Source organism: Bradyrhizobium archetypum, from assembly GCF_013114835.1.
GTDB lineage: Bacteria > Pseudomonadota > Alphaproteobacteria > Rhizobiales > Xanthobacteraceae > Bradyrhizobium > Bradyrhizobium archetypum.
On the sequence record NZ_JAAVLW010000001.1, the window covers coordinates 286361 to 344031 of the forward strand.

Genomic DNA, 57671 nt, shown 5'->3' on the forward strand with positions numbered 1-57671 from the left:
CCGACAGCTCATCAGCGCGGCGCCGCCCACGGTAAGTGAGGGTTTCGAGCTCGGTCGGTGAGACGCGAAGGTCGCGCGCGATGCAATCGAGCTCGGCGGCTCCAAGAGCGCGGAGGTCGGCGGTATCACGGAGCCGGCCGAGCCACTCCGAAAACCTGCCCATGAGCCTACCTCCGATCGATTCCGTTCTTATAGCCGATGCCATAGTACCCTCCCGGTACGGTTTGAGCACGTCAAGTATGCGGGGCGAGATAGCCGACCGTATTGCGTGAGATCAAAATTGGCGCATCCCGGGACGCGCAACGACGAGGCGTTACGGTTGCGCTTCCGACCTCAGCTCGACGCGGCGCGGAGCCGGCGTTTGGTCGTCGTCAGAAATCGCGCGCCAGGCGGCTCCCTCGAGATCGTCATATTGGCCGTTCTTGAGCGACCACAGAAATCCGAGGAGCCCGAACAGGCCGAGCAAGAGCGCCAGCGGCACCAGGAACACGATCACCTCCATCACAGATTCTCCTGCGGGACAGGTCGCGCTCGCAGCGCATTCAGCATCACCAGGATCGAGGAGCCCGACATCGCGGCAGCCGCGATCAAAGGCGTCACGAAGCCCAGAATGGCGATCGGCACTGCGAGGAAATTGTAGCCGACCGCGAGATAGAGGTTCTGCCGCATCAGGCGCAACGCTTTCCGCGAATGGTCTACCGCGGCAATCACCGGCGCAAGGCGGTTGCCGAGGAAGACGAAATCGGCTGTCGCCTGGCTCAAATGCGCCGCCGAGATCGGCGACATCGAGACATGCGCCGCCGCCAGCGACGGCGCATCGTTGAGCCCATCGCCGACCATCATGACTTTAAAACCCTGCCGCTTCAGCTCCTCGATCCGGGCGATCTTGTCGGCGGGCGTGACGCCGGCGCGCCATTCGGGGATTTGAAGCATCTCAGCCGCGGCGCGCACGGCCGGCTCGCGGTCACCAGAAACAATCTCTACCGCCACGCCACGCTTCTGCAGCGCCGCGATGACCGCGCGCGCGTCCGGCCGCAGGCTCTGGCAGACCGCGAACACATAACGTTTTTCGCCACGCGCGAACGCAACGACGGAAGCCTCGGGATCGCGGCTTAGGATTTCGTTCGCGAGATCATCGGCCTTGCAGAAAGTCGGACTTCCAAGCCTCACCTCTTCACCTTTAAGAATGCCGCGAACGCCCTGCCCCGGCTGTTCCGTGATCCCGGGCAGCGGCGATTTCGCGCCGGCCGCGCGCGCCAGCGCAGCGGCGACGGGGTGATGGCTCGCCAGCGCAAGCCGGCCTGCGAGGTCGAACACATCGGCGGGCACGGCCGCCGCGTTCACCACATCGAGCTCAGGTAACGTCAGCGTTCCCGTCTTGTCGAAGATGATACGGTCGACCTCAGCGACGCGCTCGATGGCATCACCCGAATTGAGCAGCACGCCAGCGCGAAACATCGCGCCCGACGCCACTGTCTGTACCGTCGGGATCGCAAGCCCCAGCGCACAGGGACAAGTGATGATCAGAACGGCGATCGCGGTGATAATGGCGTTATGGACGCTGGCGCCGGCGATCAACCAGCCGATCATGGTCAGGAAAGCGGTCGCATGGACCACCGGTGCGTAGAGGCGCGAGGCACGGTCGGCGAGCTGCACATAGCGCGAGCGCACCTGCACGGCATGGTCAAGCAGCCGCTGGATTTCCGCAAGCAGGGTGCCTTCGGAAGCGGCCGAGACACGGATGCGCAAGGAGCCGGAGATGTTGAGCGAGCCGGCATAGACCTCGCTGCCCGGCTCGACCGCCGCGTGCAGCGTTTCACCCGTGATCAAACTCTGGTCGATCTCCGACCTGCCGTCGACGACCGTGCCATCTATCGCCGAACGCTCGCCCGGCCGCAGCAGCACAATGTCGCCGGCCATGACCGCCGCGGCCGGCACCACGGATATCTCGTCTGGACCGACAAATTTGGTCGCCGTCTCGGCCTTCAGCGCGGCGAGATTGCCGGCCACCGCGCGGGTTCTCCGCCGCATGTTCTGGTCGAGATAGCGCCCGATCAGGAGGAAGGTGAGCAGCATGATCGCCGCGTCGAAATAGGCGTGCTCGGCATGGCCGATTGTCTCGACGATCGAGGTCGCAAGCGCCAGGATCACGCCGATGCTGATCGGCACATCCATGTTGACGTTGCCAGTGCGCAGCGCGTTGAACGCCGAGCGAAAGAAAGGCTGGCCGGCATAGGCCGCCGCGGGCAGCGCGATCAGCGCCGAGATCCAGTGGAAGAACTCTCGCTGCTCCGGCAGCATATCGCTGACATTGCCGGACCACACCGGGATCGACAGCATCATGACGTTCATGGTCGCGAATGCCGCAACACCCAGGCAGCGCAGCAGGAAGCGGGAGTTCTCGGCCTCTACTGCTTCGGCGGTGACAGCCTCGAACGGATGGGCCTTGTAGCCGAGCTCGGCCAGGCGATCAATGAAGCGCGCCGGATCGAGCGCGCCCTCCTTCCACTCCAGCGCGACACGGCGGTCGGTCAGGTTTACGCGCGCCAGCGTCACGTCCGGGATGGCTGAAAGGCCACGCTCGATCTTCGAGATGCAGCCGGCGCAGCTGACGCCTTCGACCGCAAGATCAATATGCGCAAGTCCGGAGCCGAGATGCTTGACATAGTGCGAAAAGTCCCGCGTCGCCTGCATGAAGAGTTCCCTTAGTTCAGTACCACGCGGTTCCTAGACATGAACAGACGCCGGCCGTCGGCTTCGCTTTCCAGCACCAGATTCCATTGTCCCGGCCCGACCGCGCCGCCGCTGCCCCGATAAACGCCGCCCGTCACCTCCGACAGCGCGATCACCCGGTCCGCCCGCCGGTCGGTCGGCCGCTCCAGGCGACCGGTGAACTTCAGTCCGGTCAGCGCCTTTCCGCTCCTGTCGCGTGCCTTGACTTCCAGCGCGGTGTCGCCGTCCGCACTGCGCGCAAGATGCGCGTCCACCTTCCAGCTGCGCACATCCTGCTCGCGTGCGGCGGCGATCTCCTTCTCATAGGCAAGGCTCGCCGTATAGGCGCTTTCGACCTCAGTGCCGGGCAGCGTCATGGAAGCAAGCGTTATTATGGTGAGGTTGACGCAGATGACGACGCCAAAGAACGCAAGCAGCATGAAGAGCACCTTGCGGCCGGTGAGCGGCTTTGGCGATGCACTGGCTCTGTTCACGACAGCTCCACTTGTTCTTATGGCAAGACGAAATTGTCGATCGCGGAAGCGACCTCGCCTAGACCGATATCGGTGATCCGGAATTTGATCGGGATCGATCTTTCGGAGTTCTTCTCAGATGGGGCGGTCACCAGCACGCGCAATTCCGTGGTGCTGTCGCGTCCTAGCACGACCATCGGCCTATCAGGTGTAATCGAATCGTCGCCCACGACGTGCAGCACAGCATACGGCGGACCATCGATGTCGATCGTCACCACGCGGTCAAAACCGCGCTTGTTGAGGAACCGGACCGTGTAGGCGTTGCGGATCGAGCCGTCGCTGAGCTTCACCGCAACCGGGTTGCGATCGTGCAGCACGTTGATGTCGAGCAGCGAACGGGTGAGCAGCGCATACAGCATGATCCCACCGACGAGTGCGATCAGCGCGGTGTAGATGATCGTGCGTGGCCGCACGATACCGTAGATCGGCGGCTTTCCGGCCATTCGGCGCTGGATGTTAATGTCATTGTCGTAGCCGATCAGCCGAGTCGGCCGACCGATCTTCTTCATCACGTTGTCGCATGCGTCGATGCACAGGCCGCACTGGATGCAATCGATCTGCGGGCCATTGCGGATATCGATGCCGGTCGGGCAGGCCGCCACGCATTGATAGCAATTGACGCAGTCGCCGGCAGGCAGGCCGAGCGCCCGCAGCTCGTTCGCCTTCTTTACCGACCTGCGCTTTTCGCCGCGGTCGTAGCGATAGGTGACGTTCAGCGCCCACTCGTCGGTCAGCGCCGCCTGGATACGTGGCCAGGGGCACATGTAGACGCAGACCTGCTCGCGCATGAAGCCAGCGAGCAGATAGGTCGTCGCGGTGAGGATTGCGATCCAGATATAGGCGATCGCCGGCGCCTGGAAGGTGACGAGCTCCTTCACCAGCGTCGGCGCGTCGGTGAAATAGAGCACCCAGGCGCCGCCCGTCCACCAGGCGATCAAGAGCCAGTTCGAATGCTTAAGCATGATTTCGGAGATGCGCTCGAGTTTTAGGGGATCGGCGGAAGCCGCCTTCCTCATGCGCTCGCGCCGGTCGCCCTCGATCAGGCGCTCTACCGCATAGAACAGGTCGGTCCAGACCGTTTGCGGGCAGAGATAGCCGCACCAGATGCGGCCGCCGACCGAATTCATCAGGAATAGTGTGAGCGCGGCGATGATGAGGAGGCCGGTGAAGTAATAGACCTCCTGCGGCCACAGCTCGATAAAAAAGAAATAGAAGCGACTGTTCGGCAGATCGATCAGCACCGCCTGATCTGGGGCGCCAAGGCCGCGATTCCAGCGCACGAAAGGCAACAAGTAGTAGACGCCCAGGCAGAACGCCATCAGGCCCCATTTAATCCGACGGAAAGTCCCGAAAACACTCTGCGGGTAGACCTTCTTGCGGGCCGCGTAAAGCGACCCAACATCTTCGACTTGGTCGGGGTTTATTTGGACGATCTTGTTCATGGGCCCGCGCTCTCCTAGTCTCCTCCTCTCTGCCGGGTTGATCCAGCGCAAACCCAACGCCGCTTCCCTTTGCTCCGCTACTTGCCGCCGCCGAGCGTGTGGACGTAGACCGCCAGCGCCTTGATGGTGGACGGATCAAGCCGGCCCACCCACGCCGGCATCACGCCGGCCCGACCATTCGTGATGGTCTCAATCAGGGTCGCCTCCTCCGATCCGTAGAGCCAGATCTTGTCAGTGAGATTTGGCGCGCCGAGCTCCTGGTTGCCCTTGCCCGCCTCACCATGGCAGCTCGTGCAATTCTCGAAAAAAATGTTTGCGCCGGCGGCGACATCGTAACCCTGGCGCGTCGACAAGCCCGAGAGCGAGCGCACATAGTTGGCGACCGTGCCAATCTCGTCCCGCTTCAAGATGCCATCCTTGCCGAAGGCGAGCATTGCGCCCTCATGGGTTTTGGTGTGACCCGAGCGCGCGCCGAACTGGATGGTCTGCACGATCTGGTCGAGCGAGCCGCCCCACAACCAGTCGTCGTCGTTCAGGTTGGGATAGCCTTTTGCGCCGGCGCCGCCCGAGCCGTGGCAAGGCGCGCAATTGTCGCCGAACGCGGCCTTGCCGCGAGCGCGCGCCAGCGCCAACAGCGCCGGATCCTTTTCGATATCGGCGAGCGAAGCCGCACCCAGCGCAATCATCTTGTCGCCGCGGATCTTTTCCAGATTGGCAAGCTCGACGGCGACCGCGGCGCGCGTCGAATAGTTGAGCACGCCCCTGGTATAGCTCCACAGAAGCGGCCAGGCCGGGTACACAACCCAATAGCCGATCGCCCACAGTATGGTGGCGTAGAAGGTGATCAGCCACCAGCGCGGCAGCGGTGTATTGAGTTCCTTGATGCCGTCCCACTGGTGACCGGTGGTGGTCTTGCCGGAAACCTTGTCGAGTTCGCTTTCCGCCATGACCTCTCAGTCCTCCCGCAACGGCATCCGAGATGCCCGGTCGAAAACCGCCTGGTTGCACGGCCAAAGCGCGTAGATCACGATCGCAATGAACAGGCCGACGAAGATCGGCGTCCACACGCTGGTGACGAGGTCCGACGCGATGTTGTGCACGGTCAAGATTGCTTTCATCGTCCTGCCTCTCAGCGAAGATTGGCCTTTTCGTTGTAGAGCTTGAAGTCGACCAGCGTGCCGAGCATTTGCAGATATGCGACCAGCGCATCCATCTCGGTCGGCGCACCGGCCTTGCTGTCGAAATTGCGGATCACAGCTTTTGGATAGCGCTTCGCGAACGCATCGGTGCCGACATTGTCCGGATCGGCCTGCGCCTTCAGGTCGGTGACCGCGTTCCTGATTTGCTCGTCCGAATACGGCACGCCAACGACGCGGCTGGCCTTGAGGTTATCGGCGACAACAGCGGTGTCGACCTCGGTCTGGGCGAGGAACGGATAGCCCGGCATCACCGACTGCGGCACAATGGCGCGCGGATTGGTTAGGTGAGTGACGTGCCACTCATCGGAATACTTTGCGCCGACCCGCGCGAGATCCGGCCCAGTGCGCTTCGAACCCCACTGGAATGGATGGTCGTACATGCTCTCGGCAGCCAGCGAGAAGTGGCCATAGCGCTCAACCTCATCGCGGAGCGGCCGGACCATCTGCGAGTGGCAGAGATAGCAGCCCTCGCGGACATAGATATTGCGGCCAGCTAGTTCGAGCGGTGTGTAGGGCCTGACGCCATCGACCACCTCGATCGTGCTTTTCAGGTAGAACAGCGGCGTGATCTCGACCAGGCCGCCGATCGCAATCACAACCAGAATGCCCGCGATCAGGATGACCGAGTTCTTCTCGAAGATTTGATGGCGGGTCCAGAAGGACATCCGATCGCTCCTTATTCCGCCGCCTGCAACGCGAGCTCTGTGCCGACATCCGCCTCGCTTGCCCGCACCGTCATCCATAGATTATAGGCCATGATCAGCGCGCCAATCAGGAACAGCGCGCCGCCGGCGGCACGGATAACGTAGAACGGGTGCATCGCTTCAACCGTCTCGAGGAAAGAATATTCGAGAAAGCCGAGCGAGGTGTAGGCGCGCCACATCAGGCCCTGCAGAATTCCGGAGACCCACATCGCGGAGATGTAGAGCACGATGCCGATGCTGGCGGTCCAGAAGTGCCAGTTGACCAACTTCAAGCTGTAGAGACCCTTGCGATCCCATAGCCAGGGAATCAGGCAGTACAGCGCGCCAAAGGAAACGAAGCCGACCCAGCCCAGCGCGCCGGAATGCACATGGCCGATGGTCCAGTCGGTATAGTGGCTGAGCGAGTTCACGACCTTAATCGACATCATCGGCCCTTCGAAGGTCGACATGCCGTAGAAGGCGACCGACACCACCAGCATGCGCAGCACGGGATCCGTACGGAGCTTGTCCCAGGCGCCGGACAGCGTCATCAGGCCGTTGATCATGCCGCCCCAGGACGGCATCCACAGCATGATCGAGAAGGTCATGCCGAGCGTCTGCGCCCAATCCGGCAGCGCCGTGTAGTGCAGATGGTGCGGGCCGGCCCAGATGTAGAGAAAGATCAGGGCCCAGAAGTGAATGATCGACAGTCGATAGGAATAGACCGGCCGCTCGGCGCGTTTTGGGATGAAGTAGTACATGATGGCGAGGAAGCCGGCCGTCAGGAAGAAGCCGACTGCGTTATGCCCGTACCACCACTGGAACATCGCATCCTGCACGCCGCCCCAGGCGATGTAGGACTTCGAGCCGAACACCGAGACCGGCAGCGCCGGGTTATTGCCGAGATGTAGCACGGCGATGGTGACGATGAAGGCGAGATAAAACCAGTTGGCGACGAAGATGTGCGGTTCCTTGCGCTTCACCAGCGTCATCACGAACACGACGAGATAGACGACCCAGACGATCGTCAGCCACAGATCGGCGTACCATTCGGGCTCGGCATATTCCTTGGATTGCGTTACGCCAAGTAGATAGCCGGTGCCCGCGATCAAAATGAAGAAATTGTAGCCGAGCACGACGAACCATGGCGCGAGATCGCCCACGAGCCGCGTCCGGCAGGTCCGCTGCACCACATAGAACGAGGTCGCGATCAGCACGTTGCCGCCGAAGGCGAAGATCACCGCCGAGGTGTGCAGCGGCCGGAGCCGGCCGAAGCTGGTCCACGGTAGATCGAGGTTCAGCGCCGGCCAGGCCAGCTGGGATGCGATCAAGAGCCCGACGGCGAAGCCGGCGATGCCCCAGAACATCGCCATGAAGGAAGCACACTTGATCGGACCGACATTATAGTTCGGCTTCCCGTTGATCTCCTCCGGCGGCAGCGACGCGGGGCGGTCGAGATACCGATTCATGATGGCGAAGGAGGCGACGCCGCTTGCCACTGCAGCGAGCGAAGCATGAAACGCGAACGGCGCGTCCAGCGCCTTGGCGGCTGCGAACGCGCAGACGAAGGCTGCCATCGAGAAGAATAGCATCAGCCCGGCTTCGCCGTGGGTCATCCATTTCGTGCATTGAGATTGCTGCATGTGTGATTCTCTTTGCATGGATGCTGCCCCGTCAGCCCGGGTCTCGCTGTGTTGTCCTTGATTGAGATCAACCCGATCAGCTACCCCTGCGACCGGCGAGCGTTTTGCACCAGCTCCAGCAGCTGCCTGAAGGAATCAGAATGGACGACGCTTGCGCGCTCCCGGTGTTGCCTGATGCGACCTTGGTGATTGGACACTGGCCCAAGCAAGAGCAGCGGCGAAAATCATGAAGACCGAGATGACGGCTGCGGAAACCAAGAGCGCATCGGCGGGCATGACGACCTCCATTGAAGCTGATGCGAATATATCGCCGTTTCAACAGAGACGTCTTTGACCTTGATCAAACCAGGACAAAAGAACCCTACGCGACGCGCTTCAACTTACGCCCGCAGACAACGCTTCGGCGCGCGGGGCATCCAACAGGACGACGCCACTCGCAAAGATTTGGATCACACCATCGCGTTCGAGCTTCGAGAAGGTACGGCTCACCGTCTCGATGGTGAGTCCCAGATGATCCGCGATGTCCAGCCTTTTCATCGGCAGCGGCAGAATTTCTCCGCCACGTCCAATTCCACTCAGTCGGTCGCGCCAGCCGATCAGGAAGCTCGCTATCTTCTCTTCGGCGGAGCGCCGTCCGAGCAAGACCATATGTTCCTGTGCCCGGGCCAGCTCGTGGCCCGCCAATTCGACCATGCGGCGCAGCAACTGCGGCCGTTTCTCGGCGAATGTCGCAAATGACTCCTTGGGGAACTGACACAGCGTGACACGGCCGACCGCGTCAGCGGAGAATTCGTGGTGCGGCAAGCCGGGGAGCCCGAGGAAATCGCCTGGCAATGCAAAACCGACGATCTGCCGCCGACTGTCCGGCAACAGCTTGTAGAGGCGCAGGGTACCCGCATGCACGCTGAAGAACGACGTTGCTAGGTTTGCCTGTGCGAACACGGTGGCGCCTGATTCGAAGCGAACATGCCGCGACAGCTGCGCCAATTCGCGCAATTCGGTCTTGTCGAGCGCTGCGCAGATGGCAAAGTCCCTCGCCGTGCAATCGTGACACGATCGACAATGCATTCCTTCCCCCAAAACCGAAATCTTCACACGTCCCTCCGATTGCCGCCTGCAGGCGCCTCATGGGCGCGTTTCCCTGCGGGTCGATGCAGTGTAGCGTCCAAAGTGATGAGATGTTGTTGATGCAGATCAATCGCCGGAGATGCCCTGAGGCTGCGTCGTTCCGCGCACCGCGGAGGTCCCTAAGGGCGCGAGCTCGAGCTTATCAATGAGATCCACGGCACCTCCCTTATCGCGCTCCAGATCGAGGCGCCCCGCTATCGCGGGTCTCGGGCCTGCTGCACCATCCCTTGAACGGACGGTCAGCCTGCTCGTGCCGCTGGTCAGCATCATTATCAAGGCCTGACCAAGCCCGCAGCTAGCCAGCTCCCACTAAAGATCCCACTTAAGCTGCCTGTTGAACAGAGCAAGATCGCCACGAAGAAACCCTGCCTGAAGCCGATTGTTGATCCTCCCTCACATCACAGTTTTCGCAACATCCGGCTGAAGCTGGGCAACAGCCGGGTCACCCCGAAGGCGGTGAGGCACGGGCCATGTGATCGTTGGCAAACGCGCTCGGCCAACTCGTTCGCCGTCAAGGAGGCGGCTGCTGTTGCACTATGATTCCTCACTCCGCCGGCCCCCACGAAGTCCGATTCATTCGAGGATGAGCGTTCGCTCCCGGCGAATATGCCTCGATCGACGGTCTGATCGGGTCGCCGCCCTGCCGGGTCCGCGAGGAGCAAGGAAGGCGGAAGTGCCGTTCCACCTCACCAATCCGAATTGCGGAACTTGTGTTGGTTTGGACTGTCCGGATCAATCCAATCTCGGATTTCGTGTTGGAGTCACCAGCCAGTGCGCGACTATCCTTTCGAGGCCATGCTACCGGTGGTTCCAGTCACCCTGGTGTTGTACTGGATGATCGACAGCGCAGCACCTCTTGGGAGAAACGACCGATCAAGCATGCCTGGCGAGCACCCGATTCGTGCTCACCGGAGTGCGCTAACGTTTGGCTGCGTTGCTCGGAATCGACTGAACTCCTGGCCCCCGGAGAGGGAAGGCCGCTATAGACCCGTACGAACCAATGCTCCAGCAGACGTCGCAGTTCAAGACGACAATCCGGATGGCCCACATTCGCCCGGGATAGTTCGGAGGATGGCGCGCCGATCCGAACGCTGCTCAACTCATTGACCTCGAGCGACTGCCGGTCATACGCGGCACTGCTGCGATCAGACTCGGTCAGCGTCCGCCGCGGCGCAATCCTGCAGCGCCCGCATCACGTCCTTCCGCGAAATAATGCCGGCAAGCCGCTGCTCGTTGTCGAGCACTGGCATGCTGCGGAGTCGGTGGTTGACCATCAGCTCCAGCACGCGGGTCAGCCTAGTTTCGGGAGCGACATAAATGAATTCCGCTGTCATCAGATCAAGAGCGGCCCGCTGCATCAGGTCGCGGTAGCGCGGGATGATGCGCGCCGGCGTGAAAACGAAGCAGGACAGGTAGTCAAACTTCGATATGACGCCGACCACCTGCGATTCGTCCATGACCGGATAGGCGTTGAAATCTTGCTTCTCGAAGAGATCGCCGAGTTCACACATCGTCATATCGCGCGCAACCGTCCTAGGCTCGCGCGTCATGTATTTGGCAACCGTCTGCTCGAGAAACTTGTACAAGGCGAAATCCTCGCTGTCGACGGCGCCACTTCAAGCACGCGGGGCGGCCGCGCACATTGAGCGAGGTCAAACGGATGAAATCAGCGCGATCGAACACATTTTCCCGCCCTTGAGTGGGGCCGGGCATTCGGCCCATAATCGGGAAAATCTCAACCGAATCCACGCTCCGGAATTGGAAAAGAGCAATTGAGCGGCATAGGGCCCTTCCCGTGTGACGTCGGCAGCCACGATCAGCGCTTTCGGCTGGGTGCCGACGGCGCTGGCGTAGGCGGCTGGGATATCGATCTGTCGACCAGGGAGTTGTTCTGGTCGAATACCGCGCGAAAACTGTTCGGCGTTTCCAATGCCGCTGCGGTCAATTACGATCTGTTCCTTTCGCTGCTCGAGCCTGAGGACCGCGAGCGAACCGAGCAGGCGATCTCCCGTTCCCTCGAGACCGGTGCCTCGTTTGACCTCTCCTACCGGTTAAGACCCGAGGACGGCGGCAGCCACTGGGTCCGCGCCCGCGGCAGCGTCATCAGGGACAAGGATGGCATTCCGTCCCACCTTTCCGGCGTCGTGCTCGACCTCGACGAGGAGAAGCGGCTCGAGGAGGACCTGCGCACGCGCGAACGGCACCTGCAATTGATACTGGAGACCATCCCGGACGCGATGATCGTCATCAACAGCCGCGGCATCATGCAGTTCTTCTCGAGCGCGGCGGAACGCCAGTTCGGCTACCTCCAGAGCGAGGCAATCGGGCAGAATGTCAGCATCCTGATGCCCGAGCCCGACCGTTCACGCCATGACGGCTATATGGGGCGATACGTCGCCACCGGCGAACGGCACATCATCGGCATCGGCCGCATCGTCACCGGTCAGCGAAAGGACGGTACCACCTTCCCGATGCACCTGTCGATCGGCGAGATGCAATCCGGCGGCATGCCCTATTTTACCGGCTTCGTCCGTGACCTCACCGAGCATCAGCAGACCCAGGCGCGGCTGCAGGAATTGCAGTCGGAGCTCGTCCACATGTCACGGCTGAGCGCGATGGGCGAGATGGGTTCTGCATTGGCACATGAGCTTAACCAGCCGCTTGCTGCCATCAGCAACTACGTGAAGGGCTCGCGCCGGCTGCTTGCCACGAGCCCCGATCCGAACCGCGCAAGAATCGAGAACGCAATGGATCGCGCGGCGGAACAGGCGATCCGCGCCGGGCAGATCATCCGGCGGCTGCGCGATTTCGTCGCCCGCGGCGAATCCGAAAAGCGCGTCGAGAGCCTTTCGAAGATGATTGAAGAAGCCGGCGCGCTTGGCCTGGCCGGTGCGCGCGAACAGGAAGTGCGGATCCGCTTCAGCCTGGACCCGCAGCATGACTATGTCCTAGTCGACCGCGTTCAGATCCAGCAGGTGCTGGTCAACCTGTTTCGTAACGCGTTGGAAGCCATGGCCCAGTCCGCACGGCGCGAGCTCATCGTCTCTAACCGGCCGATCGACGACGATATGACAGAAGTCTCGGTGTTCGACACCGGTCACGGATTCCCCGAAAATGTGGAGAAGCACCTGTTCCAGACCTTCTTTACGACCAAAGAAACCGGCATGGGGGTCGGGCTGTCGATCAGCCGCTCCATCATCGAGGCCCATGGCGGCAGGATGTGGGCCGAATCCAATCACGCATTCGGCGCGACGTTTCGCTTCACCCTGCCGGCTGCACCCAACGAGAGTTTGACAGATGGCAACTAGAGGAAATGTCTACGTCATCGACGATGATGAGGCGATGCGTGACTCGCTGCACTTCTTGCTCGATTCCGCGGATTTTGAGGTCAGTCTGTTCGAGACGGCGCAGAAATTCCTCGATCACCTTTCCAGCATCGAATTCGGCTGTGTGGTCTCGGATGTCCGCATGCCCGGCATCGATGGCGTCGAGTTGCTAAAGCGCCTGAAGGTGAGCCGCGCCTCCTTGGCCGTCATCATCATGACCGGCCATGGCGACGTCCCCCTCGCCGTCGAGGCGATGAAACTCGGTGCGGTCGATTTCCTGGAGAAGCCGTTCGAGGATGACCGCCTGGTTGCCATGATCGACGCCGCGCTCCGGCAGGCTGAAGCCGGCGCCCGCGACGAGGCAATGACGCAGGACATCGCCGCGCGGGTCGCCTCGCTGAGCCCGCGCGAGCGGCAGGTGATGGAGGGATTGGTGGCTGGCCTGTCCAATAAGATGATCGCACGCGACTACAATATCAGCCCGCGCACCATCGAGGTCTACCGAGCCAACGTGATGACCAAGATGCAGGCTTCGAATCTTTCGGAACTCATCCGCCTCGCCATGCGAGCCGAGGCGCTTAAAGATTGAGCTGGATCAAGTCGGCCCCGCAGGAAGCCCTTATGGATGCTCTGATCGACCGCATGGCTGATCAGAAAGCCGCATAAAACCTGTGATGCCCTCACTTAACAGAACGCCCCTTGTCTACGTCGTCGATGATGACACCGACGTGCTCGGATCGCTGCGCTTTCTCTTGGAAGCCGACGGTTTTTGTGTACGCACTTTCCGCAGCGGCGAGGCGCTCCTGAACGCCATGACTATGAGCGGCGCCGACTGCTTCGTGATCGACTACAAGATGCCGGGCATGAGCGGCATCGACCTTGCCAGTCTCTTGCGCCGGCGCGATATCGATACGCCGATCATCCTGATCACCGGTCACCCCGACGCGTCCATTCCGGCTAAAGCAGCAATTGCCGGTATTCGCCATGTGCTGGTCAAGCCGCATGTCGAGGACAGCCTTTCCTCCCATATCTGGGACGCGATCAACACGGAGCGGCCCTCTGCGTCCTGAAAACCGGCACAGCTCCGGGATTCTACTTAAGGCATTGCCCTTAAGGCATGGAACGAAATTTCCCAGCCGTTTCGTTCCACTTACCAATTCGCCATCCGCTGCACAGGAGATGGCTCATGCTCACCCGATCGATCGCCCCGTCCCTCAACGTCAACCGAGCCGCTCCCGGCGCCTTTGGGCCTGTCGAACCGCTTTTCGGCCTCACAGGCCATGCTGGCCTGATCGCCACGGAGTTCACCTACAGCAAGGACGAGGAAATCTACGGTGAGGACGAGGCGGCGGAGTATGTTTACCAGGTCGTTCGCGGCGCGGTGCGCACCTACAAGCTGCTGTCCGACGGACGTCGTCAGATCGGCGCGTTCCATTTGCCTGGCGACGTGTTCGGGCTGGAGTCCGGCACCAAGCACCGCCTGGCCGCCGAAGCCATCATCGACAGCACCGTGCGCCTGGTGAAGCGCCGCAGCCTCGAACAGGCGGCCGGCACCGACGTCCGGGTCGCCCACAAGCTCTGGACCATAACGGCTGATGACCTCAAGCGCGCCGAGGAGCACATCCTGCTGCTTGGTCGCAAAAGCGCGATCGAACGAGTCGCCAACTTCCTCCTGGAGATGGACCGCCGCCTTACGGTGGCCGGCACGATGGCGCTCCCGATGTGCCGCCGCGACATCGGCGATTATCTCGGGCTTACGCTGGAAACGGTGTCACGTACCCTGTCGCAATTGAACGACGAAGGCGTGCTGGGCTTTTCTGGCGCCCGCCAGATCGTGCTGCGCAACCGCCAGCGCCTGCGCAACATGGATATCTGATCGGCCTCATATGGCGACGCCAAGTCGAGTGAATTCAGGTTGGTCGATGTGAATAAGCAGTCAATCCAGCCTGAAGCGTTCCGCGATTGGACGTTGCATCCGACCGGCTCGAGGTAACGGGAGCGCGGCCGACGGGAGATCGAAATTACGCCACCGCCGCCTCGCCTCCGCCCGCTTGGTCCGCGAGCAGGGGCTTGATGTTGCACCGCCTGCCCAGACCTGGCCACTTACCTTGCGAGGTAACCGCTAATGCCTGTCCGAAAATATAATGACTTGCTCGGTCCTGATGAAAAGGCGTGATTGCGGGACGACCGGGATTGCGGGTTCATGGAGTGGGAGAAGCTAGAGGCGCTTTGGAACGCGCGCGATGATAAGAAAGCCTTCGTATGGCGGCCGGGAATAAATCAGCCCAGGTCTCTATGATCAACCGATCACGACCTTTTCGGCTCGACTACGTCCGCTCCTGCGGTCTACACCAATTTCATAGCTGACGCGGTCTCCTTGCTTGGGCGTTACACCGGGCAACAAGCTGCTCGCGTGGAAGAATAGGTCTTCACCGCCGGTATCAGGCGCTATAAAGCCGAAACCCTTATCGTCCTTAAACATCTTCACCTTGCCTTGGGGCATGTTCTTCTCTCCGAATCACCTAATTAACGGCGTATCAGATCATTAAACTCGACAGACCTGCTCGCCTCAAGTGATTTGCGGAATTAGGATTAGCTTTAGTGCGCCAGCTCCGCCGCGTTGAGCCGTGATAGCAGCAATGCAGCCGCTTTCTGACGAGGCCTTTCGACAATGGCACCTGCCGATAGACGCAGCGATGTTCCAGCGCGAACAGATCACCCTGTATCAGGCGAACGACGGTTCGCTCGCGAGACGAGGGAGCAAAAACCGTTCTCCGACCTGATCTCACGCGACTAGGCGAGAGCATGCCAATGGTCCGGATGCGCATCGCCCGTTCGCAAACCGACCGACACTTCGCCGGTTCCGGTTCCCGAAATCTGCAACAATCGACTCAATAACCCCATTGAGACGGACGAGAGATTTCGTCCCGGCGCCTCGTCCACCTCGATCGTTTGGGCGTTGCTTCCGACGAACTCTAGGATCGTTTTTTCGCCGTTCCGCCACATCGCCCTGACAAGCGAGAAATTCACGCAACAGGGCTCCTCCTTTCCAAAGCGGGTGCATTTGATTCAGAAACGCATCGGGGCTCCCTGTGAAAAAAAAAGAGGTCGGAGATCGGCGACTGCCTCGGGATCAGGACGCCATCCGCAATTCACGGGCAGCCGCGACCATATTGATGAGCGCGGGACGCACCTCCTCCCATCGGCGCGTTTTCAGGCCGCAATCGGGATTGATCCAGAGCTGAGCATCGGAAAGTCGCTGCCGCGCCAGCGCAATGAGGTTTTTCATCTCGGCTGCGTCCGGCACGCGCGGCGAATGGATGTCGTAAACGCCGGGCCCGATCTCGTTTGGATATTTGTAGCTCTTGAAGGCATCAAGCAGTTGCATTTTTGATCGCGACGTCTCGATCGAGATGACGTCGGCATCCATTGCCGCGATCGCATCGATGATGTCGTTGAACTCGGAATAACACATATGGGTGTGGATCTGGGTCTCGTCGGCCACGCCAGACGAGCAGATGCGGAAGCTGTCTACTGCCCAGCCGAGGTAGGTCTTCCATTGTGACTTGCGCAGCGGCAATCCTTCTCGGAGCGCAGCCTCGTCAATCTGGATCATCATCGCGCCGGACCTCTCCAGATCGACCACCTCGTCACGTATCGCGAGCGCGATCTGATGGCATGCTTCGCTCCGTGGAATATCATCACGGACGAACGACCAGTTCAGGATCGTCACCGGTCCTGTCAGCATCGCCTTCAGTGGCTTCTTGGTGAGCGATTGCGCGAAGCGCCACCACTCCATCGCCATGGGTTTCGGCCGGGAGACATCGCCAAACAGGATGGGCGGCCGAACATAACGCGAGCCGTAGGACTGAACCCAACCATGTTTGGTGAATGCGAGGCCGGACAGCCGCTCACCGAAATACTGCACCATGTCATTGCGCTCGAACTCGCCATGCACGAGAACGTCGAGACCAATGTCTTCCTGCCAGCGCACCGCGCGCGCCGTCTCCTCCTTGAGAAACTGCTCGTATTGTGCGTCGCTCATCGTTCCCCGCGCATGGGCTGCGCGGGCGTTGCGAACCTCCACCGTCTGTGGGAACGATCCGATCGTCGTCGTGGGAAATGTCGGCAATCCGAACCGCGCGCGCTGAACTTCGGCGCGCCGGGCGAAAGGACTGTGGCGACGCCGCATGCTGTCATCGATTGCAGCCATTCGCTTGGCGACGTTCGCATTGTGAACGTTGGGTGACGTTTCGCGCGCGACGGCAGCGCCTTCCGAGGCCTCAAGTACATCCGCCGCTTCCTTCCATCCTTTAGCCAGCACGCGCCCCAGCGTTGCGAGTTCTCCGATCTTCTGGACGGAGAAAGCAAGCCAGCTTTTCACATCGGGATCAAGATCCGTCTCGAGTTCGAGGTCGATCGGGACATGAAGCAGCGAGCATGAGGGTGCAATCTGCACGCGGTCCTTGCCGAGCTTTGCGATGGCAAGTTCGAGCCGATCGAGCACCGCTGGAAGGTTCGAACGCCAGACATTGCGGCCATCGACGATGCCGAGGGAGATGACAAGATCCCTTCGAGCGTCGGCGACAATCGCGCTCAACTGCTCCGGGGCGCGGACCAGGTCGATGTGAAGGCCCGCGACCGGCAACGTCAAAGCGGTTTCCAGGTTGTCGCCGATCGTTCCAAAATAGGTAGCGAGCATGATCTTGAGGTCGGGAACCTTCTCGGCCAGATGAGTGTAGGTCCGGCGCAGCCCGTCGCGTGTGGCATCATCGAGGTCCAGGACCAAACATGGCTCGTCCAGTTGCACCCACTCGGCACCCCTTAACGTGAGTTCGCGGAGAACATCTACATAGACCGGCAGCAGCCTATCGAGGAGCAATAGCGGATCGAATGCAGGATCGGCGCTCTTGCCGAGCTTGAGAAAGGTGACTGGACCAACCAGCACCGGGCGCGTCTGATAACCCTGGCTTTTCGCTTCTTCATACTCCTCGATCGGCTTGCGAGAGGAAAGCGTGAAGGTTTGGTCCTTGTGAAATTCCGGCACCATGTAGTGATAATTGGTATCGAACCATTTGGTCATCTGCTGCGCTGCCGCGCCGTGCTCGGCCTGACCGCAATTCGCCTCATGGTCATCGCGCTGTGCGCCCCGTGCCATCGCAAAGTAGGTCTTGAGCGAAACAGGGCCTGCACTCCAACCGTAAATTTCCGGAATGGCACCGACCATCACGCTGGTATCGAGCACATGGTCATAAAGCGAGAAGTCGTTTGAAGGAATAACGGTTACACCGAGCGATTTCTGCCGCGACCAGTTAGCGGCGCGAAGCGCAGCCGCAGTCTCAAGAAGCTGCGTTTCGTCAGACTTTCCGGCCCAATAGCTCTCGAGCGCTACTTTCAGTTCGCGGCGCGGACCGATGCGCGGCGTGCCGAGTGTGGCGACAGGAATCGAGAGAAGAGACATAGCTTCAACCCCATGTTGGGAGCAAAGGCCATGGCGGACGCGTGCAGAAAAAGCCGCCGAAGCGGCAACTGCTTGGCGCACCACCGGGACACCCCGCCCGTGGACGAATATATTGTCGGGGCCAGGTCTCCTGGCTCGCGGGTCGTCGCCCGCTGTCCGGCCTTCCCGAAGCCGCGTGGCTTCAGTGACTTCTGTTGGACAGTGGCTCGCCGCTTACAGTTGCGGGGGCAGCGCCGGCATCGCACCAGCTTCCCTCTTGGCTCCGGATTGATCCGGAGAACCTCGACAACTCCGATTACCTGCAAGAGGACCGTTCCGTCAACCTCTCGATAATCACCTGTGCGGTTTCTCGGGAGCGATTGTCTGGAGAACGCAAGCATCTAGGCCTCGTCATCGTGCGGCCCGATCGTCCCATAGAGTTGGGCGCGCGTCTGGATTCGATCGACAATCTTGTGGGTGCGGCGGTCGCGCGATCGCAGCCTACAGATCCTCCTGCCCCTTGTTCGCCACCCGCAGCGCAGACACCGGCCAGATCACCATTGAACAGTTACCCCGAATTCTGCCATCGCAAGGAAACGGCGTCTTGCCGAAGACGGTCATGTTGGCGAGCAGCGGCACGCCCGGCATCCGCTCGGCAAAGGCACGCACATTTCCGCGGTGTTGAGCACGACGGGAAACTCGGTAGGCGCCCGCCGCAACTCTGCACGCGCTTATGTGCTGTATCGCGAGTCACACCCATATCTTGCCGAACTACTGTCGCATCGCCGTACGCTAGCGGTGACATAGCCAGTGCCCGAGGGTTGCCCACCTGCGCGCACCTCCATCCCCTGCATTCGTTCCGCGACCAACTAGGCCAAAAAACGCCCATCCAGGCATGACTGCCGAATCACCTTCCAGGCACTTGCTTGAAAGTTACGGGCAATCCCGATCTCGTGGCCTTCGAGCGGCATGTCATCCATTCTGTCGTCTGCGGACTTGAACCGTCCACCGTCGCACTCCGAAACGACCATTTTGCCCGCGCCATATCCGCGTGACGCTTCGCTATTTGCAGGCCATGGAGCAGACATCGGCAGTGCTTGCGGCTTGCCTGTCAGCCTCGGACCAGCTCGGTCCGGCCGATGCCGACGAGCCATCGATGCGCTACATTGACTTCCCATAGGCCTGTAGCTGCCCACGATTCTGAACTCGCAGTGCACGTCACGTACAGGCTTGTAATAGATCACCGAAACCCGTGATGAGTGTCGCCGAAACGACATCCCGCCTGAACAAAGAAGGGAACGGTGACCTCCCTAGGTATCCGGGCTTATCGCAGTAGACCGACCGATACGTTGAGCTGCGCGCTGCGTCCAGTTGATCATCTTTGCACAAAAGATGCGAGACATGCACAAAAATTACCGCCAAACCGCGCAAGAACTCAAGTATTCGATCACTTCGCGCGACTAGAGACGAATAGAAAAGCGTCTCGTAACACTGATGCTCTCACAAGCTTGGAGTTCTCGGTGAGTGATCGATCTACTCATCTCGATGCTCCTTCAGCGGCCCCTTGGGGCGTTTCCTCCCTGACTTGGCCGCGCGTACCGTTCGCGCGGCCTTTTTTCTGCATCCGGCAAGAGATCGATTTGCAGGATTTAATGGGCTTTGAACGCAAAAACGCATGGTGCGAGTAGGTTCTCGCGCAGATACAGGGTCATTAGCCTCGGCGAACAGTTGTTCGTAAATGACGGCGTACGGTCACCCATCCTAATTTCGACAATAGGACGCCTCCGCAAGACCGGCGATTGACGTCCTCGTAATGTAACAAGCCGCCTCCGCGTCTTCAGGCGCGAGCGGCTCTGCAAGAAAAGGTGCGGTCGGGTCTCTTCAGGCGGACTCCAGAGCGTCGCTCATGTATGTCGACCACGAAATCGGCCAGCAATCAAGGTGAGCCGCCAGATCGGTCGGCATACTTCCAGACGACCATTAGTTTCGCCGCGCTTTGTCATCTGAGACCGTCGGTCTCATACGTCTGTCATACCGTTCCGCTAGGTCCAGCAGCCTTTTTCTAGTGAAAGGGTCTGCCTTGTCCGCTAGATCGCGAATGATCCGGGCCCGGTCCTTTAAAAACTGCTCATCCACGAAAACACCTATTCAGTGCAAGTCTACGTATATCTTAGCACACTCAGTCATTTGGACGGCTTTCATTCCCTGCACCTCGGATCTACGCATGACATTAACGCTCCGGGGGTGAGACCGAGATGGTCCTCCGGCGTTCCGCCAGAAGCAAGGCATGGATCTGCCTGTCTGCGCGGCAACCGCATCCAAGTGATAATCCCCTAGGCCATGCTGACAGGCACTGTGTTGCCGAATCCCAGGCAACGTTGCCAACGCTATCTCCGACCAGGATACTTCGACGATGGTATGGGCAATGCGCGCCGGAATAGTGTCATACGCGGTGGCCCAGGCGACACGACGTCCCTCCACTGTCCACCGCTGCAGCATTGCGATCGCGACACGTTCAAGAAGCCCGCTCTTAACTGTGACTCATTTTAGATCTCGATCGATCGCTTGCCTCTTATCCCTGCAGTCAGTGCTTCCTATGGAAGTCAAGAGAAAACTGTCAATGGTGGGAAGAACGATCTTTCGTCTCCACAATTAGGACCTACGCACAAGCGTTAACTGTCGCGCATCCATCTCCGTCGCTAGTTCCCTGCGCCGCGTCCGGAGACTGCTCACGAAGGCTCCTGTTCCGACACGGACGGATCCAGCAAACCAAACGGGATCCAGGCCAGAAACGGCCAGAAGAAATAGAAGGATGCGACCGCTCGATACGGCGCGGTCAACCAAACTTCGTCGCGCGACAGGTCAGCCGCAGCACGCTTGTTCATCCTGTAAGCAGTAAAGTCGATGATTGTTGCCGACGTTTCTGTCATTTGATACTTCCATGCTACTCTTTAACGCGTCACACCGAATTCCAATGACGAGTTTTTCAACTCCGCTAATGCGCTTTTGCCGCGGAGCCTGTCTCCCGCGGCGACCCGGTGCCGCGTATTAAGCCGCTCACAAGCAGCGAAGCCATTTGTGGTCGGCCTCCCGCTGCGCCTTGAAGCCGTCGACGCATTTCATGGAACAAGGGCCGTTCGCCAGCAGTGGTAGCGCATCAGCCCGAACTTTCGCCGCATATCGCACAGCACCTCACTTGATCCTGTAGGGATTATGGGAGCAGTTGCGCATCGCCTCCTATCGGAGTTCGGCGCCCCTGCACTTTCATCGCCTCAGCACCACGCCCGCACGTGAAATGCCGATTCGGCGATGCAAAGTCTGCCGGCGGGTACGGGCACTGGGCGCAAGAGTTTGACCCTGATGTGCGCCTCCTTCGTGAAGCGACGGTTCAATCGGAGTGCTTCGCTGAGATTTCCAATTTGTAACGAATATATTCGTCTTGATTAATGCAATGAGCCGGGCGTCGGCGGTGAGATCCTGCGATCGAACGACTTCCTTCGACGGATTTCAACTACCCGAGCTGAGGGGGCGTGTGGCAGCGCTCGCCCGATCTCGTGATCTGCCACCTCATCCTTTTGCGCTGTCAAAGGGCGGCAATCCGATATTTACGTCCTGCTGCTCGAAATGCATGGTCACTGTGGGCTGGGTAAGATGTAGATTTTGCGGCTGCCTTGGCGAGCCGAGGTGTTCGCGTTCCTCAGAAGAACGTGCGGAGACGTTTTTGACCGCGGACCATCAAAGAAGAACTTCTCAGCCGCACTTGCCTCATGGGAAGCGTCTTTGGGCTGCCGTACACCTGTGGGAGCGCTACCAGCAACACTAGCAGAATTCACGACATCACAGGTGCGTTTGGCATCTGGTATATCAGCAACACTCTAAGCTTGCTGTAGATTGATATTCAGCTAGATAACGATCGGCCAAGCGCCGAAACGGTTAAAAGCTATAGTACCTACACGCACCAAGCGCATCCTCAAGCCAGCGCATCAGCAGAATCCCTGATGGCGGCATAGATTTGGTCAAGATCTGTCGCTGTGACGCAGTAAGGCGGCATCACATAGATCGTGTTACCAAGCGGGCGCAGCAACAGATTTTGGTCTTTAAAGAAGGCCTGAAGCTTCGGTCCGGTGCTAGCGAGATAGCCGGCATCGCTCGTTTGCAGATCGAGTGCTGTGATGGTGCCCGCCCGACGGACGTTTGCAAAGCGTGGGTCGGCGCGGAATGGCTCAACGGCCCGCTCTTGCATGGCGGCAACCGACGCCACGAGCTGGCGAGATTCCTGACTTTGCCAGAGATCCAGGTTGGCCTTTGCGGCGGCGCAGGCAACCGGATTGGCGGTATATGAACTCGAATGAAAGAACGTACGTGTACGGTCCTTCGAATAATGAGCGTCAAAAATATCCGCGCGGCAGAGTGTTACCGCGAGCGGAAGCGCTCCTCCCGTGAGTCCCTTCGAATAGCAGGCAATATCGGGCGTCACATTGGCCTGCTCGCAGGCGAATAAGGTTCCGGTACGGCCCCAGCCCGTCATGACCTCATCGGCTATGAACAGAACCTCGGATGCTTCGCAGATTCGCTTCATCTCTTTTAGCACCCAGGCTGGGTACATCAGCATACCGCCCGCACCCAATATCAGAGGCTCCACAATAAAAGCGGCCGGAATTTCGTTTCGACAAACGGACTCGAGCGCATCGAGCGTCACCTGCTCGCGACCTCTCGCGGGGAACGGGATTGAGGTAACCTCGAACAGAAGGGGCCCGTACGCCGCGTTGAACACGCTTCTAGCACCTACCGACATCGCCCCAACCGTGTCGCCGTGATAGGAATGTTGCATCACGACAATGCGTATTCGCTGCTTGCCGATGTTATGCCAATAGCCGAGTGCCATTTTTAGAGCTACTTCCACACTGGCTGAGCCACTGTCGGAAAAGAAGACATGGTCGAGGCCATGAGGCGCGAGTTTCAAAAGTAGCGCAGCGACCTCTTCAGCTGGATCATGGGTGTAGCCGGCGAAGATCATCTGGTTGAGCTTGCCTGCCTGCTTCTGAATCGCGCGCACGATATGTGGATGGCAATGACCATGGGTCACGACCCACCAAGATGAGATTGCATCTATGATACGGCGACCGTCCGCGGTGTGGAGATAAGCGCCGTCACCACGCACGATCTTGATCATCTCATCCTGAAGCGCGTGCTGCGTGAAAGGATGCCAGATCGGCGACTTCGTCTTGATCATGGTTTGAAGTCCCAAGGGACAAACGAGTCTTTGAAGACCGCCTGCAGCGCGTTTGCCGTGAGAGGAGAAAGCCAAGGCAATCGCCCCAACCAACGCACGCGTCCGATTTCGCAAATTGCCCTCTCAGGCTCAACATTTCGTTCGCCAATGAATGCAATTCCGAGAATGCGGATCTGGCGCCTTCGCAGAGCTTCTATCGACAGCAGCGCGTGATTGATGGTGCCAAGTCGCGTGTTTGCGCAAAGCACGACGGGAAGCCGCCAGCGTTCGAAGACGTCGACAAAAAGTGTGCCGCCACTCAGCGGGACCATTAGCCCGCCGGCGCCCTCGATCACGAGCGGACGCTCCCCGCTGTCCGGCACATCGATCGCATCTGTGTCGATGCGAACTCCGTCGATTTCGGCTGAGTAATGGGGCGAAGCGGGCGTTCGAAGGCGGTAAAGCTCTGGCACGATGCGATCGGGTGAGAGACTGCCCAGCCGCGCCACGAGCTCGCTATCGGTCTCTCCTTCAAGGCCGGCCTGAATCGGTTTCCAATAGTTCGCGCCGAGGAGATTGGCGAGCCCTGCGGAAAAGACCGATTTCCCAATTCCGGTATCTGTGCCTGTCACAACGATCCGCTGAGTCATCGCGAACCGCCCAACGTCTCTTCGACCAACGCATCAATCATGTCCGATACATCATCTTCGCGAACTTTGAGCGTGATTGAAATTCTTAATCGTGCCGTTCCCGCCGGCACGGTTGGCGGCCGGATTCCACGTATGTCGAAGCCGCGCGCCTGCAGTGCAGAGGCGAGCCGCATTGTATGGGCGTTGTCGCCAATGATGTAGGGCACGATCTGCGAGTCCGAAGGACTGCGCAGACCGCGCAAACGAATCTTCCGATGAGTGAAGGCGACCAGCTTGGCCAGACGCTGCTGACGCTCAGGCTCCTCCTGCAGAATTGAGAGTGCTTCCCGCACGGCGACAGCCATCAACGGTGGGGGAGCGGTGGCGAAGATAAACGGGCGACAACGATTGACCAAGAAGTCGCGCAGCACGCGTGTGCAAGTGACGAGCGCACCAGCAGCGCCCAGCGCCTTGCCGCAGGTATGAACGACTAGGAGATTTTCGCTCCCCTCGTAGGGCGCGGTGAGCCCCCGTCCCTGCCTGCCGTAGACGCCTGTGGCATGGGCCTCATCCACGATCAGGAAAGCGTCGTGCCGGTCCGCGATCGCGACCAGATCTTTAAGTGGTGCGAAATCGCCATCCATGCTGTAGAGACTTTCGGCCACGATCCAGACCCGGCCCGTTCCGCCCTTGACCCGCCAGTCACGAATTTTGTCTTCGACCGATTGGGCGTCGTTATGATCGCTTATCCGAAACTCCGCCCGGCCAGCGCGCGCGCCTTCATGAATGCTCGCATGCACAAGAGAATCGAGAACGAGCAGATCGCCCCGCTGCGGCAGCGATGTCAGGACGGCAAAATTTGCAAAGTAGCCGCCGCTAAAGAAAAGCGCCGTCTTCGCTCCAAAGAACTGAGCTGCTTCTGCTTCCAGACTTTCGTGTTCCTCGCAATTGCCGCGTAAGAGCCGCGAGCCGCCGGCCCCAACTGGCGTGCCGGCTTCGAGCGCGGCCACGACGGCCATTTTCATACGTGGCGCGCTCGCCAGCGCAAGATAATCGTTCGAAGAAAAGTCGAGGCCAGCGCGCGGCTTGAGGCAGCGCAGCCGGTCGTCTTCTTTTAAGGCATGCAGGGCCGTGGCAAAATTTCTCATTTTGGCCGCATGGGTCGAGCTCATCCTTCACTCCCACGTCGCATTTACACGCAGAAATTCCATTTGGCAGCCAAGAACAAGGCTTCATCCATCGGCCTTCATGTTTTCAACCTGGTAAGATGCGATTTTCTTGATCAACCAGAACAACGCGTGGTCTGAAGATTTTCGCTTCCGCCTCATCGAAGGAGGCATATGCAACGATGATGATTTTCTCTCCGGGCATCGCGATTCGAGCGGCCGCACCGTTGAGGCTTATCGTGCCAGAGCCCTTGGGCGCCTCGATCACATAGGTAGCAAAGCGCGCTCCGGTTTCGATATTATAGATTTCAACGCGTTCGTTGATCAAAAATCCCGCCGCATCCAGCAGCGTACGATCAATCGATATCGAGCCGTCATAGTGTAGATCGGCTTCGGTTACCGACGCGCGATGGATTTTACCCTTCATCAAAGTAATCTGCATTGTTCACCTAGACTGAAATTTCCGCGCGGGGTGCTCGCCGCTGGTCTGCTTTACTTAGGCAAGCCCGGACGTGATACCGAGCCGGTTCAGCAAATTGGCATCCCGGTCGGCTTTCGGGTTTTCGGTGGTCAACAGCACATCCCCGATGAAGATTGAATTCGCGCCGGCCAAAAAACACAGCGCCTGCAGTTCATCGGTCATGTATTGCCGTCCGGCGGACAACCGCACCACGCTCTTGGGCATCATGATCCGGGCCGTAGCCACCAGGCGCACGTGCGTGATCGGATCGGGGCGCTCGGCGGTGGCGTAGACCGGTACGCCCTTGACCTCGTTCCAGAGGTTGATCGGCACGCTTTCCGGATGCTTTTGGAGATTGGCGAGCAGCACAAGCATGCCGAGTCGGTCCTCGACACGCTCACCCATGCCGATGATGCCGCCGCTGCACACCTTGATGCCGGCCCTGCGCACCTGCGCCAGTGTGTCGATGCGGTCTTGCAAGGTGCGAGTGGTGATTACTCTGCCGTAGAACTCCGGCGAGGTGTCGACGTTATGATTGTAGAAGTCGAGCCCGGCCTCAGCGAGCCGCGCGGCCTGCCTCAACGTCAGCATGCCAAGCGTGACGCAGGTCTCCATGCCTAGAGCCTTGACCGCGCCAACCATCTCGCAGACCTGATCGAGATCACGGTCTTTTGGACTGCGCCAGGCGGCGGCCATGCAGAAGCGGCTCGCGCCGGCGTCCTTGGCGCGCTGGGCGGTGGCGACCACATCGGCGCGCGCCTTGAGGCGGCTGGCTTTCAGGCCAGTGTCATAATACGCGCTCTGGGCGCAGTAGCCGCAGTCTTCGGGACAGCCGCCGGTCTTAATGCTGAGCAGACTTGCGGTTTCGACGTGATTTGGATCGAAGTTCTCGCGATGAACGCTCTGGGCCCGAAACATCAAGTCGGCAAACGGCAGGCCATAAAGTGCTTCGGCCTCGGCGCGCTCCCAGTTACTGCGAACCGGCGCGTCGTTGCCGTTTTCGTTCCGTTGCGCTCCCACTCCACCAACCATTAAGATTTGCTTTCCCATCAGCAAGTTACCGTAGATAATGGAAGCTATAATCTATAACAACTGCTCACGGCAACAGCACTTGGACGCTCGGGAGATGACCTTCAAGAACTCTCGGAGCGGCGTGCAGGCGCCCCAATTAGCGCTCAACGCAATGGTGTAAAGTGTGTTGGCGCGTAAAGACCGCGAAATCAGCCAAAGTTTGGAGAAATACCGCAAAATGAGGGTGCCTCTTACATTTTGACGCCTGGCCATTGCGCATGGCCGGGCACTCGCCTGCTTCCCGAGTGCAAACGCTTATGATAGATAATCTATAATGACTGACGACGAGAATACGACGACCGCGGGGCGCATTGCAGAGGCAATCGGCGAGCGCATCATCAGCGGCGAGCTGCAGCCGGACGCCCCACTCCGGCAGGACCATATCGCACGAGAATTCAATTCGAGCCACGTCCCGGTGCGCGAGGCCTTTCGGCAACTTCAGGCCCAACATCTTGTCGTCGCTGTGCCCCGTCGCGGTGTGCGAGTTGCCCCACTTAATATCAATTCCGTGAAGGAGATCGCTGAGATGCGCGCCGCGCTGGAAGTGGTCGCGTTGCGCAATGCGGCGCCAAAGCTCACCTCTAGCCATTTGGCACGGATCGAGCTCGCCCTGATTGAAGGAGACGCCGCCCAGACCATTCAGGAGTTTGAAATAGCCAACCGCGCTTTTCACCACGCGCTGGTGGCGCCCTGCGCGATGCCGCGCCTGCTCGCGAGCCTTGACGGACTACAGCTTGCAAATTCACGACTCGTGTTCGCGATGGCGCGCAGTAGCGGCTGGCGACCGCGGTCCAATCAGGATCACCGCCTGATTTTGCAAGCCCTGCGGGCGCGCAACGTCGATCAAGCCTGTAGTCTGCTCGCGCGCCACATTCAAACTATTGAGCGCCTTGCCCTTCCCTCGTCATGACCGCGAACGAGATCTGGCGAGGTCCGTTGCAAACCCCGGCAAAGCGCAAGAGCGCCAAACTCCGACCTTTTTGCCGCGCGACGCGGCTTGCGGCTGCGCCCCCGTTGCAGCGGGCTCGATCCCAAGATAGTAAAGCGACCTCCTTGCGACATCACTCCTTAAGGCCACCCATGATTCGTCACATCGTCTTGTTCAGCGCCAAGGATCAGGCCCATATCGAGCAAATCATCGAAGGCCTATCGGTTCTCACCACAATCCCGCATGCACGTCGGCTCGAGATTGCGCGCAATTGCAAGGCCGACCAGCTCGGTAACGAGATCGACGTGGTGGTGTATGGTGAGTTCGACAACGAGACGGAGCTGGCAGCGTACAAAGCGCATGATCTGTATCAGGAATCGATCAGGCGGGTACGACCCCTTCGGGAGCTACGGTTCGCGGCCGACTATAATGTATCAGCCGATGCGCGGTTCGCCTCGACGGCAGCGATAAGCGAAGTTAGTGAGCGCTTCGGGTCAACTGGCGGGAGTTAATCTGGCAATCGGTCTCAAAACCTTGTGGGTGCTAGACGAGGATGGGATTCGCAATCGCAGCGCGCCCCACCAGCACGCCCGTTGTCAGTGACTGACAAGGCGATGCACGTCCGCGAACTGCGGTGGATTGAGCCTGTCACCGCGATGCGCTGTCTCGCGCATCGAGCGCACCTGACGTTTCTCGACAGCGCGGCAACGCATGAGCTGCTTGGGCGCTATTCCTATCTGAGCTGCGAGCCGTTCAGCACCTATACGGTCACGGACGGACAGGCGAGTTACAACACAGAGGCTCTCGCGGGCGATCCGTGGCGAGCTCTTCGCACCCTGCTCGCGAGGTACCCAGAAGAGCATCGTCCCGATCTGCCGCCGTTCCAGGGCGGTGCGGCCGGCTTCTTTGCTTATGATCTGAACAGGACACTGGAGCGACTGCCCGCGCCAGCAATCTCCGGTCAGAGGTTGCCGCAATCCATCCTGCATTTCTATGACGTGGTCATTAGCTTCGACCACCGTGACGACAGATGCTGGATCGTCTCGACCGGATGGCCGGAGCAGGATCCCGCACGACGGCGCGAGCGTGCGCGTCGTCGGGCCGATGAGTTTGCAGCGCTGCTCGACCGCCCAAGGGCGCCGCGGAATGACTTCCCCGCCACAGCGGGCGCATGGCATTCTAACTTCAGCCGTGAGGGCTACATTGCGGCGGTGCAGCGCGTTATCGAATTGATTCTGGCTGGCGACGTTTTCCAAGCGAACATTGCGCAGCGCTTCAGCGCCCGCTTATCGAGCTCATTTGATCCGCTGGCCTTCTATTGCCAGTTGCGGTCATTGAACCCGGCTCCCTTTGCAGCCCTCATGCGGTACGGCAAGCTGACCATTGCCTCGAGCTCGCCGGAACGATTCCTCAAGCTTGATGGACGGCAGGTCGAAACGCGGCCGATCAAGGGCACGATCGCGCGCTCCGCTGATTCGAAGGACGACCGGCGCCGCGCTGAACTCCTCCTCGCGTCCGAGAAGGACCGTGCCGAGAACACGATGATCGTGGACCTCCTGCGCAACGATCTGTCACGCGTTTGCACGCCGCAGTCGGTCGAGGTTCCAGCGCTGTGTGCCCTGGAATCCTATGCTTCAGTGCACCACCTCGTGTCGACCGTGACGGGTGAACTTGCCGTAGATGAAGACGCCGTCACCTTATTGCGAGCTTGCTTTCCCGGCGGCTCCATCACCGGCGCGCCCAAGGTGCGATCGATGGAAATCATTGGAGAGATCGAGCGAGTGGCGCGAGAGGTCTATTGCGGGGCGATCGGCTTTATCGGCTTTAACGGGCACATGGATACGAATATCGCCATCCGCACTGTCACAATCGACGATGATTTTGCTCTGTTTCATGCAGGGAGCGGGATCACGGCGATGTCAGATCCAGAGGCCGAATACGAGGAGACGCTCGCGAAGGCGCAGCGCATATTTGACGCGTTTCGTGCTAACACATCTGGTGCACTTTGATTGTCATTATCGACAACTACGACTCCTTTGTCTTCAACATTGCCCGCTATTTTCGCCAGCTGGGTGCCGCAACGGCAGTGATCCGGAATGACGTCGTCAGCCTCAGCGATCTTGCCTGCCTCAAGCCGCACGCCCTGGTCCTCTCCCCCGGTCCCTGCACGCCAATGGAGGCCGGACTGTCGACAACCGTAATCCGCGAGCTGTCGGGTCATCTCCCAATTCTCGGCATCTGCCTTGGACACCAGTGTATTGGGAGCGTGTTCGGCGGACGCGTCGCGCGTGCCCGTCGTCCGATGCACGGCCGGTCCTCATACGTCACCCATGACGGCCGCGGACTGTTCAAGGAACTCGCGTCCCCACTTTGCGTTGGCCGCTACCATTCTCTTGTTGTTGAGCTCGACGAATCGTGCGCACCGCAACTAACGGTGACAGCGCGTTCGGATGAAGGCGAGATCATGGCCCTCGCACATCGCTCTCACCCGACCTATGGCGTACAGTTCCACCCGGAATCGATACTTACCCAACAAGGGCAGGTGCTACTGATGAACTTCTTGCGAGTCGCAGAGACTTGCCAATCGTGAGGATATCGGAGAGCGTGTCGCACACTTGCCAGCTTAACGCACGGAAGCGAAATCGTCAGCTTCTGCCAGTCTGATAGATACTAAGGAGATGGCTTAGGGCAGGCAATGGCAGCAAGTAAATCAACTTGAAATCAGTGCCGCGATCACCCGTTGAAGCTTTGGCGGACACTAAGCAGCGGTTCTCCCGCCTTGAGCCAGATGCGCCAGTGCGCGGTGTTACGGATGTTGGTGACCAGTGGCGCGCGACTTGGCGGGGTTTGCGACCCCACACCGGGCTTGCCTCCACGGTTGACACCCCGTCCAATCGGAGCGGACTTCGGGCCGGCGAAATTTGGCGGGCACGGCCGAAAAGACGCGCGTTTGGATGAGCTGCGGCAGTCCCTCAAGGTACATCATGGCGCTTCCTTCAGGCTGCGCTTTGGCTGCCCCTGATATTTGTAGGCGAACTGCTTGGGCATTGGCCCTTTATTGCGGTCCTTGCGTCCGGTCTGCTCCCATGCATGCGCCAGGATGCCTACCGCGCGTGACAAGCAGAAGATGCCGCGGGCTAGGGGTGGAGCAAAGCCCAGCTCCGCGTAGATGACTGCAGTGGCTCCATCGACGTTCATCGGGATGAGCTTGCCTTTGCGCTCGCGCATGACGCGCTCGATCGCGCGCGCAGCGCTGGCGTAGCGACCGCTGACGGCAGCATCACTGACCGCGGCATCGACTAGTACGAGCAGCGGGTCAGCGCGCGGGTCGACGGGATGAAACCGGTGACCGAAGCCAGGCAGATATTTGCTTCGCGTGGTGGTGAAATGATCGATTGCCTCAGCGGCAGCCTCATCCAGATCCTTGGTCTCGCTCCGTCGGAGGACCTCGTCGTAGAGCTCGATCGCCTGCTCCCCCGCTCCGCCATGCAGGTCCCCGAGCGTGTTGATCGCGGAAGCCATCGCGCCATTGAGCGGCAGCCCACAACTGACAGCCATCTGCGCGATAGCGATAGAAGGTGCATGCGGGCCATGATCCACTGATGCAACCAGTGCAGCCTGCAACAGCCGCTCCTGCGCCGGTGTGGGTAGCTCGCCGCGCAGCATCAACCAGATCATTGCGGGGAAGGAAATCTGATCAATCAATTCCTCGATCGTGTATCCGCGGTAGGCGATCCGCCCGGGCGCAATGTCGCATATGGAGGTCCGCCACCAATGGGCGGCCTGCTCTCGCAGCTGCGTTTCGCTCATTCTGTTCTCCAATCTCGTCAGCCTATGTCCGGCCGAAGCTTGCTTGCGCGCAACTCCCTGCCCGTCACGCTGCTCCATCCGTCGCCGGGCGGACCCGCGGAAAATCCGCTCCTCCTTGACGTGCAGTTCCGGCGGCACCGCTTGCGATAAGGTGCTCAATTTCCGGACAGGTATAACCGAGCCGAGCCAGCCATCGCTCTGTGTCCGCACCGAGCGACGGAGGGAGTGCGGGGACAGGAAACGCCTCATCCAGCCGAAAACCAGGGCGCGTAATGCGTAATGGTGGTTCGCCAGCCCTGTCGAGCGCAAGCGTCTCGACAAAGCCGCGCTCCAGCAACTGCGGCTCGCGCAAAACTTGCGGAACGGTCAGCACACAGCCGGCGGGCACGCCGGCGGCATTCAACAGTGCCTCCCACTCCTCCGCAGGCCTGTAGCTCAAAGCTGCATTCAACTCGTCGCTAAGCGCCGCGCGGTTCATTTTACGTGCTTCGCGCTTAGCGAAGCGCGGATCTGTCTTCAGATCCGGCCGGCCGATCAGATCGCAAAGGGTCCGGTACTGTTTCTGCTCGTTAGCGGCTATATTCAGCGGGCCGGTCGCCGTGCGGAACGTGCCGGAGGGTGCGGCCGTGAAATTCTCGTTCCCCATCGGCCGCGGCTCGACTCCGCCGTTCAGGTGATTGGAAACCACCCATCCCATAGCGGAGATTGTCGCCTCGAGCAGCGACACGTCGATGAACCGGCCCCTGCCCATTTGCTGCTGCTCGACGAGGGCGGCCGAGATGGCAAAGGCGGCCGTTAGCCCGGCGATGGTGTCAGAGATCGGGAAGCCGGTCCGCAGCGGAGCCGTCGCTGCATCACCAGTAATACTCATCGCGCCGGAAAGGCCCTGGACGATCTGGTCGTAGGCCGGGCGGGCGGACCAAGGACCGTTTTGCCCAAAGCCTGAGATCGCACAATAGATGAGCCGCGGGTTGCGCTTGCACAACGCGTCAAAACCGAGACCAAGCCGCTCCATGACTTTGGGCCGGAAGTTTTCGAGAAGGACGTCGGCCTTGGACATCAGCCTGAAAAACACTTCTCTGCCCGCTTCAGACTTCAGATCGAGCGCCACCGACTGCTTACCGGCATTCACGGCGACGAACGAGAGCCCCTGAAGGCGCTCTGCCCTTTGCGGATCTGCGCCAAGGCGCCGCGCGAGATCGCCTCCATTGGAGTTTTCGATCTTGATAACCTCCGAGCCGAGGCGCGCGAGATGGTAGCCGCAGAACGGGCCTGCCAATACGTTCGACAGGTCGAGGACACGGATACCGGTGAGCGGCAGGGACATCTGACGAAGCCTTCTTTGCGGTATCTTCGGCCGCTGCGGTTGCTACTTCAGTTGCTGGACCGCACGCTCGGCGAAGCGATTGGTGAAGTTTTTGGCTGAAGTCGATAGGATCGTCTCGACCAGCGTTATGCCAACATCGCCCCGGAAATCCGGCGTCGACGTCCACTTCCTCATCCTGCCGACAAGGGGCGACGGCGCCGGAAACAAGAAGGCGTCGATGTGGCCTGATCGCACCCCGAGCTCCGAGATCGGGACAAGATCGACAAATATGGCGACTTGCGTGACAACGAGCTTAGTTCCGGGCGGCATAGCTCTTCTCCGCTTCCCCACCAGGCAGCGACCAGATTTCGCGATAGAGCGCGACGAACTCGTCCGTGGTCTGCAGCGCGGAGACCTCCCGCGATCAGGCAGCGTGATCCTGACCTCGCCGACCATCCCGCTTGCAGGCCCCGCGGACGTCACGCCGACTTGGTCAGCCAGCGTGATCGCCTCATCGAGATCATGGGCGATGAAGATCAAGGAGCTTCGCTCGGCCTGCCAGAGATCGAGCAGGATGCGGTGCATCAGCCGGCGCGTGTGAACGTCGAGCGCCGAGAAGGGCTCGTCCAGGAGAACAATTCTCGGCTCCGTGATGAGCGTCTGCATCGCCGCGCGCTTGCGTTGCCCGCCTGATAGCGGATGCGGATAACGCTGCTCAAATCCCGTCAGGCCGAACCGAGCCTCGGCGCGCGCCTCCTCGACTGACTTGCCCTGAAAGACGAGCCGGAGCCCAATGTTGTCCTGCGCGATCTTCCACGGCATTAGGCCCGCCTGTTGAGCATGTAGCCGGACTGATCATTCAGTCCCGTGAGCGGCTTGCGGAAGATCTGAACGTCTCCGACGAGTGTTTGAAGAGACCTGTGACAGTGTTCAGGATGGTGGACTTGCCGCAACCGATTGGGCCCACGACCGCAACGAACTCCGCGTCGCCTACCTGGAGGTTCATGCTTTTGGCTGGGATGAATGCGCCGACGCGGATCATTACCTCGCGCAAGTCAACGGCCAGCGTTGGTGGCCTTCCATTGTCTCGCATTTCAGAACTCGTTCTGTTATGTGCATCCATAGTCCTGCGTGCGAAAAAAGTCAATCTGTTCTGGTGTACAGAACCATCTTCCTCCATATCTGGCGGCATCTAACACTTCAATTTTATGCTGGTTCTACTCTTCAGAACCCGGAGCAGAGATGAGCAAGATAGGAGTTGACGCGGTCAGGAGAGCGCTCGCGATCCTGAAAAGTTTCGACGCGGAGCAGTCTGCGATGACGCTGACGCAGATTGCGGAAATGACAGACCTCTACAAGAGCACAGTGCTCCGATTGGCCTCTTCCTTGGAAGCTGATGGCTTTCTCGTCCGCGGCGCGGACCGGTTGTTTCGACCGGGACCGGAATTGTGGCGTCTTGGGGCGCTCTATCAGCGCGGTCTGGATCTTGGCGAAGTCATCCGGCCATCCCTTCGGCGTCTGGTTGAGGCAACGGGAGAAACTGCATCCTTTTATGTTGCAGATGGCGACGAACGCATCTGTCTTTACCGCGTCAATTCTCCACGTTCAGTTCGACACCATCTCGAAGAAGGCCAGCGATTGCCGATTGATTGCGGCGCCGCCGGTCGAATTCTCACTGCATACCGCGAGCCAACGAACGTAGAAGGGAGGAAGATCCGCGATAGAGGCTTTTATGTTTCGATCGGAGAGCGGGATCCGGAGGTCGGCGCGGCGGCCGTGCCGTTGATGGACGTACACGGCAAACTGAGGGGCGCCCTTTCGCTATCAGCGATCAAGACGCGCTTCCATGCTGAAGCCCGCAAGTCGGCAATCGATGCTCTCAAATCGGAAGCCAAGGCCTTAGCGGGGTTACTGCCCGCAAGCGAATGCTGATCATTGAGGGCGTCCGCTTTGCGCCATTTTGTAAAGAAACAGACGCGGCTTCGGCAAAGGCTGGCAGTGTCTTATGGCGCAGCATGAGGCAATCAGGCAGTTCCCGACTGTTCAGAGGCGGAGCAGCCATGTTGAACGATCGACAACAGAGATGATGGAGGCGAATGACATTCACATGCGATTCGATGCGCCCGCCACGCTTCGCAAATGGCCGTCCATAAACAACGAACGTCGTGCAGACAGAAGCACCTATCTGCTGGCGGAAGGCACGCTGGACGACTGCATACGAGAGTTTATGACGAAGCCTGAGGTCACACGTCATCTTTACGAGATCCACACGGCGCCACAGCCTCCGCTTGTAACGGAAATCTTGTTAGCCGATCACATCACGGAACTCGCCAGATTCCGAAGTTTCCTCTGATCGGGATGTTCCTGTCGGCACTTCTGGACCAGGCGAAGGTCAGCCTCAAAATCGGTGAGTCTCAGATCAAGGACAACAATTCCGCTTCGCCCTCGAAAGCAGAGCTGTGCGTCAGTGCTGCCTTCGTCCTTAAGACCGGCTGGCCGGAGCACTGGCTCTTATTTAATTAGAAGCGATCATGCAGCTGCCCGCTGCGCGTCTTGTCGCCGACCGTCCCAGCCACGAACTGTCCCGTCCGCGCGGCGGGTCCTCTGAGTGCCGTCGTCCCATCGCCATGATGGTGGTGCCCATCGCGAGGAGTTGAGGGTGATGATGGCGCCGTAGAGGCCCTGCCGTGCTGCTGAGTCCGCCTGATTGATCAACCAAATCGAACGCGCAGCGAACTCCAGTGCCGTCACCTTAGTCAGCGCCTTGAATCAAATCGCGCTGGTCATCGCAACTGTAGTGAAATCGCGCGATCTGCCAAAGGGCGACATTGCGCCTGGGATCTTCGTCATCAACATCAGAGTTGTTGCGCCAAAGGGCGATCCGCAAACCACCGACGTTCGGCCAACCAAAACGGCACGCCGCGCGCGAGTTCTTCTACAAAACGGCCATCGACAGTAAGCTGAATCGGGGAAGAAGGTCAGATCCGAGCCGCCGATGAAGTTGGCGACTCACGAGGCATGGGAAGTTCCGGCGCTAAAACCGGTCACAACGGGAGGGGCATGGTTGAAAAGAGAAAGTCGCCGAAAAGAGGGAGGAGGACTCCGCTCGGTGATGGCAGGCAGTTCCTGACGATGATGTCGCCACACGCATAAAGGCGATAAAGCAGGCCGCTTTGGAGGACGACCGCGCCGCGTGGAATGTAATGGAGGAAGCCGCGACGCAACGGCTGGAGCGACGAAAGTCCAAATAAGGGGCGCTTGCGACGACGGCGACCGCAAATGTCTCTCCCGCGCTTGAATGGTTAGAGCCCGCCTTTCATACGGTTTCATTCCAGGTTCGAGTCCTGCCGGGATCGCCAACACCTAATTCGACGGCAACAATTTCAATGGTTTATCGAGATGTTAGTCACCGGGTCAAGAACGGTTAGTCACTCGATGTTCTCAAACTGTTTCCGTCACCGCTGATCCAGTCCGCGCGCGTCGAGTTCGAACATCTGCACCGTGGCGGGGCCATTGTGTTGCAACCGCTCCGCGGTTCCAACAGCAGCCAGACCGTAACCGAGCGCTTCTAGTTTGGCGGGAAGTTCCGACAGTGGCGGTCTGGATCGGCAATACCTGGGCTGCGATGTTACCCAGCCGCCATTATTCCCAATGAAACAGTTTAGCGCTTCCCATAGCGCCGCCCTCTGCTTCTTGGCAAGGGCTGCGGTTGGCATCTTAATGAACCGTGGTGTTCAATGTTATGCGAACGCCTCCATTTGATTGAATGCAGCGAGCCGCTGCCTTCTGGGCGGCCCCGCTGGAAATGACAGCATTCAGACCGGCAACGTGGCCTGAGCCGCAGCGCTGGCCTTGCCCCTGCCCTTGGCTGGCTTGTTTTGCGTGGCTGCCTTGGCTGCCTTAATCGTTGCGACTTCGGCCTCGGTCGGCGCCGGCTCCTTCGCGGGCTGACCAACCCACTCCACTTGAGATTTGTGGAATAGACGGAATTGCTTGATCTTGGTCGCCTTCTCGCCCGGCTTCACCTTGAAGCCCTGAGCCAGCTAGCGATTATAGGTCTGCACATCCTCGCGAGGCTTCACATCTCCAAAGCCTGCCCTCTTGAAGGCCCTAACGACGGCGAGTCGATCTTTTGGTTCTCAGTCTTACTTATTGGCGGGGGCCCTTCGGAAGTGGCAGCAAGAACCTCGAGATCCGCGGGCATGACTACGATCGGATCCGCCAGCCTATGCGAAGTACGTGGAACGCAGGGAAGATCGACTGTCTGATCCTCGAATGTAACGCGGATCACGGCCCTTTTGGGCCGGCCGAAACCTCGTCCGGATCAATCTCGTCCGGATCGACCTCGGCAAAGATAGGCTCTTCGCCGAACGGACGGTTGATGATAGCGAGAGCTTCGGGAGCGGCGTAGATTCGATTGCGCGCGTATCCGGTCCTCTCTTGCAGAATGCCGGCTTCTTGCAATTGCGCAATGCCCTGATTTATCTGTGCAGGCGAGATATCGAGCAGTTGGCCGAGCCGCTTCGCAGTCACGACCGGATAGTTATGAAGTTCGTCCAAGGCTCGCATGGCCGCAGATCCCTTTCGGAATTTTCGGCGCTGCCTCCAGCGCTCGGACAATTCCGAAAGTGCCGTCCGGGTTCGGATGAGCTCTTCGACGGTACCGGTCACGGCGTCGGCCATGAAGGTGATGATGGGCTCCCAGTCGAGCCGTTGTTGAGCATCCTTAAGCGAAGCGTAGTACGCGCCCTTTTTGCTTTCGATGTAAGGCGAAAGGTACAGAGGCACATGCTTCTCCGCCGCCATCATGAGCGGAAGTAGAAGGCGACCGACACGTCCGTTGCCGTCGCGAAAGGGGTGCACTGCCTCGAAATGGGTGTGCGCGATCGCAATCCGCGTAATGAACCCTTGCGTCATCTGCTGCATCCCCTCGTTCCGTAGGTAATCGACCGTTTGGGCGAGGCAGTCGGGGACGTCGGCAGGAGGGGGAGGATTCAAACTAGAATATGCGATGTCTTTGTTTCCGCCGATCCACACAACGCGCGTGCGGAGGTCGCCGGGAACGTCCTGATAGTCTGGGTCGTCCTTCATCACGGCGCGATGGAGATCCTTGATCAGGTCCATCGTGAAGACGCTGTAGCCGTCATTGGCGGCTCTCGGGATGAATCCGTCCAAGGCAACGGCGTAGTTGCGAACTTGGCGCGCTTCGTCCCGGGCGCCGTCGTCACCCGACTCTTCGAAGGAAAGCAGTTCGTCGAGAGTGCTCTGGGTACCCTCGATCGACGAGGAACTGACTGCCTCGCGTCTGGTAAGGACCCGACTGACGATGTAGGGGTCCTTCATCTGGGCCGCGATGGCGTCGACCTTGCCGAATGCCGCTTGAGCGGCTTCCAAGGCCTTCGTCGCTCCTCCAACGAACACGCCGTCCTCCGGGGGGGCAGGCGGGATGATCCCGTAATGGGAGTCGTAAGGCGGCGGTAGCTTCTTAAGCGTCTCGCGGATCGTGTGGCTGAGATCGCTGCGCTTCATGGAAACCCAAAATAAACGTGGTATTTTCCTATTTATATTTTGGGTTCCTGCAAAAAGCCACAACAGGCTGCGGTCGCGAAGGCGCTTGTTTTGGCTTTTCGAAAGTTTCAGCCGGGCTCTGTTCCCGATACGTTCCACAAACGAAGGGTTGATTATATACTTGACACCACAGGATAAAGATCCTAGTAATGCTGCCGCTTCCGGTGATTTGTCGCCGGGAGCTGGCGCGCCCGAACTAATCTTTATTGCTCCGAATGAGGTGGGTCAGCTCATTGCGCAGGAGTTGATGGACTATTTTTGTCAGCCTGCTTCATGCGGTGAAGCTCTGCTTGAACACGAGGCTCTGCACATAGCTGGTGGTATCGTTCAGCTCGCCACTCAGCGTTCGAAGAGCCAATGTAGCCCCAAAAAGAGCCGATGAAACCATGCAACCATTCGAGGTCCTGAGCGATGGTTTCTAGGTCGTCGGCCTCATACACGAACACTTCATCAAGGTGCTTGGTTTCCATCTGCGTATAGTCGGTGCCCCAAACGATTGCCGTGTGGCTGGCATGGTCCTTCTGGTCTGACCACAGGATGCCGTTCTCGACTGACATGGAGCCGCCAATCACGCCATGAACCAAGTGGTTTCTGGCGCTCTCTACGCTGCGGCGTATGTTCATCATTGCTTGGAAGAGCCTGAAGTCATCGGGGGACAAAACGGACTTGGCAGCGGCCGTGATAACAGAAACCTGGACCCGTGAATTCTGCATGGCCAGAAACATTGCCAGCGCCGGCTCGGTATTGATCTTTAGTATTTTTGCCAACAGCAATGCGGTCTGGTTTTCGACGTAACTCCAATTGACCACGCAACGCGCAAAGATGACGGCGCATTCTGGTCGTTCCTCGATGAACTTGAGACCAAATGACGCTTTTGCTTTAGGGTACCTATTGGATAGCTTCTGTCTGGCTTTGCCAGAGGGTTTGCGGCGGCGGAAAAGCAACTCGGGGCCATCGTCCTGTTCGGCTTGCAAGGGTACGAGATCGGAGGCTTCAAACACCAGTTCTTCCGTCTTACATTGACGGCATGGCGCACTGAATTTTCCTCGTCCTATTGCGATCGGCGGCTTGGCTTGACCTTGGGTCGGGTCGTCCAGTGCAAAAATTTTTGCTTTACACTTGCTGCAAATGAAACCGAAGTACCACTTACCATTGTGGACTCTCTTGTTCTCCCAGGACAGCCTAAAGGTACCTTTATCGAGTAAGATTGGGATCGGCATGGTGGCTGTACCAAATGTCTGACAAAAAAGACGACAGGCTTTCTCCTGAAGAGACCCAGGCCCGCTTTGAAGCCGCGTTACGTGGCGCAATGAAGACGCCGCATAAGCCGCTGAAGGCGAAGAAGGCAGCGAAGAAAAACAAGGCGAAGAAGAAGCCCGGCAAGTGAGCCGGGATTCTCGTTAGCGGGGCAACGATGAGAACTATTCGTCTTAGGCTAGTTATGAACTTCGCCCGACTGCTCCGTGTGCCAGTGGAGGTTCAGGCCGTCTTTTTCAATCGTTGGAAAAACGAGCGCAGAACATCTGGATATTCGACTGCACCGAAGTAACAGGCCGACATGTCGCTGGGATCGAAAACAAACAGCATATCTTCGTCGGCGCTCAGACCCTTGCACGCCTTCGATGCAAAGGCATCTGTGCTGAGATCGGAGGTAATGAGAAAGAACGAGGTAGTTTCGTCCCAATATCCACACCCTTTGGTGTGAATATTGTCGATCAGTTGCTGCCGTCGCTCGTCGTAGGTTTTGCCGTTAAGTCTTTTGTTCGCAAGACGAAACGACACGCAGTATGTGGAAGCCATTCTGGCCCCTTTCTAAATGCGGAGCCGACCTTGACTGCATAGGAGAATCTGGAGTCTACTCCAGCGGTGACTACCCCTAATAGACCGCGACCGACCCCATAAGTTGGTTGCGGTATCGGAAGCCCACCCTTGCCGGGGTGGGCTTTTCCGACTCAACTTTGAGGCGATTCTCCCTTTCCAGTCCAGCGCGAGGTTCCCGTTCTGTGCGGCTTATGCACAGGCTGCCGGGTACGCCAGTATTTGACGAATTTCGGCTTTGGTTTCGGTAGTTTAGAGCGCCATTTTAGAAAGCGCCGGGCAAACTGGGACAGATCGGGTTTAGTTAGGCCCCCGGTACGTCAGACGCTTGCCAGCCGCGCCTTTGATGGCAAGGTCTGCCCGTTCCCCGTCGCCGATACCGAGCGCAACGCGGTTGCTGTTACGGAAGTCAAATTCTGAGAGATAGCGGTGAAGGTGCTTCTCTTTGCAGTGCTGATAGACGCCCTTCATGCCGCGCTTGAAGATCGAATAGTAACCTTCAACGGTGTTGGTTGAGATCACGTCTTCGCCTTCATAGCGGACGTATTCGTCCTTGGAGTGGTTGACCGTGTTGTGGTCGAGGCCTTTTCCGCGATGTACTTGTAGGAATACATTTCGTCGGTCATGAGCTTGGCTTCGCGGCTCAGGTTGGCGCGAATGATCGGAAGGATTTCGCCAGCGCGAGCGCCGTCAATGTGGAAGCTGCGAGCGCCGCCGCCACGTTCAACGAGCGTCAGAACAACGTTCTTGTTGGCCCAAGCGTAACGGCCTTTCTTCGGAGTGCCTTCAAGGCGAACGTAGAAAGTCTCGTCAACTTCGACTGCCTTGCCGCCACCGCCCATCGGAGGCAGCAAGCCGCCTGCGCGCATGGCTTCGCGAATACGATGCGTCAGGAACCACGCCGACTTGTAGGTAATGCCCAAGGCCCTGTGAAGCTGATGGGAGCTGATGCCCTTCTTGCTGGACGCCATCAGGAAGAACGCCTGTAGCCAGACGTGCAGCTTGATATGGCTGCTTTCCATCACGCTCTTGGTGGTGACGCTGAAGTCCTTGCGGCACTCCTTGACACGGCAGCGGTAGACGCCGGGCTTCTTGGTCAGAAAGGACTCGTTGACGGTGCCACAGTGCGGGCAAACGCGCTCAGCGCCCCAGCGGAGACCTTCGAGGTACTCGCGGGCTGCTTCGTGGCTCTGAAAGTGGGGCGCGTTGAACTGAGACATGGTGCCAAATCCCTAGTGAATGCGGCGATTCTAGGGATTGGGCCTTGTGGTGTCAAGTATATAATCGCCTTTCCCGGAGCTACACACGCGTCCAGTGAGGATCGGCGGATGGTCAGCGCAAAGTCTTGGCGATTGCCGTGGCCGTGCCAACGAACTGCCCGTTCTGAAGTGCCCACTGCTTCTGAGCGAGCGCCTGCGGCACGAAGTCCTGAAACTTCCCTGAGCGTACGTTCTTCACGAAAGCTGCGACGTCCATAGGATCGAGCGCGGACATGCAGCCGAGTTTCTCGAGAATGGGAACCATCTGCGCCGGCGTGGTCTCGGGCACGGTCACTCCCAAATCGTGGACACCGCACTCCAAGCCGGCCATTCCGAGCGCAGCGCTGAAGACGGCCGTCGTCTGCGAGCCCCTCCAGACGAAGAGGTGGAGGTCGCGCTCTTCCTGGATGAGGGAGCGCCGATCGAGGTCGAGCGCCCGAAAGGTATCGCGCCCTTCGGCCAACAGTTCTTGGGCTGCCTTGTCCAGGTATTCCGGAACATCGTTGTCGAGGTAGACCGCCCTCATCTCGGCCAACAATCGGTCGTGCGCGGCCTCACCGTGAGATGGCTCGAACCGCGGCACCATGCCTCCCGGATGCGGAGCGACCGACAGGACCTTTCCGGCCTCGTCGACGTCGAGAACGATCCACCGTTGCCCGGCGAAGACCACCAGGCTGTCCTTGTGAACCGGGAACGAGATCGGGAGAGTGCCGAGCGTGCGCCCGGCCGCGGTGAGATGCCATTCCTCCGAACTCTCGAACACAGCGAAGAAATCGCGCGACTGCACGATCTTCTCGCCCTCCGAACCGAGCATCAGGACGCCGTCTGGCGCCTGTTCTAACATCCGGACCTCACCGGATCCCAGATGACGCAGCAGCTGCGCGAAGTCCGCCGTATCGATCGAGTTGAACGGTCCCGGCCCGCACAGCAGATCGAACAACGGCTTCGGACGGATGCCGCCCCGTTCGGCGATGACGGACAGAACTTGATGGATCAGCGTGGAGGTCGTTTCCGGGCTGGGCGCAGCAGGCTCGACGAACCCAGCCAGCAGCAAGCGGACCACAGCCACCGACCGGATAGTATTCGGACGCAATTGGTCGAGGATCCCCGACTTGACGTCGACGTAGGGCTCGCGAACGTACACGCGTAGGATCGACGGGGTCCCGCGCCGCCGACCAGTTCGGCCGAGACGTTGTCGCAGCGACGAAAGAGAGCGAGGCGCGCCGACCTGGGCGACCGATTTGACGGAGCCGATGTCGACGCCAAGCTCGAGGGTGGACGTACATACCGCCGTCGTCGGCAGGCTTCCGTCCTTCAGCCGAATCTCGAGATCCTCTCGGAGAACCTTCGAAAGACTACCGTGATGAGGATAGAACTCATTCGAAACGCCCGCTTTCTCGCATCGACGCCTAAGACGGTCAGCGGCCGACTCCACGGTTCGCCGAGACCCGCCGAAGACCAGATTGTTCGTGCCGCGCAAGGTCGAGAATAGATGGTCACAGATCGCGTCCAGCGCGATGCGCTTAGGCGGATGAGCGTCTTGGCTGCCTCCTTCCGCATGATCGGGATCGTCGAGATCCGGCGGCTCGACGTAGCCACGTATCTGGAGCCGCAACTCTGGAGAATCCGCCTTCGCGACGAGAAGTTCGACATTTTGCGGGGCCGACGGACGAAGCCAGACCGTAGCTTGGGTCAGATCACCGATGGTAGCCGACAATCCGACTCTGCGGGCTGGCTTCTGAGCCATCGCGTCGATGCGCTTGAGGAGGCTGGCCACATGCAGGCCGCGCGGCCCCTGCAGGAAGGCGTGGAGCTCGTCGACGACGATGAAGTCGGCCGATCCGAAAAGGCGCGCCGCATCGCCAGGGCGCCGCGTCAACATCGCCTCGATCGACTCGGGGGTTATCAGCGCGATGCCGGAAGGCTTCGCGATGGCCTTTCTCTTCTCGGCCTGGGAGGCGTCCCCGTGCCATTTGACGACAGGGATCTCCATCGCTTCGCAGAGCTCGTCCAACCGCCGAAATTGATCGTTGATCAACGCTTTCAGAGGACTGACGTAGATCGCAGAGAATCCGCCGCCCTTCCTTTCCGCGATCAAGGTCAGGATCGGCAGGAACGCCGCCTCGGTCTTTCCAGCCGCGGTCGCAGCCGCAATTACGACGTCTCCTGACCCATCGAGAATGGCCCCGATGGCTCTTGCCTGAACCTCGCGAAGCTCGTCCCAGCCCTGCTCGCGAATCCAGCGCCGAATCTTTGGATGGAGCCGATCATAGGCGCCTTCAGCTACCGATGCGGAGATTGGTGAGCTCATCGCCCTCCCCTTCCGCAGGCTGCGACGACTCCTCCGTGACGGCGATATCCGGCGCATCGGGCGCGATCTGGATCTCGCCGATCAGGTCCTGCCAGCGTGCTCCCGGATTCTGTTCGAGAACGGCGAGCATCTGCACGAATGCACGGACGGTGGTGCGCGGAGTCCTGAAATACGCCTCTCCGATGCGGCGATTGCAGTGATCCATGAAGGCGGTCAAGGCGTCGTCCGGCACCAGGAACTTCGCAGGGTCACCGCCAGCGAAGACGTTCCGGATGTTGGACAGAAGGATGAGAAGATCTTCCGGTGTGAGGCTCTGCAGCCGGATGACCGGACCGCTGTAGTCGACCAGACCGTTCGCCGCAAAACGGTTTTCGGACAGGCGCGATTGCAGCGCTTCGTAACTGTACAGGCCGCGCCGCGTGTCGAGGAGGAATTCCGGTGTCCCGCACATCATGAAGCCGATGCCGGTGGTATTGCCCTGCAGGGCGTCGTTCACAATGCGAAGGATTTCCTCGAAGTTCTGATTGCGAGCCTGGGAATTCTGCAGCTTGTAGATGTTGACCATCTCATCGAACATCACGATCAGGCCGGCATATCCTGCCAGCCGCGTCAGACAGGCGAGAGACTTCAATGAATCGTAGACGTTGTCGTCGTCGATGATGGTCCGCACCCCTAGCGCCTGGCGGGCTTCCGTCTTTGTCGAGAACTCCCCTCGGAGCCACCTCAGGGCCGAGGTTTTCAACGTCTCGTCGGAATGCTCGCTGCCGCGCCAATAGGCCTTCAGCACGACGGCGAAATCGTATCCCCCGACGAAATCCTGAATGGGAGCGAGCTTCTGATCGATCACGGTCTCGACCGAAAGCTGCCGATCGGCGGCCTCCTTAACGGAGTCCGTGACCAGCCTCTCGATTACCGCACCCAGCGCGCCGCCGTCCGGCTTAGTGCGAGTGGCCATATTGCGAATGGCCTCGGAGTACAGCGCCCGCGCCTGTCCGCCGCCCGCGTGGATGCGTCTATCCGGCGCAAGATCGGCGTGGACGGTGACGCACTTCCGCTCCAACGCGATGAGACGGATCAGGTTCGCGAAGAACGTCTTGCCGGCACCGTATTCGCCGATGATGAAGCGAACGCCGGCGCCGCCGTCGGAGATCCGTTCGATGTCGCGAACCAGCGCGGTGATCTCCGCCGCGCGGCCGACCTGGATGTGCGGCAGCCCTATGCGTGGCACAACGCCGGCGGCGAGCGCCTGGATGATGGTGTCCCGGTCCTTCGCTTTGATCGGGCGTGCAGTGGATGGATTCATGCCGCTTCTCTCAGTTCAGCCAGCCTGTTGCGCAGGTGCTCTACCATGACGACGTCCTCGCCGTCCTCGATGATTGCCTCCTCGAACCGGTCAAAGGCCCAATCGTTGATCCGTTCGATGGCCCCGTCCGGCAGCAGCTTGAGGTCCTTCGCGCGCTGCTCGAACTCCGCCCTCGGCAGGGATCCCTTAATTTCGAGGAGCTCGACCAATTCGGCATGGGCGGCGTCGAGCCCATCCAGCGAGCCGGTGGTGCCGGAGACGGCGGGGGATGATTCGGGCGGCGATGGCCCGTCTTCTTCGAAAATATTCGCTAGGAGAGCCGAAACCGTTTGGGTCTCGCGTTGCGTTCGTGCAAGCCGGGCGGCATCTATGCGGATCGTCGATGCTGCCGCCGACTGCGCCTGCGCCTTGGCCGTCTCGGCCGGAGTGGGCGTCTCCTCCGAGACGGGGATCGGTACCCCCTCGGCACGGGCTTCTTGTGAGATGGCAACGGGCTCGTCGGCTGCCTGGGTTGGACTTGCGCGATGCAAGGCGGAATACACCCGTTCCTTCGGAAGACCGAGCGCCTTATGGAGCCGCTCCAGAAAGCGCACTTCGCTCGAATCCACGTTCTCGTTGCCAGCGATGATCGCTAGTGCGGCATCGGCGATGATCGTGCGCTCCTCTGGGCTGCGCTCGCCCAGCTTGCGCATTACCCGGTCCTGCTTGGGCGGACTGTTGAACACGGTCGCGGCGTAGGCGATCAGCCGTGCCTGCTCGATCGGGGATAGATCCGAGGCGTCTCGAACTCCTGCGACTACCCGCTTCAACTCGTCGGCGGAGGCATCGCCGTCAGCGGCCGCGGCCAAGACGGCCACCTCGACCTGAGCCCTCACGGCTCTGTAGCAGGATCGGTCAGGATCGACCTTTCCGCCGCCATCCGCTTTGAAGATGATCACCTGATCCTCGAGTTGAGGGACGCCGCTCCCATAGCGGCGATCCGGCTCTATCGCGATGTCGATACGGTCCAGAGCCGAGCCGAGCTGATCGGCAAGCGTGGACGTGACTTTCCCGTTCGCCGGCATGTCGAAGCCCGCCGCCTCCAGCATGTTGCGCATCTTCGTGCTGGCGCGTTTGTGTTCGCCCATCGAGCGGTGCATCTTCTGGCCAAAGAGGTGAATGCGGCCATCCGCAGGGTCTCGTTGCAGCGGCTCCGGCAACAAAAGCGCGGCCTGCATAGACTCGCGGGAGTCGGGACGCCTTCCGACGAAGCGACTGAAGCTGTCGAGTTCGTCCGTGCACTCCTGAACGATCCTCTTCAGATTGGCCGGCCCCTTTACCGAAGTCTGGCAAATGTCCGGATATCTCTCGTGACTACCCGCTATGGGAACCTCGAACGCGCCGCTCGCAGCCTTGTAGCTGAGGCGGATGTTGCCCGTTGCTCGAAGCGCAAGGCCGCTGGGATAGCGCTCGTTGAACCGATGGCGGAAGAGCCGCTCGAATTCCTCGAAGCACCGGACTGCGGGCGTCCGAAGATAGACGTCCGGAATTGCAAGCGCCCACAGCAAGGCGTCGTGGGGGCCGAGCGCTCCATCCTGCTGAAGCGCCCGCCCGAGGTGCAGTCGGATCGCGACATCCAGTTCCGAGGTGACTGTCCGCTCCGGGGAAGGAGTTGGCGGCGAGATCGGAATCCCGGCGGCTATTCTGGCATAGCTCAAAAAGCGCGTGGCATAGCCGCGGAAGGAGTTGTTGTCCGCGTAGACAGTCAGCAGCCGCTCCACTTCCTGAATGAGAGCAGGCAACGACGCAAGATTCGTCTCGATGAAGGCGCGGTGCTCCAGACCGTAGAAAAAAAGGAACACGTGTCCAACGCCGTAAGCTCGGCTGTTGCGCCCTTCGGCCATCCAGTTCAGGAAGCCGCGGCGGGCGGCAGGAGTAATGGCGGCATAGGACGGCCAATAGGGCATCGAACTTCCTTCGACGTCAGGCCGAGTTGCGCTCGCGGAGAGCTTCGGATTGATCGCGTACTGATCAGTCGAGCGCCGGTCGTCCAACTGCGCGAAATCGCCCAGATAGAACAACCCGCCCTGGATCTGCGCGCCCTGCACGACCACAGTTTCTGAAGGATCAACCCACCGCGCTGGAGCCCGCTTTGCTGCCTGCCGGTTCATCGGCGCGACGACTGAACCCTGGTCGCTCTGCGCCGGCAACGGCGGGGGAGCTTTGCCCGAAGACAGCGCCCGCGCCCCTATCGACCAGATCAGGAGTAGCACCCCCACAACAATTGCAAACCCTGCGATGGCGGCGCCATTTTGCAGGACGAAGTGATACGCCGCGCTCAGGGCCCAAAAAACGAGACCCAAAACGATCAATAGGCCCATTCCCGCCGAATTATTGCTACGTCGCCCCATCGCTCAGCTTCGTGATAAATGCAGGCACCGATCAATGGGCGCCGTTATTACAAGACCGTCCCATGGAGTTGCCGATCGTCGCAAGCGCAATCGAGAAACTCCACTGCCGTTTCCACCTGTTTTGAAGGCCTGTGCGTTATATGACTTTGACTTCATAAGAAGATTAGGCGCGAAGGATCGGCCGTCCTGCCCCAAAACCGTTTCCTTTCCATCTGCACACCTGCTCCCCCTGCGCCTGTTTTCCTGGCGCTCAGCCTAGGCCGTGATCCGCAGCTGGCACGACGGACCGCGGCTCCAGCGCCTCCTGCTCCAGGTGGCGCACATCGGATCCAAACGCCAGCCAGTCAGCCAAATTGCGGATAGCGCTTTCGGATCTCGCGATCGACCCTAGGCTCGGTTCCGGATCGGCCGGCTGCCCGGCCTTCTCGGCCAGCTCCTTGGTCATCAGGTGCGGCTGCGGCCCACGCGGCAAGTTTTCCTCCAAATACCTGAAAATCCGCAGACCGCCGGCATCTACATCGCCCCAGTGAAGGAACGGCACCTCGGCGGGCACGGTCAGCAGAACCTTCGACAGGAGCTCGATGACTCCCGCCGCCGGGAAACCGCCGGTGTAGACGACCAGGCTGCCGTCCTCGATCTCGCGAACCTGCCGATTGAAACTCGCGTAGTTCTCGATCGTCAGGACGGCCGTCGGCCGCACCAAGACCGATAGCTGCGAGAGCATCTCCGGATGGATTGATGCGAACGGCTTGGCGCGACCGTCGACCACGCGGCCACTGGCCCCGTCCACGACAATAGGCCCTTTCAGATGAACAGGGTGGCTGAAACGCTCCAGGCCGATGTGCGCCCAGACTACGTCCGCCGCTGCACCGGGCTGCCCGATCTGGACGCCGAGAACGGCGGCGAGCCGCGAAGCGTGCCGATCGAACGCCTTCGTGTCGTTCGTCGCCTTTTGGGAGAAGGTTCGCGCGTCCAGTCCTTTGGCCTCCTGCCGCGAGATGGACGCCAACAGCGTGAAGAACTCCTTGGCGGCATCGGCCTGGCCGGCCGCCAGGCGATAGGCGGGCTCGTTGCGGGTCCACCTAGCCGTCATTTCATCCAATAGGCCGACCACCCACGGCTCACCGGCCGTAGCGACCGGAAGCAGCTCGTTCCGGACGCGCTGCGCGGTCGCTGGCGCCGGCGGACGCCCCAGGTGTCTGGCCAGCAGTTCAGGATCGCGCACGCGAACCCGCTCGATCAGATGGCTCCGGTCTCTCTTGCCCCGCAGCAGTTCGACGGCGCCGAACCTCTCCGCCGCCGCCATCTGATCGTGGAAGCGGCTAACCTGCTGCGCGGTCGATAGCCTGTCGTACTCCGGAGCCGCGGAAGCCGGCCGGGAGCGATCAGGGTTGCGCTCGCTCCGCTCCAGCAGCCGGTCAAGGAATTCGACGGCATCCGGTGTACGAACGTCGGTCATTCCGCCGCCTGGTCCTGGGGGATGACCGCAGCCTTCTCGACAGCAATCAGCTCGGATTTGAACACGTCGAAGCCCTTCCGGTATGGGTCGATCGCAACGATCGCGTCGCGGGCCTTCTCGGTCAGGAATTCAGTGTCGATCATCACCTGGTTGCCGAGCCGGTTCACATTTACGACGGTGTCGACCACTTCCATGAACACGTGACGCTTTTCGTCGGGGGTGGCCAGCATGACCTGGAGCCCGAGATCCCGCATGAATTCCGAGCACTGACCGATCGCCTTCGTGTCCAGTCGATTGAAGGCCTCGTCGAAGATGGCGAGCGACAGTCCGCTCTCGCCGGTGCGCCGGTTCTGGTACGTGGCGGCCAACGAGGCACCGATGGCGATGTAGAAGGGCAACTGGCCTTCACCACCGGATCCCGTGCCCGCACGGCTCGTCAGCGACGATCGGATCTTGCCTTCGGCATCCTGGATGTAGAGTTCGAAATTGAAATACTTGCGCGGGTCCTCGATATCCTCGGTCCGCGCCTCCACATTCGACAGGATCTCCTCGATCTGGCGAACCGCCCGGATCATGGGAGAGTTCGCGTCGCCGCTGCGATCCCCGAAGAGAGACAGATTGAACTCTGACTTCCTGGATTCCTCGACGAGCTCGATCATGTCGACATGGGTCGGGGCCTCCAGCGCCTTGAACGAGTAGTAGTCGCGCCCGTGGAACTGACGATCCTTGAGGTGACGATTGAGCTCGTTCAGGGTGGCCTTAATGCCGGTGAAGGCGTCGTCGAGGCGATGCAGGAGATCATCGCGGAATGCCGAGGTCATCTCGGTCGCGGCATTCCGGCACTGCTCCTCGTATTGGACCAGTTCATGTGTCTCGAGGCGCTGCTTTTCCGCCGCGGCCCACTTCTCAACGGCCGCCGGCGTCGCTTCTTCAGCCGTGAATGGCGGCACGACATGGAATTCCTGACCATGCTTGTTCATTGCGCCGGTCATTTCGCGCATGAGACTCGAGCGGCGATCCGTCGAGCGGCGATCCCGATCGGCCACGAAGCCAGCGATGAGGTTTTGTATAGATTCAGTGGCGATCGCAGGGACCTGCCCCCGGTACTCGCGCATGGCCGTCGACTGCGGAAAGCTATCCCGCATCTGGCGCGCGCGACCGCGCCGGACCGACGACAAGTGGTCGCGGTTCTCCTTCACATAGATTTCGTATGCGCCCTCGGCGCGGTCCCGCGCCGTTTGTGCCCCGTTGAAGGTCACTTGAGTCGTGTTTTTCAGCCGGGCGGCCGTCCCCGCTTCAGACCGCAGACGATCTCGCTCTGATATGAGCTTGGGATCGCGATTGCGCCGGGCATCCTCGATGTTCTTCTCGGCGTCCGAGATCTTGCGATCGAATTCGACCAGCGTAGCGCCGCACGACAAGCAGCTCAGGCCCGCGCCCTGTACTTTCTGGAATTGCGCGAACATGCCCTCGAAGAGACGGGCCTCTTCTTCCAGGCGCCCAATCTCACGAGCCTGTTCGGCGAGCTTGAGCTCGAGCTCTTGCCGCTCGGTCTGAAGTTGCTGGCGCATCTGGGCCTGCGTGGCGCGACCGAGTTTCAGGTACTCCGGCTTAGGAAGTCGCCGGACCGTCCTGCCGCCCTGCATCATGCGATCTGGCGTAATGGCGTTCTCAGCGGCGACCATCCTGTCCATGGTCTCCACCATCATCAGTCGGCCGAGGCGATAGTTCAGGAAGGCCCGCGCGTGCCGGTTTTCCGTGCTGATGATCTGCGCCAGCGAGCCCTTTTCGGCCGGCCTGGTACTGTCAGTCTTCGTCGTGTTGATGACCTCAGCGTGCTGGAACGAATACTCCCCGCCTTCCCGATAGATTTCGAGGGCGCGGACCGCCCGATTAGGCTCAACGATCAGCGCCTCCCGGGACCGCCCCAGTACGGCTTCGGCCGCCATCCGCCACTTGTCGTCGCGGATTTCCACCAGATCGCACAATGGTTCAGCTTCGATGCCATGCGAACGAAGCTGGTCGATCAGCTCCCGCGTGCCACGCTCGATGGCGCTCAGTCCCTGGTCCATTCGCTTGAGATTGCTGTTGATCTGATCAATGCGATCCTGAAGATCCTTGGTCGCGACACGGGCGTTGAAATGGACATCCGAGAATGTCTTGCGGACCGCCGCGAGCCGTTCCTGATCGACCGCGGCAAGCGCCGCATCCAGATGCGAAGCGCTATCCTTCCAGTCCTCCGAGAGCGTCTTGTCCCATTCGGAAAGTGGCGCTCTTCCCCGAGCGACCACGACTGCACTCAGCAGCGCATGCAGCAGATCGTCCCGGCGAACCAGCAGATTGCGCTCAACGGCCCTTTTTATCGAGGCGATGAGCCCATCGATCTCGTTGACCGGTGCCATTGCATTGGCGCGCTGACCCACGGTGAAATTCTTGTCCGATTCATACATTTGGGCGAGTTGTTCGCCGTCACTGGTGTTGATCGACAACTCGACGGCCTTGAGCTCCGTTTCGAGCGTCGAGTGCCGGGTCGACGCAGCGACGGCTTCCACTTCCGCCTTTGCAGCGGCGCTCTTGAGCTGCGCAATGTTCTCTTCCTGACGTCGCGCATCCCGCCGGAACTTCTCCCACTCAAGGCGGGCAATCTGCCAATTGGTGACCGCGATAACTCGTTCGTTTTCGACGGCGCGGCCGACGATGCGGAGGATTCCGGCGAAGCTCGCGCTCTGCGCCCTCAATTCCTCGATACGGCGGGTCAGCGAACGCCAATGTTCGATCCCGCGCCGAAGCCTATCGACCTGGAGGGGCTGAACATCGAGAACGTAGTTCCGGATAAAGTCCGTGGGATTGTCCACTGGTTTCAGCAGCAGCGCGTTCCGGAATGCCTTCTGAAAGCGCCTCGGGTCGAGCGGGAAGCCCGCCGGCGACAAGGCCCGGAGCGATTCCGCCACGAAGTCGGTCGCGCTGGAGAACGCGTCGTCGACTTCGATATTCCGGGCCCGCAACGCGGTGCGCACCGCATGCCACTGCAGCGTCTCGACCTCATCGTCGCCAACCGCAGCGAGGATGTCTTCCTTCGTCATCGCGCACCTGGCAATGAAGCGCGCCTCGCAGGACTCGTCGCTTCTCGATGCCGATGCCGAAAAAGCCACGCCCAAGCTCACTGTGGAGCCGTCGTTCAGGTCTTCGAAAACCAGGATGACGTAGGTGTAGGCATGCTGCCTGGTCGGCTCCGACCGCTCGCCCTTCTCATCGAGCGAGACCACGCCGAGGCAGTAGTCGCGCAGCGTCCGCTTACTCCTGACGTTGCTCTGGGCGCTCGGATTGAACCGGATGCTGGCCATACTTGCGCCGGAGAGCACGGTCTGAACGGCGTCGATGATCGCCGATTTCCCCGCCCCATTCGGGCCGATGATCGCGGTCATGCCGCGCATGTCGACCTGCTGCGCCCGGAACAGATACCAGTCGACCAGGATGATACGACGGAGTTCGATCACGCCTGCACCTCGCTCGTGGCGTCGGTCTTTGCCGTCGCCGCGGCCGAGCGCGAGACGAACTCTTCGAGGGAGCCGAGCGTGTCCTTGGAGACCACGATCGGCAACGCGGGCCGCAGGAACAGGGTAAAGTTCCTGTCGTCCCGATCCTCGATCCTCACGAGGCCGCGCTGCCTGAAGCCGGCCAGGATTTCCTTTACCCGCCCGAAGTTAGGCCGCTCGCGATGGGTCCGGTCCTCGTAGATCTGCAGGATCTGCTCGCTCTCGACCTCCACCTCGCCGAATTCCTTGGCCTCGAACCGCGTGAACGCCTCCTCGTAATGGAGCCGCAGCACCAGCAGGAGCAGGCTTTCGTCGAGTTTCATGCTCTGACGGGGAGGCAGTTCGTTCGCCACCAGGCCGACGTATCCGTCGTTCGGCCTGCCTACGACGCGGTAACCCAGGGCGTCGAACAGGTTCTCGAAGTAGCCCATGTAGCGGCGGAGCACCTCGAAGGAGGTCTTCATGCCCCAGTCGTTTTCGTAGATGAACTGGGCGCGCCAGAGCGACTGCGCGGCCTGGCGCAACTCCTTCTGCAACCGGTCGCCGTCGCCGCCCTCGGAATCCTCGTCGTCGATCAGTTTGGAAAGATCACGCAGCATCGGCGGAGGTCCTCGTTCTCTCGATGCGGAAGGCGGTAACGTCGATCCAGTCGTTAGCGGTGCGCTCCTCCTCGAGCGTGATGGTGAATTCGCCCAACCGCACGGAGCGACCAACCGCCGCCAGGTTCGGCAGGGCCCGGTAAGCGAACAGATCCGGGATGCTTTCTATCTCGATCTCCGCGGACGACACGGCATCGCGGCCTTGCATCTGCCGGCGAGCAAACTCGAGCAGCTTCTGGTCGGACACCCGCACCATCCGGTCGAACTCGGTCGTGGCCTGGACATAGGCTCGCAGATAGGGATCCTGCTTCGGTACCTTGAAGCGGGTCCGCTCCGGAGGAGCCTTCGGCGGCGGCGGGGTGTATAGCGCGAGGGACGTGATCGGCAGACCGACATCCGGCGACCTCAGACGGATCTCGACCTCGTCGCTGCCGATCTTCGAGAGCTGCTCGATCAACCGCACGATCCGCTCGGCGGACCCTTCTCCCATGACGTCCATGTAGTGGACCGTAGTGCGGATGCGGCGTTCGAGGCGATCGCGGAAGTCCTCGATCTTGTCCATGAACGGTCCGACGTCCTCGAATACGCTCTTAATCTTTTCGAGCTCCGCGACGACGCGCTCCTCGGCCGTGGCGATCGTGGCGCCCGGAGCCATGACACCCTGCTCGATGTAGGCGCGTGCGATCTTGCCGAGCAGCGCGGCATCCGCGAGCATGTCGCCCGCGAGCGATGCGATCGTGCGGCGATGACGGTAGGGGTTGTTGGACGTCTTGAGTTGCTTGTAGTCAGCGATCAGCAGCCCGTCGACAAAGTCCTGGAAGAAAGTGCGGAGGATGGCCGCCGCGTTTGGATTGCCCAGAATGCGGTCCTCGATCTCGCGCATGCCGGCGAGGATCCGGCGCATGCTGCGGGCGAACCGCAGGGCCGTGTCGTGCGCGTTGGCCAGACCTTGGGCCATGGTCTCCGGCTCGCGGTTCGCGGCCTCAAGGTTGTTCTTGACGTCGACAACGGCTCCGGCGACGCGCACCCGGCTGTTGCCGAAGTCGGTGATCGCGCCCAGGACCATGAACGCGTCCGGATTCATGTCGACGTAGGTGCGCCACTTCTCGGTCTCTTCTGTGAGCCAACCGGTGTCGCGCAGTCGATAGTAGGCAAGGTAATGAGCTTGGCTCGTGGTCTGATCTTCCTCAGGGTCGCCCTCGGAAAGCTCGCCCATCGATCCGATGCCGAACTCCGAGAGGCCGATTTCGATCTGCTTCACGACCTCTTCCCTGAGCGGCGTCTCGAGGATCCGTGCCGAATAGACCCTCTCGTAGAGACGCATCAGCAGGCGCGCGTAGACGTGCTTCTTCGGCCCCGATAGAGGCTTGAAGAGGGTCTCCGGAAGATAACCAAACAGCTTCATCATCGGTCCTTGAGCCGATGGATTGAACCGTTACGCTCCTTCAACTGCAAGGAAAAACAGTAGAGTTTCGGGGCGTTCTCCTTGCTTTCCTCCGCTTCAGAAGCTCCGTCGCGGCCTGCTCCATGATATCCCAGGCTGCCCGATGCTCGTCGATGGCCACCTACTTGATGTCCGCGATGATGTCCTTGTCCATCATCGCAATTAACGTAACCCGGTCCCCTATGGGGGTTCGTTTGCCCTTTTTCGGCGCCCTCTTCCTTCCGACCATTGACCCCTCCGCTGCGAGAAACCTTTCGTTAACCATAGCGGGGGCGGGGGCGCGGGCCCGGATGGCAGGACCTTATCGACCGGTGCTGCGTCCAGATCCGGACGGCTGTCCAAGCCGACGGCGGCACCTTCCAGTTGACGCATATCAGAGAGAAATATGGCTCGCCCCCTGTATTGGACAGACCGATTGTCTCTGGACGCGAACGGCCAGGTCGAGGAGGCGATCGATCTGGCCGAGGCCCGCAGCGCCTGCACCTGAGAAGTGTGCGGCGAGGTCGGCGTCCTCCGCAGCGGCGGCTGGCTGACGACTCGCTGCTACCGGTACGCCGAGGCCGGCCTCCTGCCGAGGTCCGTCCCGGCTTCGAGAACATCGGCATGGTCCGGTACGGCATCGGCGATCAGCGCCGGATCACCTGCCGATGCTACGACCGGGAGAACGATGCGTTCGTGGACGTCGATCCCGCCTACCCCGGAATCGAGGAGGAATGGGATGGCCAGATTCCGCTGTCGCGCTTGCGGCCAGAAAGGCGATTTCGTCTACGACCCGAAGCGGCACGAGTGCCCGCGCTGCGGCTCGCGCGAGGTGCAGTTCGCGCTCCCGACCAGCTCGTGTATGAGATCATCGAAAACCTGAGCCGGGCCGAGCCCCTCGACCGCGAAGGCGGGAGGAACTGACCATGCGCTTGTGGGTCATGTCCGACCTCCATCTCAAGCTCACGCGGGGCTGGGACCTGCGTCCGGCGCGGCGCGTCCGGATTACGACGTGCTGATCGTCGCCGGCGACCTGGTCCCCAGGGCCGAGCGCGGCGTCCGCTGGTTGCTCGACCGCGTGACAGACCGGCCCCTCATCTACGTCATGGGCAATCACGAACGTTATGGCACGACCTGGGAACGACGCTCGAGAGGGTCAGGGCTGCGGCTGCCGGAATGCACGTGCACGTTGCGGAGAACGAAACCGTCCGCGTCGGCGATGTCACGTTCGCGGGCGCGACACTCTGGACGGACGTCGGCCTCAACGGCCACGCGCATCGCGATGATGACCGCCGGCGACCGGATGAACGACTTCAAGAAGATCCGGATTTCAAACTATGAGCCGCGCTTCCTGCCGCATCACGCCCTCACGAGGCATCTCATTTTTGTGGCATTTCTGGACGCCGAAATGCGCAAGCCCCGCGGCGGAGACCGCCTGGTCCTCGTCATGCACCATGCGCCGGTGCGACAGATGCCGCCACAGCGCAGCGTCCGGAGAGCGACCTCGCCCTCGACGCCGCCTACTGCAGCGATCTAACGCGACTGATGATCTCTGCGTGACGACGGACGGGGCGCGCTGCGCCCGGCCGACCTCTGGCTCTATGGCCACACGCACGAGTCCTTCGACGCCAGGATCAGCGAAAGCCGGTGGTGTCCAACGCGAAGGGATACGGGCTGTGGCACCTGGGACCACCCCGACTTCAACGAACGCCTCACAAGCACAGCGAGGTTCCGAATGCTCGGTAGTTTAGCCATCTGATCCTGGCGGCGATCTACAATGTCTGGGGCCCACGGCATTCCGAACCCAAGGCCAAGCCCATTCAAAGAGCGATTCGCAATCTTTGGTTTCAAGACTTGAAGCGACTCATAATTCTTTGGTTCTCAAACTCACGTTTTTTTGGAGCTAGACCAAAAATCAACAGCTTAGCCGACCACATTTGAATGGCCCCGACGTGACCGCCACCAATCGCTCAGATTCACCGATGCGGGAAATGGGCGACAGGCCACCCCCGGCCGGTCGCCTACAGGTTAAGCGCGCGTTGATAATGAAACGCCTAGCTTTGCTGCCATCACAGTGGTGGCACCGGGCGTCCGCTTTAGCGCCTTTGCGATCCTGGCGACGCCTAACTTTGCTTTTGCCATGGTCTTCATTTTTCGAACATCGTCTTTCGTCCACGCGCGGCGAACTACTTTCTTTGCTTTTGCCATTCTTTCTCCGAATCGGATTGGGACAGAGCCGGGCTTCTATCATGACAGCCTGCATTGGCGACAATGAACAAGGCGAGAATGTGAATGCGACCTCGTCGCCTGAGATTTGGATTACTGTTGTCGGGCGCAAAAACGGGCATGTGCCTCTCATATCAAGGGGGACTAGCATGGGCGAGCGATTTTATGTGGATAGAGCGCGCGTCGTTCGGGCGCTTGCGGAGGAGGCAGACCCCTTGGTCAAGAAACGGCGTCTACGCCTTGCGAACAATGACGACGGCATGCGAAAGCAGATAACGCGCGGTCACGTGAGAAAAAGCCAGCCGTTCTAAATTCGAAAGTCGGGCCGCAGATTAGCCGACCCTTTTTGCTGTGTAGTGTCTTCGGGCATCGAACGGCGGGTCGAAAATTATATCCGCAAAATGGGCGACCTCGACCTGCCTCAACAAATGGCAAGATTTCCGGCGGCATGTATCCAGAGTCGCGATTTTGAGGAGCGCGCTTACCGGCACCATGTGCTTACTATCGCGTAAATAAGCCAATTTGCGACGCGGCCGGCCTGTCCAGTTCATCATGGCCAAAATTGTGCGAGCTAAAGCAATAAAGGCGACGGCTTGATGCGCGTTCAGCAAAATTGGTTACACCCAAAAATGACGCGAAAATCCAGTCACCGGAAAATGATCGCTGTGTTCTTCTCCGATCTCACCGGCTCTCAATGATCCTCGGCTCTTTCAGCTGTCCCATAATACTCGAAGCTTTCGTAGCTTTCACTGGAGAGAGGAGCGAATGCCGTGATTGAATGAATCGACGCGGAGCTTTCTTCCCTGCCACTCGTTTTTATGTTGCGGTCACCAATCTTGCGGTCACCAATCTGGTGTCGAGAACCAAACTCACAAAGGCATGTCAGGCGCGCGCTGTTCCGAAGCGCCGCCGTTAGCCGCACGAGACCGCCGATCTTGATTCAATTGGGCGGCGGAGAAGAATGAATAACCGAGCAGGGAGCGATTGATGGCGATGACGGATGAGCCCCGCAAAAAACGGAACCTGATTCCGTTAAAAAAGGCGTTGGAGCGGGGTGGTTTCGGCCGGACCAAGGCCTACAAGCTGATCAA

General features: G+C 60.1%; 52 protein-coding genes, 1 pseudogene and 1 riboswitch (2 of these 54 running past the window's edge). Of the genes and pseudogenes, 14 read left to right on the forward strand and 39 right to left on the reverse strand.

All coding sequences use genetic code 11. From position 1 onward, the window contains the following. The 11 genes from HCN50_RS01230 to HCN50_RS01280 form a co-directional block, all read right to left on the reverse strand. Window positions 1-163: the 5' portion of a DUF6455 family protein gene (locus HCN50_RS01230; RefSeq protein WP_171707793.1), read on the reverse strand. The gene continues 245 nt to the left of window position 1, outside the view; 163 of the gene's 408 nt are visible here — the first part of the coding sequence; the start codon lies at window positions 161-163; its stop codon lies beyond the left edge, outside the window. 150 nt (window positions 164-313) lie between these two features. Further along, window positions 314-502, reverse strand: coding sequence for a cbb3-type cytochrome oxidase assembly protein CcoS (gene ccoS / locus HCN50_RS01235; RefSeq protein WP_171707794.1), 189 nt, complete (start codon window positions 500-502; stop codon window positions 314-316). Further along, the gene (locus HCN50_RS01240; protein ID WP_171707795.1) at window positions 502-2694 is read right to left on the reverse strand and encodes a heavy metal translocating P-type ATPase; all 2193 of its coding nucleotides are present in this window, start codon (window positions 2692-2694) and stop codon (window positions 502-504) included. Before HCN50_RS01240 ends, ccoS begins: the two co-directional genes overlap by 1 nt. Before the next feature lie 11 nt (window positions 2695-2705). After that, window positions 2706-3206 (reverse strand): FixH family protein, encoded by a 501-nt coding sequence (locus HCN50_RS01245; RefSeq protein WP_171707796.1) that lies wholly within the window; start codon window positions 3204-3206, stop codon window positions 2706-2708. A gap of 17 nt (window positions 3207-3223) precedes the next feature. After that, window positions 3224-4687, reverse strand: coding sequence for a cytochrome c oxidase accessory protein CcoG (gene ccoG / locus HCN50_RS01250; RefSeq protein WP_171707797.1), 1464 nt, complete (start codon window positions 4685-4687; stop codon window positions 3224-3226). Window positions 4688-4764: 77 nt separating this feature from the next. Continuing rightward, window positions 4765-5634: a cytochrome-c oxidase, cbb3-type subunit III gene (gene ccoP, locus HCN50_RS01255; protein ID WP_171707798.1), complete on the reverse strand. Its 870-nt coding sequence runs from the start codon at window positions 5632-5634 to the stop codon at window positions 4765-4767. 6 nt (window positions 5635-5640) lie between these two features. Beyond that, window positions 5641-5805, reverse strand: coding sequence for a cbb3-type cytochrome c oxidase subunit 3 (locus HCN50_RS01260; protein ID WP_171707799.1), 165 nt, complete (start codon window positions 5803-5805; stop codon window positions 5641-5643). Between the two features lie 11 nt (window positions 5806-5816). Then, on the reverse strand, window positions 5817-6551 hold the full coding sequence (ccoO, locus tag HCN50_RS01265; RefSeq protein ID WP_171707800.1) for a cytochrome-c oxidase, cbb3-type subunit II: 735 nt from the start codon (window positions 6549-6551) through the stop codon (window positions 5817-5819). Between the two features lie 11 nt (window positions 6552-6562). Next, a complete protein-coding gene (gene ccoN, locus HCN50_RS01270; protein ID WP_171708400.1) occupies window positions 6563-8185 on the reverse strand; it encodes a cytochrome-c oxidase, cbb3-type subunit I in 1623 nt (540 codons plus the stop codon). 402 nt (window positions 8186-8587) lie between these two features. After that, window positions 8588-9307 carry a cyclic nucleotide-binding domain-containing protein gene (locus tag HCN50_RS01275; RefSeq protein WP_311966953.1) on the reverse strand — a complete coding sequence of 240 codons (720 nt, stop codon included), beginning with the start codon at window positions 9305-9307 and terminating at the stop codon, window positions 8588-8590. A 1178-nt stretch (window positions 9308-10485) separates the two neighbouring features. Beyond that, window positions 10486-10926 (reverse strand): CBS domain-containing protein, encoded by a 441-nt coding sequence (locus tag HCN50_RS01280; RefSeq protein WP_171707801.1) that lies wholly within the window; start codon window positions 10924-10926, stop codon window positions 10486-10488. Window positions 10927-11121: 195 nt separating this feature from the next. On the opposite strand from HCN50_RS01280, the gene fixL reads away from it, so the two are divergent. The 4 genes from fixL (at window position 11122) to HCN50_RS01300 (ending at window position 14542) form a co-directional block, all read left to right on the forward strand. After that, window positions 11122-12648, forward strand: a complete 1527-nt coding sequence (gene fixL / locus HCN50_RS01285) for a sensor protein FixL (RefSeq protein WP_376700248.1) — start codon at window positions 11122-11124, stop codon at window positions 12646-12648. Further along, window positions 12638-13255: a response regulator FixJ gene (fixJ, locus tag HCN50_RS01290; protein ID WP_171707803.1), complete on the forward strand. Its 618-nt coding sequence runs from the start codon at window positions 12638-12640 to the stop codon at window positions 13253-13255. Before fixL ends, fixJ begins: the two co-directional genes overlap by 11 nt. Window positions 13256-13340: 85 nt before the next feature. Further along, entirely contained in the window at window positions 13341-13736 is a 396-nt protein-coding gene (locus tag HCN50_RS01295) for a response regulator (RefSeq protein ID WP_171707804.1), read from the forward strand. Window positions 13737-13852: 116 nt separating this feature from the next. Next, on the forward strand, window positions 13853-14542 hold the full coding sequence (locus HCN50_RS01300) for a helix-turn-helix domain-containing protein (protein ID WP_171707805.1): 690 nt from the start codon (window positions 13853-13855) through the stop codon (window positions 14540-14542). 423 nt (window positions 14543-14965) lie between these two features. Here the strand turns inward: HCN50_RS01300 and HCN50_RS01305 are convergent, their stop codons facing one another. From HCN50_RS01305 to bioB, 11 genes are all read right to left on the reverse strand, one after another. Then, window positions 14966-15169 carry a cold-shock protein gene (locus tag HCN50_RS01305; RefSeq protein ID WP_171707806.1) on the reverse strand — a complete coding sequence of 68 codons (204 nt, stop codon included), beginning with the start codon at window positions 15167-15169 and terminating at the stop codon, window positions 14966-14968. 34 nt (window positions 15170-15203) lie between these two features. Then, window positions 15204-15494: a Rieske 2Fe-2S domain-containing protein gene (locus HCN50_RS34670; RefSeq protein WP_171707807.1), complete on the reverse strand. Its 291-nt coding sequence runs from the start codon at window positions 15492-15494 to the stop codon at window positions 15204-15206. Next, entirely contained in the window at window positions 15460-15696 is a 237-nt protein-coding gene (locus tag HCN50_RS01315) for a hypothetical protein (protein WP_171707808.1), read from the reverse strand. The genes HCN50_RS34670 and HCN50_RS01315 overlap by 35 nt, the downstream gene beginning before the upstream one ends. A 103-nt stretch (window positions 15697-15799) precedes the next feature. After that, window positions 15800-18127: a 5-methyltetrahydropteroyltriglutamate--homocysteine S-methyltransferase gene (metE, locus tag HCN50_RS01320; protein WP_171707809.1), complete on the reverse strand. Its 2328-nt coding sequence runs from the start codon at window positions 18125-18127 to the stop codon at window positions 15800-15802. 103 nt (window positions 18128-18230) lie between these two features. After that, window positions 18231-18426: riboswitch (cobalamin riboswitch) on the reverse strand. Window positions 18427-18607: 181 nt separating this feature from the next. Then, window positions 18608-18775 carry a hypothetical protein gene (locus HCN50_RS01325; RefSeq protein WP_171707810.1) on the reverse strand — a complete coding sequence of 56 codons (168 nt, stop codon included), beginning with the start codon at window positions 18773-18775 and terminating at the stop codon, window positions 18608-18610. A 2060-nt stretch (window positions 18776-20835) separates the two neighbouring features. Next, complete coding sequence (locus tag HCN50_RS01330) at window positions 20836-21036, reverse strand: hypothetical protein (RefSeq protein WP_171707811.1); 201 nt, start codon at window positions 21034-21036, stop codon at window positions 20836-20838. Window positions 21037-22076: 1040 nt separating this feature from the next. Then, on the reverse strand, window positions 22077-23339 hold the full coding sequence (locus HCN50_RS01335; RefSeq protein WP_171707812.1) for an adenosylmethionine--8-amino-7-oxononanoate transaminase: 1263 nt from the start codon (window positions 23337-23339) through the stop codon (window positions 22077-22079). Continuing rightward, window positions 23336-23968 (reverse strand): dethiobiotin synthase, encoded by a 633-nt coding sequence (bioD, locus tag HCN50_RS01340; protein ID WP_171707813.1) that lies wholly within the window; start codon window positions 23966-23968, stop codon window positions 23336-23338. Before bioD ends, HCN50_RS01335 begins: the two co-directional genes overlap by 4 nt. Next, a complete protein-coding gene (locus HCN50_RS01345) occupies window positions 23965-25119 on the reverse strand; it encodes an 8-amino-7-oxononanoate synthase (protein ID WP_171707814.1) in 1155 nt (384 codons plus the stop codon). The genes bioD and HCN50_RS01345 overlap by 4 nt, the downstream gene beginning before the upstream one ends. A gap of 82 nt (window positions 25120-25201) precedes the next feature. Then, on the reverse strand, window positions 25202-25555 hold the full coding sequence (gene panD / locus HCN50_RS01350) for an aspartate 1-decarboxylase (protein WP_065749189.1): 354 nt from the start codon (window positions 25553-25555) through the stop codon (window positions 25202-25204). A gap of 54 nt (window positions 25556-25609) precedes the next feature. Beyond that, window positions 25610-26605 (reverse strand): biotin synthase BioB, encoded by a 996-nt coding sequence (gene bioB, locus HCN50_RS01355; protein ID WP_171708402.1) that lies wholly within the window; start codon window positions 26603-26605, stop codon window positions 25610-25612. Between the two features lie 313 nt (window positions 26606-26918). On the opposite strand from bioB, the gene HCN50_RS01360 reads away from it, so the two are divergent. The 4 genes from HCN50_RS01360 (at window position 26919) to HCN50_RS01375 (ending at window position 30162) form a co-directional block, all read left to right on the forward strand. Next, window positions 26919-27554 (forward strand): GntR family transcriptional regulator, encoded by a 636-nt coding sequence (locus tag HCN50_RS01360; protein ID WP_171707815.1) that lies wholly within the window; start codon window positions 26919-26921, stop codon window positions 27552-27554. Between the two features lie 170 nt (window positions 27555-27724). Continuing rightward, a complete protein-coding gene (locus HCN50_RS01365; protein ID WP_171707816.1) occupies window positions 27725-28084 on the forward strand; it encodes a Dabb family protein in 360 nt (119 codons plus the stop codon). A gap of 102 nt (window positions 28085-28186) precedes the next feature. Further along, the gene (gene pabB / locus HCN50_RS01370; protein WP_171708403.1) at window positions 28187-29581 is read left to right on the forward strand and encodes an aminodeoxychorismate synthase component I; all 1395 of its coding nucleotides are present in this window, start codon (window positions 28187-28189) and stop codon (window positions 29579-29581) included. Beyond that, complete coding sequence (locus HCN50_RS01375; protein WP_171707817.1) at window positions 29578-30162, forward strand: anthranilate synthase component II; 585 nt, start codon at window positions 29578-29580, stop codon at window positions 30160-30162. The genes pabB and HCN50_RS01375 overlap by 4 nt, the downstream gene beginning before the upstream one ends. 392 nt (window positions 30163-30554) lie before the next feature. Here HCN50_RS01375 and HCN50_RS01380 read toward each other — a convergent pair whose 3' ends face one another. The 4 genes from HCN50_RS01380 to HCN50_RS34405 form a co-directional block, all read right to left on the reverse strand. Beyond that, the gene (locus HCN50_RS01380; protein WP_171708404.1) at window positions 30555-31382 is read right to left on the reverse strand and encodes a citryl-CoA lyase; all 828 of its coding nucleotides are present in this window, start codon (window positions 31380-31382) and stop codon (window positions 30555-30557) included. A 64-nt stretch (window positions 31383-31446) separates the two neighbouring features. Further along, window positions 31447-32709 (reverse strand): CaiB/BaiF CoA transferase family protein, encoded by a 1263-nt coding sequence (locus HCN50_RS01385; RefSeq protein ID WP_171707818.1) that lies wholly within the window; start codon window positions 32707-32709, stop codon window positions 31447-31449. Window positions 32710-32751: 42 nt separating this feature from the next. Then, complete coding sequence (locus HCN50_RS01395) at window positions 32752-33510, reverse strand: ATP-binding cassette domain-containing protein (protein WP_283812035.1); 759 nt, start codon at window positions 33508-33510, stop codon at window positions 32752-32754. A gap of 37 nt (window positions 33511-33547) precedes the next feature. Next, complete coding sequence (locus HCN50_RS34405; protein ID WP_311966954.1) at window positions 33548-33880, reverse strand: ATP-binding cassette domain-containing protein; 333 nt, start codon at window positions 33878-33880, stop codon at window positions 33548-33550. Window positions 33881-33930: 50 nt separating this feature from the next. Between HCN50_RS34405 and HCN50_RS01400 the strand changes: the two genes are divergently transcribed. Together HCN50_RS01400 and HCN50_RS01405 are read left to right on the forward strand one after the other, a co-directional pair. Beyond that, window positions 33931-34620: an IclR family transcriptional regulator gene (locus HCN50_RS01400; RefSeq protein WP_171707820.1), complete on the forward strand. Its 690-nt coding sequence runs from the start codon at window positions 33931-33933 to the stop codon at window positions 34618-34620. A gap of 775 nt (window positions 34621-35395) precedes the next feature. Continuing rightward, a complete protein-coding gene (locus HCN50_RS01405) occupies window positions 35396-35647 on the forward strand; it encodes a hypothetical protein (RefSeq protein ID WP_171707821.1) in 252 nt (83 codons plus the stop codon). A gap of 856 nt (window positions 35648-36503) precedes the next feature. Here HCN50_RS01405 and HCN50_RS01410 read toward each other — a convergent pair. The 3 genes from HCN50_RS01410 to HCN50_RS01420 form a co-directional block, all read right to left on the reverse strand. After that, on the reverse strand, window positions 36504-36713 hold the full coding sequence (locus tag HCN50_RS01410; protein ID WP_171707822.1) for a hypothetical protein: 210 nt from the start codon (window positions 36711-36713) through the stop codon (window positions 36504-36506). A 262-nt stretch (window positions 36714-36975) separates the two neighbouring features. Further along, a complete protein-coding gene (locus HCN50_RS01415) occupies window positions 36976-38217 on the reverse strand; it encodes a Fic family protein (RefSeq protein WP_171707823.1) in 1242 nt (413 codons plus the stop codon). Between the two features lie 269 nt (window positions 38218-38486). Then, window positions 38487-39476, reverse strand: a complete 990-nt coding sequence (locus HCN50_RS01420) for a hypothetical protein (protein ID WP_171707824.1) — start codon at window positions 39474-39476, stop codon at window positions 38487-38489. 14 nt (window positions 39477-39490) lie between these two features. Between HCN50_RS01420 and HCN50_RS01425 the strand changes: the two genes are divergently transcribed. Further along, window positions 39491-39643 carry a hypothetical protein gene (locus HCN50_RS01425; protein ID WP_171707825.1) on the forward strand — a complete coding sequence of 51 codons (153 nt, stop codon included), beginning with the start codon at window positions 39491-39493 and terminating at the stop codon, window positions 39641-39643. 92 nt (window positions 39644-39735) lie between these two features. Here the strand turns inward: HCN50_RS01425 and HCN50_RS01430 are convergent, their stop codons facing one another. The 9 genes and pseudogenes from HCN50_RS01430 to HCN50_RS01470 all read right to left on the reverse strand — a co-directional run bounded on the left by HCN50_RS01430 (window position 39736) and on the right by HCN50_RS01470 (window position 54339). After that, on the reverse strand, window positions 39736-40056 hold the full coding sequence (locus HCN50_RS01430) for a hypothetical protein (protein ID WP_171707826.1): 321 nt from the start codon (window positions 40054-40056) through the stop codon (window positions 39736-39738). Window positions 40057-40374: 318 nt separating this feature from the next. Then, window positions 40375-41294 (reverse strand): annotated as a pseudogene (locus tag HCN50_RS01435) (IS1595 family transposase). A 112-nt stretch (window positions 41295-41406) separates the two neighbouring features. After that, the gene (locus HCN50_RS01440) at window positions 41407-43644 is read right to left on the reverse strand and encodes a DEAD/DEAH box helicase (protein ID WP_171707827.1); all 2238 of its coding nucleotides are present in this window, start codon (window positions 43642-43644) and stop codon (window positions 41407-41409) included. Next, window positions 43613-44947, reverse strand: coding sequence for an ATP-binding protein (locus tag HCN50_RS01445; protein ID WP_171707828.1), 1335 nt, complete (start codon window positions 44945-44947; stop codon window positions 43613-43615). Before HCN50_RS01445 ends, HCN50_RS01440 begins: the two co-directional genes overlap by 32 nt. Continuing rightward, window positions 44944-47307 (reverse strand): TerB N-terminal domain-containing protein, encoded by a 2364-nt coding sequence (locus tag HCN50_RS01450; RefSeq protein WP_235976740.1) that lies wholly within the window; start codon window positions 47305-47307, stop codon window positions 44944-44946. The genes HCN50_RS01445 and HCN50_RS01450 overlap by 4 nt, the downstream gene beginning before the upstream one ends. A 280-nt stretch (window positions 47308-47587) precedes the next feature. Further along, window positions 47588-48796, reverse strand: coding sequence for a Wadjet anti-phage system protein JetD domain-containing protein (locus HCN50_RS01455; protein ID WP_171707830.1), 1209 nt, complete (start codon window positions 48794-48796; stop codon window positions 47588-47590). After that, on the reverse strand, window positions 48793-52293 hold the full coding sequence (locus HCN50_RS34410) for an SbcC/MukB-like Walker B domain-containing protein (RefSeq protein ID WP_171707831.1): 3501 nt from the start codon (window positions 52291-52293) through the stop codon (window positions 48793-48795). The genes HCN50_RS01455 and HCN50_RS34410 overlap by 4 nt, the downstream gene beginning before the upstream one ends. After that, window positions 52290-52931: a DUF4194 domain-containing protein gene (locus HCN50_RS01465; RefSeq protein ID WP_171707832.1), complete on the reverse strand. Its 642-nt coding sequence runs from the start codon at window positions 52929-52931 to the stop codon at window positions 52290-52292. The genes HCN50_RS34410 and HCN50_RS01465 overlap by 4 nt, the downstream gene beginning before the upstream one ends. After that, window positions 52921-54339 carry a Wadjet anti-phage system protein JetA family protein gene (locus tag HCN50_RS01470; RefSeq protein ID WP_311966955.1) on the reverse strand — a complete coding sequence of 473 codons (1419 nt, stop codon included), beginning with the start codon at window positions 54337-54339 and terminating at the stop codon, window positions 52921-52923. Before HCN50_RS01470 ends, HCN50_RS01465 begins: the two co-directional genes overlap by 11 nt. Window positions 54340-54978: 639 nt before the next feature. On the opposite strand from HCN50_RS01470, the gene HCN50_RS01475 reads away from it, so the two are divergent. Together HCN50_RS01475 and HCN50_RS01480 are read left to right on the forward strand one after the other, a co-directional pair. Then, the gene (locus tag HCN50_RS01475; RefSeq protein WP_171707833.1) at window positions 54979-55278 is read left to right on the forward strand and encodes a hypothetical protein; all 300 of its coding nucleotides are present in this window, start codon (window positions 54979-54981) and stop codon (window positions 55276-55278) included. An 88-nt stretch (window positions 55279-55366) separates the two neighbouring features. After that, a complete protein-coding gene (locus HCN50_RS01480; protein ID WP_171707834.1) occupies window positions 55367-55891 on the forward strand; it encodes a metallophosphoesterase in 525 nt (174 codons plus the stop codon). Window positions 55892-56382: 491 nt separating this feature from the next. Here HCN50_RS01480 and HCN50_RS01485 read toward each other — a convergent pair whose 3' ends face one another. Next, window positions 56383-56562 carry a hypothetical protein gene (locus HCN50_RS01485; RefSeq protein ID WP_171580623.1) on the reverse strand — a complete coding sequence of 60 codons (180 nt, stop codon included), beginning with the start codon at window positions 56560-56562 and terminating at the stop codon, window positions 56383-56385. Window positions 56563-57567: 1005 nt separating this feature from the next. On the opposite strand from HCN50_RS01485, the gene HCN50_RS01490 reads away from it, so the two are divergent. Next, window positions 57568-57671 carry the beginning of a helix-turn-helix domain-containing protein gene (locus HCN50_RS01490; protein ID WP_171580622.1) on the forward strand. 106 nt of this gene lie beyond the right edge of the window, so the window shows 104 of its 210 coding nt (coding positions 1-104); it begins with the start codon at window positions 57568-57570; its stop codon lies off the right edge, out of view.

Coding starts and splice junctions, on each gene's coding strand:
- HCN50_RS01440 (WP_171707827.1), bottom strand. CDS start 43,644: ATGAGCTCACCAATCTCCGCATCGGTAGCTGAAGGCGCCTATGATCGG.
- HCN50_RS01420 (WP_171707824.1), bottom strand. CDS start 39,476: ATGCCGATCCCAATCTTACTCGATAAAGGTACCTTTAGGCTGTCCTGG.
- HCN50_RS01400 (WP_171707820.1), top strand. CDS start 33,931: ATGAGCAAGATAGGAGTTGACGCGGTCAGGAGAGCGCTCGCGATCCTG.
- HCN50_RS01305 (WP_171707806.1), bottom strand. CDS start 15,169: ATGCCCCAAGGCAAGGTGAAGATGTTTAAGGACGATAAGGGTTTCGGC.
- HCN50_RS01385 (WP_171707818.1), bottom strand. CDS start 32,709: ATGTCCCTGCCGCTCACCGGTATCCGTGTCCTCGACCTGTCGAACGTA.
- bioD (WP_171707813.1), bottom strand. CDS start 23,968: ATGACTCAGCGGATCGTTGTGACAGGCACAGATACCGGAATTGGGAAA.
- HCN50_RS01450 (WP_235976740.1), bottom strand. CDS start 47,307: ATGGGCCTATTGATCGTTTTGGGTCTCGTTTTTTGGGCCCTGAGCGCG.
- HCN50_RS01395 (WP_283812035.1), bottom strand. CDS start 33,510: ATGCCGTGGAAGATCGCGCAGGACAACATTGGGCTCCGGCTCGTCTTT.
- HCN50_RS01445 (WP_171707828.1), bottom strand. CDS start 44,947: ATGAATCCATCCACTGCACGCCCGATCAAAGCGAAGGACCGGGACACC.
- HCN50_RS01475 (WP_171707833.1), top strand. CDS start 54,979: ATGGTCCGGTACGGCATCGGCGATCAGCGCCGGATCACCTGCCGATGC.
- HCN50_RS01425 (WP_171707825.1), top strand. CDS start 39,491: ATGTCTGACAAAAAAGACGACAGGCTTTCTCCTGAAGAGACCCAGGCC.
- metE (WP_171707809.1), bottom strand. CDS start 18,127: ATGTCTCTTCTCTCGATTCCTGTCGCCACACTCGGCACGCCGCGCATC.
- HCN50_RS01415 (WP_171707823.1), bottom strand. CDS start 38,217: ATGAAGCGCAGCGATCTCAGCCACACGATCCGCGAGACGCTTAAGAAG.
- ccoO (WP_171707800.1), bottom strand. CDS start 6,551: ATGTCCTTCTGGACCCGCCATCAAATCTTCGAGAAGAACTCGGTCATC.
- HCN50_RS01295 (WP_171707804.1), top strand. CDS start 13,341: ATGCCCTCACTTAACAGAACGCCCCTTGTCTACGTCGTCGATGATGAC.
- HCN50_RS01455 (WP_171707830.1), bottom strand. CDS start 48,796: ATGACCGACGTTCGTACACCGGATGCCGTCGAATTCCTTGACCGGCTG.
- ccoN (WP_171708400.1), bottom strand. CDS start 8,185: ATGACCCACGGCGAAGCCGGGCTGATGCTATTCTTCTCGATGGCAGCC.
- HCN50_RS01430 (WP_171707826.1), bottom strand. CDS start 40,056: ATGGCTTCCACATACTGCGTGTCGTTTCGTCTTGCGAACAAAAGACTT.
- HCN50_RS01360 (WP_171707815.1), top strand. CDS start 26,919: ATGACTGACGACGAGAATACGACGACCGCGGGGCGCATTGCAGAGGCA.
- bioB (WP_171708402.1), bottom strand. CDS start 26,605: ATGGTTGGTGGAGTGGGAGCGCAACGGAACGAAAACGGCAACGACGCG.
- HCN50_RS34405 (WP_311966954.1), bottom strand. CDS start 33,880: ATGCCGCCAGATATGGAGGAAGATGGTTCTGTACACCAGAACAGATTG.
- HCN50_RS01300 (WP_171707805.1), top strand. CDS start 13,853: ATGCTCACCCGATCGATCGCCCCGTCCCTCAACGTCAACCGAGCCGCT.
- HCN50_RS34670 (WP_171707807.1), bottom strand. CDS start 15,494: ATGCGCATCCGGACCATTGGCATGCTCTCGCCTAGTCGCGTGAGATCA.
- HCN50_RS01330 (WP_171707811.1), bottom strand. CDS start 21,036: ATGACAGAAACGTCGGCAACAATCATCGACTTTACTGCTTACAGGATG.
- HCN50_RS01345 (WP_171707814.1), bottom strand. CDS start 25,119: ATGAGCTCGACCCATGCGGCCAAAATGAGAAATTTTGCCACGGCCCTG.
- HCN50_RS01485 (WP_171580623.1), bottom strand. CDS start 56,562: ATGGCAAAAGCAAAGAAAGTAGTTCGCCGCGCGTGGACGAAAGACGAT.
- HCN50_RS01465 (WP_171707832.1), bottom strand. CDS start 52,931: ATGCTGCGTGATCTTTCCAAACTGATCGACGACGAGGATTCCGAGGGC.
- fixJ (WP_171707803.1), top strand. CDS start 12,638: ATGGCAACTAGAGGAAATGTCTACGTCATCGACGATGATGAGGCGATG.
- ccoS (WP_171707794.1), bottom strand. CDS start 502: ATGGAGGTGATCGTGTTCCTGGTGCCGCTGGCGCTCTTGCTCGGCCTG.
- HCN50_RS01380 (WP_171708404.1), bottom strand. CDS start 31,382: ATGAGCGAAACGCAGCTGCGAGAGCAGGCCGCCCATTGGTGGCGGACC.
- HCN50_RS01335 (WP_171707812.1), bottom strand. CDS start 23,339: ATGATCAAGACGAAGTCGCCGATCTGGCATCCTTTCACGCAGCACGCG.
- ccoG (WP_171707797.1), bottom strand. CDS start 4,687: ATGAACAAGATCGTCCAAATAAACCCCGACCAAGTCGAAGATGTTGGG.
- pabB (WP_171708403.1), top strand. CDS start 28,187: ATGCACGTCCGCGAACTGCGGTGGATTGAGCCTGTCACCGCGATGCGC.
- HCN50_RS01260 (WP_171707799.1), bottom strand. CDS start 5,805: ATGAAAGCAATCTTGACCGTGCACAACATCGCGTCGGACCTCGTCACC.
- HCN50_RS01470 (WP_311966955.1), bottom strand. CDS start 54,339: ATGATGAAGCTGTTTGGTTATCTTCCGGAGACCCTCTTCAAGCCTCTA.
- panD (WP_065749189.1), bottom strand. CDS start 25,555: ATGCAGATTACTTTGATGAAGGGTAAAATCCATCGCGCGTCGGTAACC.
- HCN50_RS01365 (WP_171707816.1), top strand. CDS start 27,725: ATGATTCGTCACATCGTCTTGTTCAGCGCCAAGGATCAGGCCCATATC.
- HCN50_RS01240 (WP_171707795.1), bottom strand. CDS start 2,694: ATGCAGGCGACGCGGGACTTTTCGCACTATGTCAAGCATCTCGGCTCC.
- ccoP (WP_171707798.1), bottom strand. CDS start 5,634: ATGGCGGAAAGCGAACTCGACAAGGTTTCCGGCAAGACCACCACCGGT.